Origin of the sequence: Emcibacter sp. SYSU 3D8 (assembly GCF_039655875.1) — a bacterium.
Taxonomy (GTDB): Bacteria; Pseudomonadota; Alphaproteobacteria; order SMXS01; family SMXS01; genus RI-34.
In genome coordinates this window covers 621,219-678,889 of sequence record NZ_JBBYXK010000001.1, presented here as the reverse complement: position 1 = coordinate 678,889, position 57,671 = coordinate 621,219, and the positions used below count along the sequence as shown (strand labels likewise).

The 57,671-nt window shown below is 65.6% G+C and carries 45 protein-coding genes (2 of these 45 cut by a window edge); 29 read left to right on the top strand and 16 right to left on the bottom strand.

Translation table 11 applies throughout. The features are described from left to right. Positions 1–141, bottom strand: partial view of a glycerol kinase GlpK gene (gene glpK / locus WJU21_RS03300; protein ID WP_346321949.1) — the beginning only. It extends 1,344 nt beyond the left edge of the window; only the first 141 of its 1,485 coding nucleotides appear in the window; its start codon is at positions 139–141; the stop codon falls past the left edge of the window. A 14-nt stretch (positions 142–155) separates the two neighbouring features. Between glpK and glpD the strand changes: the two genes are divergently transcribed. Together glpD and WJU21_RS03290 are read left to right on the top strand one after the other, a co-directional pair. After that, entirely contained in the window at positions 156–1,679 is a 1,524-nt protein-coding gene (gene glpD, locus WJU21_RS03295; RefSeq protein ID WP_346321948.1) for a glycerol-3-phosphate dehydrogenase, read from the top strand. A 5-nt stretch (positions 1,680–1,684) separates the two neighbouring features. Beyond that, positions 1,685–2,764 (top strand): tetratricopeptide repeat protein, encoded by a 1,080-nt coding sequence (locus tag WJU21_RS03290; RefSeq protein WP_346321947.1) that lies wholly within the window; start codon positions 1,685–1,687, stop codon positions 2,762–2,764. Positions 2,765–2,770: 6 nt separating this feature from the next. On the opposite strand, the gene purU is transcribed toward WJU21_RS03290, so the two are convergent. From purU to WJU21_RS03275, 3 genes are read right to left on the bottom strand one after another with little or no spacing between them, the layout of a single operon-like run. After that, positions 2,771–3,640: a formyltetrahydrofolate deformylase gene (gene purU / locus WJU21_RS03285; RefSeq protein ID WP_346321946.1), complete on the bottom strand. Its 870-nt coding sequence runs from the start codon at positions 3,638–3,640 to the stop codon at positions 2,771–2,773. Positions 3,641–3,671: 31 nt separating this feature from the next. Then, positions 3,672–4,250: a sarcosine oxidase subunit gamma family protein gene (locus WJU21_RS03280; protein WP_346321945.1), complete on the bottom strand. Its 579-nt coding sequence runs from the start codon at positions 4,248–4,250 to the stop codon at positions 3,672–3,674. Next, positions 4,243–7,050, bottom strand: a complete 2,808-nt coding sequence (locus WJU21_RS03275; protein ID WP_346321944.1) for a 2Fe-2S iron-sulfur cluster-binding protein — start codon at positions 7,048–7,050, stop codon at positions 4,243–4,245. Before WJU21_RS03275 ends, WJU21_RS03280 begins: the two co-directional genes overlap by 8 nt. A 141-nt stretch (positions 7,051–7,191) precedes the next feature. On the opposite strand from WJU21_RS03275, the gene WJU21_RS03270 reads away from it, so the two are divergent. From WJU21_RS03270 to WJU21_RS03235, 8 genes are all read left to right on the top strand, one after another. Continuing rightward, positions 7,192–9,291: a 3-hydroxyacyl-CoA dehydrogenase NAD-binding domain-containing protein gene (locus WJU21_RS03270; RefSeq protein WP_346321943.1), complete on the top strand. Its 2,100-nt coding sequence runs from the start codon at positions 7,192–7,194 to the stop codon at positions 9,289–9,291. Positions 9,292–9,433: 142 nt separating this feature from the next. Further along, a complete protein-coding gene (gene pepN / locus WJU21_RS03265; protein ID WP_346321942.1) occupies positions 9,434–12,073 on the top strand; it encodes an aminopeptidase N in 2,640 nt (879 codons plus the stop codon). 88 nt (positions 12,074–12,161) lie between these two features. Further along, complete coding sequence (locus tag WJU21_RS03260) at positions 12,162–13,487, top strand: FAD-binding oxidoreductase (RefSeq protein ID WP_346321941.1); 1,326 nt, start codon at positions 12,162–12,164, stop codon at positions 13,485–13,487. Further along, a complete protein-coding gene (locus WJU21_RS03255) occupies positions 13,484–14,227 on the top strand; it encodes an SDR family oxidoreductase (protein ID WP_346321940.1) in 744 nt (247 codons plus the stop codon). Before WJU21_RS03260 ends, WJU21_RS03255 begins: the two co-directional genes overlap by 4 nt. A gap of 116 nt (positions 14,228–14,343) precedes the next feature. After that, a complete protein-coding gene (locus WJU21_RS03250; protein ID WP_346321939.1) occupies positions 14,344–15,339 on the top strand; it encodes an LLM class flavin-dependent oxidoreductase in 996 nt (331 codons plus the stop codon). Continuing rightward, positions 15,336–17,291: an FAD-dependent oxidoreductase gene (locus tag WJU21_RS03245; protein ID WP_346321938.1), complete on the top strand. Its 1,956-nt coding sequence runs from the start codon at positions 15,336–15,338 to the stop codon at positions 17,289–17,291. Before WJU21_RS03250 ends, WJU21_RS03245 begins: the two co-directional genes overlap by 4 nt. 82 nt (positions 17,292–17,373) lie before the next feature. Beyond that, positions 17,374–18,600 (top strand): aromatic ring-hydroxylating dioxygenase subunit alpha, encoded by a 1,227-nt coding sequence (locus WJU21_RS03240; protein WP_346321937.1) that lies wholly within the window; start codon positions 17,374–17,376, stop codon positions 18,598–18,600. A 28-nt stretch (positions 18,601–18,628) separates the two neighbouring features. Next, positions 18,629–20,368 (top strand): amidohydrolase family protein, encoded by a 1,740-nt coding sequence (locus WJU21_RS03235; RefSeq protein WP_346321936.1) that lies wholly within the window; start codon positions 18,629–18,631, stop codon positions 20,366–20,368. 36 nt (positions 20,369–20,404) lie between these two features. Here the strand turns inward: WJU21_RS03235 and WJU21_RS03230 are convergent, their stop codons facing one another. The 4 genes from WJU21_RS03230 to WJU21_RS03215 form a co-directional block, all read right to left on the bottom strand. Continuing rightward, positions 20,405–21,007, bottom strand: coding sequence for a TetR/AcrR family transcriptional regulator (locus WJU21_RS03230; RefSeq protein ID WP_346321935.1), 603 nt, complete (start codon positions 21,005–21,007; stop codon positions 20,405–20,407). Positions 21,008–21,059: 52 nt separating this feature from the next. Continuing rightward, on the bottom strand, positions 21,060–22,934 hold the full coding sequence (locus WJU21_RS03225; protein ID WP_346321934.1) for a hypothetical protein: 1,875 nt from the start codon (positions 22,932–22,934) through the stop codon (positions 21,060–21,062). Between the two features lie 118 nt (positions 22,935–23,052). Then, positions 23,053–25,062 (bottom strand): PEP-CTERM sorting domain-containing protein, encoded by a 2,010-nt coding sequence (locus tag WJU21_RS03220; protein ID WP_346321933.1) that lies wholly within the window; start codon positions 25,060–25,062, stop codon positions 23,053–23,055. Between the two features lie 156 nt (positions 25,063–25,218). After that, the gene (locus WJU21_RS03215; protein WP_346321932.1) at positions 25,219–26,646 is read right to left on the bottom strand and encodes a mannose-1-phosphate guanylyltransferase/mannose-6-phosphate isomerase; all 1,428 of its coding nucleotides are present in this window, start codon (positions 26,644–26,646) and stop codon (positions 25,219–25,221) included. Between the two features lie 271 nt (positions 26,647–26,917). Between WJU21_RS03215 and WJU21_RS03210 the strand changes: the two genes are divergently transcribed. The 3 genes from WJU21_RS03210 (at position 26,918) to WJU21_RS03200 (ending at position 32,300) form a co-directional block, all read left to right on the top strand. Further along, positions 26,918–28,303, top strand: a complete 1,386-nt coding sequence (locus WJU21_RS03210) for a TIGR03013 family XrtA/PEP-CTERM system glycosyltransferase (RefSeq protein ID WP_346321931.1) — start codon at positions 26,918–26,920, stop codon at positions 28,301–28,303. Between the two features lie 76 nt (positions 28,304–28,379). Beyond that, positions 28,380–31,181, top strand: a complete 2,802-nt coding sequence (gene prsT / locus WJU21_RS03205; RefSeq protein WP_346321930.1) for an XrtA/PEP-CTERM system TPR-repeat protein PrsT — start codon at positions 28,380–28,382, stop codon at positions 31,179–31,181. Positions 31,182–31,217: 36 nt separating this feature from the next. Beyond that, on the top strand, positions 31,218–32,300 hold the full coding sequence (locus tag WJU21_RS03200; protein WP_346321929.1) for a glycosyltransferase family 4 protein: 1,083 nt from the start codon (positions 31,218–31,220) through the stop codon (positions 32,298–32,300). Positions 32,301–32,310: 10 nt separating this feature from the next. Here the strand turns inward: WJU21_RS03200 and WJU21_RS03195 are convergent, their stop codons facing one another. Then, positions 32,311–33,681 (bottom strand): putative O-glycosylation ligase, exosortase A system-associated, encoded by a 1,371-nt coding sequence (locus WJU21_RS03195; protein ID WP_346321928.1) that lies wholly within the window; start codon positions 33,679–33,681, stop codon positions 32,311–32,313. A gap of 161 nt (positions 33,682–33,842) precedes the next feature. Between WJU21_RS03195 and WJU21_RS03190 the strand changes: the two genes are divergently transcribed. After that, positions 33,843–34,001 (top strand): hypothetical protein, encoded by a 159-nt coding sequence (locus tag WJU21_RS03190; RefSeq protein WP_346321927.1) that lies wholly within the window; start codon positions 33,843–33,845, stop codon positions 33,999–34,001. Here the strand turns inward: WJU21_RS03190 and WJU21_RS03185 are convergent. From WJU21_RS03185 to WJU21_RS03170, 4 genes are read right to left on the bottom strand one after another with little or no spacing between them, the layout of a single operon-like run. Then, positions 33,998–34,831 carry a hydrolase 1, exosortase A system-associated gene (locus tag WJU21_RS03185; protein ID WP_346321926.1) on the bottom strand — a complete coding sequence of 278 codons (834 nt, stop codon included), beginning with the start codon at positions 34,829–34,831 and terminating at the stop codon, positions 33,998–34,000. The two genes, WJU21_RS03190 and WJU21_RS03185, sit on opposite strands and share 4 nt — an antisense overlap. Then, positions 34,818–35,642, bottom strand: a complete 825-nt coding sequence (locus tag WJU21_RS03180) for a hydrolase 2, exosortase A system-associated (RefSeq protein ID WP_346321925.1) — start codon at positions 35,640–35,642, stop codon at positions 34,818–34,820. Before WJU21_RS03180 ends, WJU21_RS03185 begins: the two co-directional genes overlap by 14 nt. Positions 35,643–35,661: 19 nt before the next feature. Next, positions 35,662–35,907: an acyl carrier protein gene (locus WJU21_RS03175; protein WP_346321924.1), complete on the bottom strand. Its 246-nt coding sequence runs from the start codon at positions 35,905–35,907 to the stop codon at positions 35,662–35,664. Between the two features lie 36 nt (positions 35,908–35,943). After that, positions 35,944–36,975 carry a GNAT family N-acetyltransferase gene (locus WJU21_RS03170; RefSeq protein ID WP_346321923.1) on the bottom strand — a complete coding sequence of 344 codons (1,032 nt, stop codon included), beginning with the start codon at positions 36,973–36,975 and terminating at the stop codon, positions 35,944–35,946. A 94-nt stretch (positions 36,976–37,069) separates the two neighbouring features. Between WJU21_RS03170 and WJU21_RS03165 the strand changes: the two genes are divergently transcribed. The 11 genes from WJU21_RS03165 to WJU21_RS03115 all read left to right on the top strand — a co-directional run bounded on the left by WJU21_RS03165 (position 37,070) and on the right by WJU21_RS03115 (position 50,372). Next, a complete protein-coding gene (locus tag WJU21_RS03165; protein WP_346321922.1) occupies positions 37,070–38,602 on the top strand; it encodes an acyl-CoA ligase (AMP-forming), exosortase A system-associated in 1,533 nt (510 codons plus the stop codon). Next, positions 38,599–39,822 (top strand): pyridoxal-dependent decarboxylase, exosortase A system-associated, encoded by a 1,224-nt coding sequence (locus WJU21_RS03160; protein WP_346321921.1) that lies wholly within the window; start codon positions 38,599–38,601, stop codon positions 39,820–39,822. Before WJU21_RS03165 ends, WJU21_RS03160 begins: the two co-directional genes overlap by 4 nt. 199 nt (positions 39,823–40,021) lie before the next feature. Continuing rightward, positions 40,022–40,648 (top strand): XrtA/PEP-CTERM system exopolysaccharide export protein, encoded by a 627-nt coding sequence (locus WJU21_RS03155; RefSeq protein WP_346321920.1) that lies wholly within the window; start codon positions 40,022–40,024, stop codon positions 40,646–40,648. 205 nt (positions 40,649–40,853) lie between these two features. After that, a complete protein-coding gene (locus WJU21_RS03150; protein WP_346321919.1) occupies positions 40,854–42,428 on the top strand; it encodes an XrtA system polysaccharide chain length determinant in 1,575 nt (524 codons plus the stop codon). Beyond that, positions 42,428–43,369 (top strand): XrtA-associated tyrosine autokinase, encoded by a 942-nt coding sequence (locus WJU21_RS03145; protein WP_346321918.1) that lies wholly within the window; start codon positions 42,428–42,430, stop codon positions 43,367–43,369. The genes WJU21_RS03150 and WJU21_RS03145 overlap by 1 nt, the downstream gene beginning before the upstream one ends. Before the next feature lie 31 nt (positions 43,370–43,400). Further along, positions 43,401–44,873, top strand: a complete 1,473-nt coding sequence (locus tag WJU21_RS03140; RefSeq protein ID WP_346321917.1) for a TIGR03016 family PEP-CTERM system-associated outer membrane protein — start codon at positions 43,401–43,403, stop codon at positions 44,871–44,873. 145 nt (positions 44,874–45,018) lie between these two features. Next, a complete protein-coding gene (locus WJU21_RS03135) occupies positions 45,019–45,846 on the top strand; it encodes an XrtA system polysaccharide deacetylase (RefSeq protein ID WP_346322445.1) in 828 nt (275 codons plus the stop codon). 12 nt (positions 45,847–45,858) lie between these two features. Continuing rightward, positions 45,859–46,890 (top strand): FemAB family XrtA/PEP-CTERM system-associated protein, encoded by a 1,032-nt coding sequence (locus WJU21_RS03130; RefSeq protein ID WP_346321916.1) that lies wholly within the window; start codon positions 45,859–45,861, stop codon positions 46,888–46,890. A 4-nt stretch (positions 46,891–46,894) separates the two neighbouring features. Then, positions 46,895–48,088 (top strand): TIGR03087 family PEP-CTERM/XrtA system glycosyltransferase, encoded by a 1,194-nt coding sequence (locus WJU21_RS03125; protein WP_346321915.1) that lies wholly within the window; start codon positions 46,895–46,897, stop codon positions 48,086–48,088. Then, positions 48,085–49,614 (top strand): exosortase A, encoded by a 1,530-nt coding sequence (gene xrtA, locus WJU21_RS03120; RefSeq protein ID WP_346321914.1) that lies wholly within the window; start codon positions 48,085–48,087, stop codon positions 49,612–49,614. The genes WJU21_RS03125 and xrtA overlap by 4 nt, the downstream gene beginning before the upstream one ends. Beyond that, positions 49,614–50,372 (top strand): serine protease, encoded by a 759-nt coding sequence (locus WJU21_RS03115; protein WP_346321913.1) that lies wholly within the window; start codon positions 49,614–49,616, stop codon positions 50,370–50,372. The genes xrtA and WJU21_RS03115 overlap by 1 nt, the downstream gene beginning before the upstream one ends. Positions 50,373–50,377: 5 nt before the next feature. Here WJU21_RS03115 and WJU21_RS03110 read toward each other — a convergent pair whose 3' ends face one another. Both WJU21_RS03110 and WJU21_RS03105 read right to left on the bottom strand, forming a co-directional pair. Further along, the gene (locus WJU21_RS03110; RefSeq protein ID WP_346321912.1) at positions 50,378–50,671 is read right to left on the bottom strand and encodes a hypothetical protein; all 294 of its coding nucleotides are present in this window, start codon (positions 50,669–50,671) and stop codon (positions 50,378–50,380) included. Positions 50,672–50,808: 137 nt separating this feature from the next. After that, a complete protein-coding gene (locus WJU21_RS03105) occupies positions 50,809–50,997 on the bottom strand; it encodes a hypothetical protein (protein ID WP_346321911.1) in 189 nt (62 codons plus the stop codon). Between the two features lie 138 nt (positions 50,998–51,135). Here WJU21_RS03105 and WJU21_RS03100 point away from each other — a divergent pair, with 138 nt between their 5' ends. Further along, positions 51,136–52,089, top strand: coding sequence for a phosphoribosylaminoimidazolesuccinocarboxamide synthase (locus WJU21_RS03100; RefSeq protein ID WP_346321910.1), 954 nt, complete (start codon positions 51,136–51,138; stop codon positions 52,087–52,089). On the opposite strand, the gene ppk2 is transcribed toward WJU21_RS03100, so the two are convergent. Then, entirely contained in the window at positions 52,086–53,006 is a 921-nt protein-coding gene (gene ppk2 / locus WJU21_RS03095) for a polyphosphate kinase 2 (protein WP_346321909.1), read from the bottom strand. The genes WJU21_RS03100 and ppk2 overlap by 4 nt on opposite strands. 170 nt (positions 53,007–53,176) lie before the next feature. Between ppk2 and WJU21_RS03090 the strand changes: the two genes are divergently transcribed. The 3 genes from WJU21_RS03090 to ppdK all read left to right on the top strand — a co-directional run. Continuing rightward, a complete protein-coding gene (locus tag WJU21_RS03090) occupies positions 53,177–54,037 on the top strand; it encodes a glycine--tRNA ligase subunit alpha (RefSeq protein WP_346321908.1) in 861 nt (286 codons plus the stop codon). Beyond that, positions 54,037–56,079 carry a glycine--tRNA ligase subunit beta gene (gene glyS, locus WJU21_RS03085; RefSeq protein ID WP_346321907.1) on the top strand — a complete coding sequence of 681 codons (2,043 nt, stop codon included), beginning with the start codon at positions 54,037–54,039 and terminating at the stop codon, positions 56,077–56,079. Before WJU21_RS03090 ends, glyS begins: the two co-directional genes overlap by 1 nt. Positions 56,080–56,335: 256 nt before the next feature. Continuing rightward, positions 56,336–57,671 carry the 5' portion of a pyruvate, phosphate dikinase gene (ppdK, locus tag WJU21_RS03080; RefSeq protein ID WP_346321906.1) on the top strand. The gene runs 1,331 nt beyond the window's last position, so the window shows 1,336 of its 2,667 coding nt (coding positions 1–1,336); its start codon is at positions 56,336–56,338; its stop codon lies beyond the right edge, outside the window.

The window sequence follows — 57,671 nt, the reverse complement described above, 5'->3', positions numbered from 1 at the left end:
CTCCACCCAGCCGTCCGCTGGATAGTGCTGGGTCAGCTCCTTCTGCGCCGTGGCGATCACGTTGCCGGCAAGGTCGAACACCAGCGCGCGGCTGCTGGTGGTCCCCTGATCGATAGCCAGTATGGCAGTCCCCGTCGTCATGCTACGACTATGCAATGGACGGGGAACAAAGCCAATCAGTTGACCCGGTGGCGGTGGACCTGCTGGTGGTCGGAGGCGGCATCAACGGCGCGGGAATCGCCCGTGACGCCGCCGGTCGCGGCTTGAAGGTCATGCTGATCGAGCGCGGCGATTTGGCCGGCGCTACCTCATCCGCAAGCTCCAAGCTGATCCATGGCGGACTGCGGTACCTGGAACACTACGAGTTCAGCCTGGTGCGCAAGGCGCTGGCCGAACGCGAGGTGCTGCTGGCGGCCGCGCCGCACCTTGTCGCGCCGCTGGAATTCGTCCTGCCGCAGGGGACCGGTTCGCGCCCGGGCTGGATGCTGCGGATCGGCCTGTTCCTCTACGATCACCTGGGCGGCCGCAAGCGCTTGCCCCGATCGCGGGGGATCGACCTGCGCAAACATCCGGCGGGCCGGCCGCTCAAGGACCGGTACCGTCACGGCTTCACCTATGCGGATTGCTGGACCGACGATGCGCGCATGGTCGTGGTCAACGCCATGGATGCAGCCAGATTCGGCACCACGGTGCGCACCCGTACCGAACTCGTCCGTGCCAGGCGCGATGGCGGCGCCTGGAGCGCGGCGATTCGCGATGTCCACACCGGCCGGGAGGAAAGCGTCTCGGCCCGGATTCTGGTCAACGCTGCCGGTCCATGGGCCGCCGACCTGATCGAACATCGGCTTGGCATGGGTGGCGGCAAGCGGCTGCGGCTGGTCAAGGGCAGCCATGTTGTGGTGCCGCGCCCGGACGGCGCGGACGACGCCTATCTGTTGCAGAACGACGATGGCAGGGTGGTTTTCGTGTTGCCATTCCTCGACCGCTTCTCGCTGATCGGCACCACCGAAGTGGAACTCGACGCCATGCCCGACGAGGTGGCGATCACGCCGGACGAGGCCGGGTATCTCTGCGGCGTGGTGAACCGATATTTCAGCAGGCCGATCGCGCCGTCGGATGTGGTCTGGTCGTTCGCCGGCGTCAGGCCGCTGGTCGATGACGCCGACGACGACCCGTCATCGGTCACCCGCGATTTCCTGATCGCCCTCGATGCGCCGGCAGGGACGGCGCCGCTGCTGTCGGTGCTGGGCGGCAAGATCACCACCTACCGTGTGCTGGCCGAGGCGGCGATGTCGGAGCTGTCGCCGTTCCTGCCTGGTCTGCCGGGGCCGTGGACGAAGGGCGTCCCGCTGCCGGGGGGCGACATCCCGCGGGCCGATGTGGCGGCCTATCTGGCCGAGGTGCTGCAGGATGTACCGTGGCTGCCGCCCGACGTGACGCGGCGGCTGGTGCATACCTATGGCAGCCGAGTCCAGATGTTGCTTGGCACCGCCCGGTCGCTGGCCGACATGGGCCAGCATTTCGGTGATGGTGTATATGAGGCGGAAATCAGCTATCTCTTGCAATATGAATGGCTTGAGACGGTGGACGATTTCCTGTGGCGGCGCACCAAGCTGGGCCTCGCCGCCTCGGACGCCACTGTCGGCAGGCTGCGGCAACGGCTGGGTAACGCACGATGACATGGGTGGCGGTAGCACTCCTGACCATACTGGCGATCGCGGTGCCGGCCGCCGGCTCGAGCGCCGAGCCGGCCCCTGTCCCGCCGCCGGAGCACCAGGACCGCACGATCCGCATCGCAGGCCAGTCGCCGGACCCGGCCTATGGCTACGACCGGGAGCATCCCATCCTGCTGGGCGGCATGGCCGAACGTGACTTCGACCGCCGCGCCGAGACCTATTTCAGCCTGTTGTTCGCCGCCGATGGCCAGCCGCTCAAGGTGTTGCTCAACGAAACCTGCTGCCGCTACCGTGCGCCGGACAGCGGAGAGACGCTGTCCCTCCAGGTGATCGAGGCCGGGGCGGACGGCAAGCGGCCGTTCCGGTTCTATGTCAACGGATTCAAAAGCGGGGCGCTGTATGCGCCGCGCGGCCTGCTGGCGACCCGCAGCGAGGAGAACGCAGAGATGGTGCGGGGCGCGCTCGACAATCTGCGCGCCGGGTTCACCGATGGAGCGATGCAGGCGCTGCGTCCCCTGGCGCAGGCGGGTGACGCCCTGGCGCAGTACCAGATGGGCCGTGTACTCGCCGACCGGAAAGATTTCGAGGGGGCCTATGGCTGGTTCCTGAAGGCGGCGAACAATGGCCATTCGGTGTCGCAGGCTGCCGTCGCGGCCATGCTGGAGACCGGAAACGGTGTTGCCGCCGACAAACAGGCCGCGCTGAAATGGCGGCGCCAGGCCGCGGCCAACGGCCACACCGGCTCGCTCATGGCGTTCGCCCTTTCAGACCTGTCCGGCAAGTCCGATATGGCGGCGATGGCGCGCGCCGCGTCCATGCTGCACCGTGCCGCCGAACTTGGCGATCCCGCCGCCCAGGCCGCCTACGGTCTCATGCTGGTTCAGGGCCGGGGTGTCCCGCGGGACAATTTCCAGGGTCTGGTGTGGCTGCTGCTTGCGCGCCAGGCCGGAGACGCCAACGCGAAGGCTGCCTATGTGTCGCTGGCCGCCAGCCAGACCGCGCAGACCATCGCGCGGGTGGAGCAGACCGCCAGCGAGTGGTCGAACCGGCGTTCGCCGCCGCCGGCGGCCGCCGTCCCGGACAAGTAGTCCCGCTCAGGACTTGAACACCACCGTCTTGCTGCCGTTGTCGAGGATGCGGTGCTCGGCGTGCCAGCGGACGGCCCGGTTCAGCACCACGCTTTCGATGTCGCGGCCGATGCGGACCATGTCCTCGGGTGTCTGGACGTGGTCGATGCGCTCGACCGATTGCTCGATGATCGGACCTTCGTCGAGGGCAGGGGTCACGTAATGGGCGGTGGCGCCGATGATCTTGACGCCGCGGGCATGGGCCTGGTGATAGGGCCTGGCGCCCTTGAAGCTGGGCAGGAACGAGTGGTGGATGTTGATCGCCTTCCATTGCAGCGCCCGGCACATATCGTCGGACAGGATCTGCATGTAGCGGGCAAGCACGACCAGGTCGATCTCCAGCGAGCCGACCAGTTCGCGAATCCGTTCCTCCTGCCGCGCCTTGGAATCCGGGTTCACCGGCAGGTACTGGTAGGGGATGCCGTGCCACTCGACCAGAGACCGCATGTCTTCGTGGTTCGAGACCACGGCGCAGATATCGATGGGCAGGCTGCCATTGCGCCAGTCGTGCAGCAGATTGTTCAGGCAGTGGCCGAACTTGCTGACCAGCACCATCACCCGGCATTTCTGCGCGGCGGGGACGATCCGGAAATCCATGGAGAAGCGGTCCGAGACCGCGAGGAATTCCTGCTGCAGCTTTTCCCGCTTGGGAAGCCGGGGACTGCCCGCATGGAACACGGTGCGCAGGAACGAGCGCTTCGACACCGGGTCGGCATAATGCGACAACTCGGTGAGGAAGCCGTCGCGCTCGGCCAGGAAGCCGGTGACGGCAGCAACGATACCGGTGCGGTCGGGGCAGGTCAGCGTCAGCACAAAGCTGTCTTCTAGGCCGTTCATCATGTTCTCGTTGGAATCTGTTGGGGCTCGTCTAGGCGCTCAGTTCGGCGGCCCTGTCCTTTAGCCACATCCAGAGGTCCATCGCAAGCGAGCGATCGACGATCAGCTCGTAGGTGCCCTGTTCGCCTGCCGCATGAATCAGCACGTCGATGGCCGCGATCTGGGTGGCGGCGAAGCGGCCCTGTCCGAAAGCGCGCCGGTGCAGGTCCTGCTCGCAACCCCTGACCAGCAGGTCGTAGGCCAACTTGCCCGACAGCTGGATGGATACGTATCCGTCGGAGACGTCGTTGACCGCAGCGGCCATGCCGGCCGACGTGCGGATCAGCCGCTCGCCCAGCCCGTAGCCTTTCTCGTAGCAGACCAGCCAGCGGTTGGGGGCGATCCGGTAACAGCACGGATCGTCGCCGGTCACGGCGTCGGCGGCCTCGGGAAGCGGTACGCCAAGGGCGGTGGCGATGCCGCGAGCGACCTCGGGCGACCCGTTGGTGACCACCAGCAATTTGTGGCGTGACGGATTCTCGCGCACCAGCAGGCCGTTGCGCTGAATGCGTGCGGCGACGTTGTCCTTGGCTTCGTCGCGCAATGGGGAGCCGGCGACAATGTCAGGCAAAGCGGCGTCTCCCGCTGGGGTCGAAAACCGGCGGCTTGACGATACGCGCGGGTGCGCTGCCGGTGCGTGACGACACGCGGACCGTGTCGCCCAGCCGCTGGTGGCCGTTGACCACCAGCGCCAGGGTCACCGGCTGTCCGACCGCATCGCTGTCGAAACTCACGATGATGCGGCCCTGCCGGTGATCGGTGCTGCCGTCGAGCGGCACGATGGCGCCCGACTGCGGCAGCACGATCGCCGCATCCTCGCTGCGCAGCGCAACCAGCTGGGCCCGGTCCTGCGGTCCGCTGCGCGCCCGCGCCAGGGCGCTCTTGCCGACGAAATCCTGGTCTTTCAGACGGTACTTGCCGCCGGGATCCAGATCGAAGGGCGTCAGGCTGCGCGCCGCCACGCCCGGAATGTCGATGCGGCCCTTCTCGGCGGCCAGCCGGTGCATGGCCAGCTCGCCCACCGGCCGCAGGCCATAGCGCGCCCCGGTCATCACCAGGGTCTCCCACAGCGCGCGGCCGTAATTGGCCGGTACGCTGATCTCGAAAGACACCTCGCCGATATTGCCGGTACGCACGATGCGGACCGGCGCGCCCGCCAGCTTGCCCTCGCGCAGGGCAAGATACGGGAAGGCCGCCGTGGAGACGTCGATGTCACGGTCCAGCTCAAGCAGCACCTGGCGCGCCCGGGGGCCGGCCAGAACCAGTGTCGCCCAGGCCGAGGTCAGCGGCGAGACCACCACCGACAGCCCTTTCAGGTCGCTCGTCAGCCAGCTCTCGAACCAGTCGCATACCGGCCCGTCATTGCCGGCCGAGGTATGGACCAGGAACCGGTCGTAGTCCGTGCGGACCACGACGCCGTGATCGACCACCGTACCGCCGTCGTCGAGCATTCTGCCGTAGCGCGCGGTGCCGACGGGCAGGTCGGCCATTCTGGTGCAGAACAGATATTCGAGGAATTCGGGCGAATCCTCGCCGGCCACCTCGATCTTGCCAAGCAGCGACAGGTCGATGAGCCCCGCGGCATTGCGCGCGGCATGCATTTCGCGGGTCACCGCCTCTTCGGCCGTGACGCCCTCGACCGGGTAATAGGCCGGGCTGAGCCACCCGCCCGTGCGCCGGAACGCCGCGTCCCGGGCCGCATAGAGCGGATGGGCAGGCATCAGCCGCAGCGGCGGATCGGGCCGCTTGTCCACATTCATGGTGACGAAATCGAAGCTTACCACCGGCTTCGGCGGCGTCAGAACCGTGTCGGCGACGCCGCCAAGCCAGGTCTCGTCCGCGCCGCGCCCGGCAGCGGTATGGTCGCTGGTCGTCATGTCGCGGCGCCAGTCCACCCATTGCCGCGCCCGGTTGCTGAGGCCCGACTGCGGCACCTGCCACAGGCCCATGGCGGTGGTCGGCCCCGGCTGTGCATCGGTTGCCGGCACGGTGATGTCCTCGCCGCCGGTGAAGCCCGCATCGCGAGCCGCCGCGGCGCCCGCGTCGCGGCCCGATTCCAGCGCGAAGCCCAGCGCGCCATTGCCGCCGACGCTGCCGACCGTGCGGGTGATTGCGCCCAGTTCAGACGGTATCAGCGCTGCCACCGACGGATCATAGGTGACGTTGCCGCCGGCCTGGCGCAGCAGGTCGATGCGCGGATTCCAGCCACCCGAGGCGGCGACGAAGCGACAGTCGAACCGCCGCTTGTTGCCGTCCACCCGGCCGTCGCCCAGATGATTCACTTCCAGATAGTCCACATGGGTATCGCCGGCGATCTTGGTCACGACATGGCCGCCGAACAGGTTGATGCCCCGGTCGCACATGGCCGCGATCATCTCGGCGCGGATTTCGCGGCGGGCGTCGATCACCGTGTCGACCGGCAGCCCCTCGTCATACATCCGCGCAGCCAGCTCGAGCGTCCTGTCGTTGTTGCTGACGACGGCGATCGGCCCGTCGACGGGCAGCAGGGCGAATTGTCGGGAATATCCCAGCAGGGCGCTGGTCAGCATCACGCCGGGCGTGTCGTTGTCTGGGAATACGAACGGCCGCTCGATGGTGCCCGATGCAAGCACGATCTGCTTGGCCAGGACTTTCCAGACCTGCCACTGGCGGCCGCCGACGCCCGCGGCGTCGGGGATTTCGCGCAGGATGATCACGTGGCCGCGACCGTCGATGCCGGTGACGGTGCTGCGGGTGAAGATGCGAACGTCATCCAGGCCGCGCAGCGCCTGATCGGCCTCGGCCAGCCAGGCGTCGCTCGGCATTCCGTCGATGCTCGCCGTGCACCACTGCAGGCTGCCGCCCAGGGTGACGCCGTCGTCGGCCAGGATCACCCGCGCCCCGGCATATCCGGCTGTCAGCGCGGTCATCAGGCCGGCGGGGCCGCCACCCACGACCAGCACGTCGCAATGGGCAAAGCCGGACTCGGCCGAGAAATCGGGCCGCATCGGGGTGTGGACCGGATCGGTCGACGGCGGCTTGGGCTGGTCCCGGCGCAGCCGTTCCATCAGCGATGGTGGCGGCCAGGGCAACAGGCTTTCCGCCACCAGACCGTCATACAGGTCGACCTGGGTGGCGAGTACGGTGCGGCTGGCGCCATTCTCGATCAGTTTCAGGTAGGCGCCGGGATCCGAATAGCCGACGCCCATGATGCTGCGCGGGCGGTTGTGGCGGAGGCTGCGGCCGATGATCGCAATGTCATTGGCCAGCAGAGCCGACGCCAGCGTATCACCGGCGAAGCCGGTGCATGGTCTGCCGTTGAAAGTGAACGAGAGCGGACGAGCACGATCAATCCTGCCTCCCGTTTCACGTCGGCGCATCAATGCAGGCATCTATGCCCCTTGCCTGTAAAACCGGTGGTCTGGCACATTGTCGGCGGCTCGTCCGACCTGTTCTAGCAGGAATGACTCACGGGTGGCCACCCGTCGTGCGAGCTTTCCAGCCAGAAAAGAATCAACTCAGGGATTACAGTCATGTCAGTAGCCGCACGATGGGAGAAGCAGGGTGATATCGGCATCATTACAGTCGATAGCCCGCCGGTAAATGCCCTTTCGGCGCCGGTGCGTCAGGGAATTTTCGACGGCGTGAAGGCGCTCGATGCCGATGCCGAGGTCAAGGCCATCATCCTGATCTGCGATGGCCGCACCTTCATCGCCGGCGCCGACATCACCGAGTTCGGCAAGCCGCCGAAGGGGCCGGACCTGCGCTCGGTGCAGGAAACCATGGAAAATGCCTCGAAACCGATCATCGCGGCGATCCACGGCACCGCGCTGGGCGGCGGCCTGGAGACGGCGCTGGCGGCCCATTACCGCGTCGCCGTGCCGTCCGCCCAGGTGGGTTTGCCCGAGGTCAAGCTGGGCCTGTTGCCGGGCGCCGGCGGCACCCAGCGCCTGCCGCGCCTGATCGGTCCGGAGCGGGCGCTGAAGGTGATCGTCGACGGCAACCCGATCAAGGCGCCCGAGGCCAGGAAGCTCGAGATCATCGACGCCGTGGTTGACGGCGACCTGCGCGAGGGCGCCCTCGATTTCGCCCGCAAGCTGATCGACCGGGGTGCACCGCTGCGCAAGGTCCGCGACATCCAGATCGACGCCTCGAGCCTGCCCGAAAACTTTTTCGCGGATTTCCGCAAGGGCCTGAACAAGCTGCGCGGCTTCCCGGCACCCGAGAAGATCGTCCAGACCATCGAGGCGGCGGTGAACCTGCCGTTCGACGAGGGCATGAAGGTCGAGCGCGCCGGCATCACCGAGCTGATGGCGAGCACCGAATCCAAGGCGCTGCGCTACATGTTCTTCGCCGAGCGCGAGGTGGCCAAGATTCCGGACGTGCCCCGGGACACGCCGCTGCGCAAGATCGAGACGGCGGCCGTGCTGGGCGCGGGCACCATGGGCGGCGGCATCGCCATGAACTTCGCCAATGCGGGCATTCCGGTCACCGTGATCGAGGCGACCCAGGAAGCGCTCGACCGCGGCATGAAGATCATCGAGCAGAACTACCGCAACACCCAGGCCAAGGGCCGGCTGACCGCCGGGCAGGTGGACACGCGGCTTAGCCTGATCACGCCCAGCCTGAGCTATGACGACATTGCCGGCGTCGACATCGTCATCGAGGCGATCTTCGAAAACATGGAGATCAAGAAGGAGGTGTTCCGCAAGCTGGACTCGATCTGCAAGCCCGGCTGCATCCTGGCGTCGAACACGTCCTATCTGGATCTCAACGAGATCGCGTCGGTCACCGGCCGGCCCGAGGATGTCATCGGCCTGCACTTCTTCAGCCCCGCCAACGTCATGCGGCTGCTGGAGGTCGTGCGCGGTGCGAAGACGGGCAAGGACGTGCTCGCGACCTGCATGGCGCTGGCCAAGACCATCGGCAAGATCGGCGTGGTCGCGGGGGTGTGCCACGGCTTCATCGGCAACCGCATGATCGCCCGCTACGGCGGCGAGGCGAACAAGATGCTGTGGGAAGGCGCGACGCCGCACCAGATCGACAGCGTGCTCTACGACTTCGGCATGCCCATGGGACCGCTGCAGATGGGCGACCTGGCCGGTCTCGACGTGGGCGCCCGGGCCCGCAGCGAGTTCCCCGACATGTTCCCGATCGATCCCAAATTCCCGGTGATCGCCGACATCCTGGTGGCCAAGGGCCGCCACGGCCAGAAGACCAAGGCCGGCTATTACAAGTACGGCGACGACCGCAAGGCAATGCCCGATCCGGAAGTCGAGGCGATCATTGCCGCCGCCGCCCGGGAGCGGGGCATCGAACAGCGTGAGATTTCCAACGAGGAGATCATCGAGCGCTGCATCTATGCCGCCATCAACGAAGGCGCGCGCGAGCTGGAGGAGGGGATTGCACTGCGTCCCTGCGACATCGACATCATCTGGATCAACGGTTATGGCTTCCCGTCCTATCGCGGCGGGCCGATGTTCTATGCGGACACGGTCGGCGTCGACAAGGTGCACGCGGCGGTCGAGAAGTATCGCCAGCTCTACGGCGACCGCAGCTGGAAGCACTCGTGGCTGCTGGAAAAGCTGGCCCGCGCCGGCAAGGGCTTCGCCGACTGGAAGGACGTGATGTAACCGGCGGCGTTCCTTTCAGGGTGGCCATTTGATCCCATCAAGGGGCACCCTACATAAAGTCGGCACATCCGGGCGCCGCGTTCCTTGCCGACAGGACGCGGCGCCTCGGGCTTCAGCACTCCCGTCTCGATCAAGGATTTTCATGGACCAGGCCAACCCGCAGACCATTCGCCTCCAGGATTACCGGGCTCCCTCCTTCGCGATCGGGACCATCGACCTGACGTTCGACCTCGGCGAGGCGTTCACCACCGTCACCTCCGTGCTGAACGTGGTCCGCGAACGTCCGGGCGAGCCGCTGGAACTCGATGGCGATGAACTGGAACTGGTGTCGCTGAAGGTCGACGGGCGCAAGCTGTCGCACGAGGACTACACGGTCACGCCGCACTCGCTGATCGTGCCGGTGATCGGCGACCGGGCCGAAGTCGAGATCGTCACCCGCATCAGGCCGCAGGACAATACCCAGCTTTCCGGCCTCTACAAGTCGAGCGGCAATTTCTGCAGCCAGTGCGAGGCGCAGGGTTTCCGCCGCATCACCTATTTCCTCGACCGGCCCGACGTGCTGTCGCGCTACACCACCACCATCACCGCCGACAAGGCGAAGTACCCGGTGCTGCTGTCGAACGGTAACCTGATCGAGGAACGCGACCTGGACGGCGGGCGGCACCTGGCGGTGTGGGAAGATCCGTTCCTGAAGCCCTGCTACCTGTTCGCGCTGGTGGCGGGCGACCTGGCGCATATCGAGGATCATTTCATCACCTCCTCGGGCCGCGACGTCACCTTGCGCATCTATACGGTGGCCGAAGACGCCGACAAGTGCGCGCACGCCATGGAGTCGCTGAAAAAGGCGATGAAGTGGGACGAGGATACCTATGGCCTCGAATACGATCTCGATATCTACAACATCGTCGCGGTGCGGGACTTCAATGCCGGCGCCATGGAGAACAAGAGTCTCAACGTGTTCAACAGCGCCTATGTGCTGGCGACGCCGGAAACCGCGACCGACGCCAACTTCAACGCCATCGAGAGCGTCATCGCCCACGAATATTTTCACAACTGGACCGGCAACCGCATCACCTGCCGCGACTGGTTCCAGCTCAGCCTGAAGGAAGGGCTGACCGTATTCCGCGACCAGCAGTTCTCGGCCGACACCCAGTCGGCCGCCGAGCAGCGGATCGGCGACGTGAAGTCGCTGCGCGCCCGCCAGTTCCCCGAGGACGCCGGCCCGCAGGCGCATCCCGTCCGCCCTGAATCCTATATCGAGATCAACAACTTCTACACCTCGACCGTGTACGAGAAGGGGGCCGAGGTGATCCGCATGATGCAGACCATCATCGGCAGGGACAATTTCCGCAAGGGCATGGACCTTTATGTGGCGCGGCACGACGGCACCGCCGCCACGGTGGAGGGTTTCGCCGCCGCCATGCAGGACGCCTCGGGCGTGGATCTGACCCAGTTCAAGCGCTGGTACGGCCAGGCCGGCACGCCGCATCTGGAAGTGCGCGGCGCCTGGGACGCCGGCGCGCAGACCTACACCCTCGATGTCAAGCAGTCGACGGGGCCGACGCCGGGCCAGCCGGTCAAGCTGCCGCTGCACATCCCGCTGGCCATGGGGCTGTTGGGCCAGGGCGGGCAGCCATTGCCGCTGACGCTCGATGGCGAGAACACGGACGGACCGCTCAGCCGCGTGCTCGATGTCCGCGAGCCCGAGCAGCGCTTTACCTTCACCGGCGTCGCCGAGCGCCCGGTGCCGTCCCTCCTGCGCGGTTTTTCGGCGCCGGTGACCATGGATGCCGGCTACAGCCGCGACGATCTCGCGTTCCTGCTGCGCAGCGATCCGGACGCCTTCGCGCGCTGGGAAGCCGGGCAGACGCTCGCCACCGGCCTGATGCTGGAGTTGATCGCTGCCGTGCGGCGCGGCGAGATGCTGGTGCTCGACCCCAAATTCTCCGCCGCGTTCGAGAGCGTGCTGACCAGCACCGACCTGGACCCGGCGCTGGTCGCGCTCACCGTCATGCTGCCCAGCCAGGCCTATCTGGCGCAGCAGATGGCGGAAGTCGACGTGGAGGCCATCGAGCGCGTGCACTGCTTCGTGCGCGGCGAATTGTCGCGGCGGCTGCGCGACGATTTCCGGGGCATCTTCGACCGGCTCAACGACCGCGGCGCCTATGTGTTCGAGACCGCCGCGGTGGGCCGCCGCAGCCTGAAGAACGTGGCGCTGTCCTACCTGATGGCTGATCCGGCGCCCGAGATCGTGGCGTTGTGCCGCGACGAGTTCTTCCGCGCGGACAACATGACGGATTCGCTGGCGGCGCTGACCGCGCTGGCCAGCACCGACACGCCCGCCCGCCAGGAGGCGATCGACGCGTTCTACGCGAAATGGGCAGCCAATCCGCTGGTGATCGACAAATGGATGTCGGTCCAGGCCCTGTCCGACCTGCCGGACACGCTGGAGCGGGTGAAGGCGCTGATGGGCCACGAAGCCTTCTCGATGCGCAATCCCAACCGGGTGCGCTCGCTGGTCGGCGCCTTCACCCAGTCCAACCAGCCCCGCTTCCACGACGCGGACGGCGAGGGCTATCGGCTGCTGGCCGACGTGGTGCTGGAGCTGAACAAGATCAATCCCGGCATCGCCGCACGCATGACCGGCGGCTTCAACCAGTGGCGGCGCTTCGACGACAAGCGCCGTGCCCTGATGCGCGCGGAACTGGAGCGGATCCTGCGCCAGCCCGGCCTGTCGAAGGACGTCTACGAAATCGCCTCGAAGAGCGTGGCGGGGGCGTAGGGCGCAAAACATCCAAGTCTGCGAGGCCTCGTGAGAGTAGGCTGGACGGATCGACAATGGGGTGCGTTATCGCCGGGCTGAGTAACTGATGAGCTTCGCGGGATGGGGGAATTTTCCCCGCAGGCAGGGGGAACTGGAAACGCTGCGGGATCCCGCCGCCGTGCGCCGTGCGGTGCTGGGCGGCGGTCCGGTACTGGCGCATGGTGCAGGCAGATCCTATGGCGATGCGGCGCTGGGGGCCGGCCGTACGCTCGGATTGCGCGGGCTGGACCGCTTCCTGGCGTATGACGAGGCCAGCCGGGACTTGACCGTCGAGGCGGGGGTCATGCTGTCGGACGTCATCGACGCCGTGCTGCCGCGCGGCCTGTTCCCGCCGGTCGTGCCCGGCACCCGGTATGTAACCATCGGCGGCATGGTCGCCTCCAACGTCCATGGCAAGAACCATCACGTGGCCGGCGCCTTCGGCGCGCATGTCTCGGCGCTGACGCTCGTTACGGCGCAGGGCGATGTGGTGCGCTGTAGCCGCGGCGAGAACGCGCAATTGTTTCGCGCCACCATCGGCGGGATGGGCCTGACCGGCATCGTCACCGACGTCACCTTCCGCCTGATCCCGGTGGAAACCGCCTTCATCCGCCAGGAAACACTGTCCGCGCCCGACCTCGCCGCCGCCATGCGACTGCTGGAGGAGTCCCGCAACCGGACCTACAGCGTCGCGTGGATCGACGGGTTGGGGAAGGGCGGCCTGGGCCGTGCCCTGGTGTTCCGGGGTGAACACGCGCTGCGTGCCGATCTGGATGACGACCAGGCGCGGGCGCCGCTGCGGACCGGCACCCCGCCGCGCCTTGCCGTCCCGTTCCACTTGCCTGCCTTCACCCTGAACCGGTTGTCGGCTTCCGCTTTCAACGAGCTTTACTACCGGATGAATGCGCGCCGGGAAGGGATGCGGGTCGTCGGATATCTGCCGTACTTCTTTCCGCTCGACGGCGTCGCGCACTGGAACCGGATCTATGGCAGCAGAGGCTTCATCCAGCATCAGTGCGTCATTCCCCGCGCCGGCAGCTCAGCGGCGCTGGGCGAGATGCTGGCCCTGATCGCCCGCGAGGGAAATCCTTCGTTCCTCACTGTTCTCAAATTGCTGGGGCCCGGCGACGCGGGCATGATCGGCTTTCCCATGGAAGGGTTTACATTGGCTATCGACTTCCCCGTGAGCGACGACACGTTGCGGCTGGCCGCCGCGCTGGACCGTATCGTGGTCGCCAGTGGCGGCCGGCTCTACCTGGCGAAAGATGCCCGGCAGGATCGCGGGATCTTCGATGCGGGCTATGGCGAGGCCGATGCATTCCGCGCGTTTCGCGCCGAGGCAGGCGCATCGGCCAGGTTCCGGTCGCTGCAATCGGAAAGACTCGGGCTTTGAGCGGCCAGCGCACGGTCCTCGTGCTGGGCGGCACGTCCGATATCGGCTTCGCCATCGCACGGCGCTACGCAGAGCAGGGCTGGACGGTGCTGCTGGCGGCGCGCGACGCGGACCGCGCCGAACGCAATGCCAATGACCTTCGGCTGCGTTACCGGGGCGAGGCGGTGGCGGTGGCGTTCGACGCGCTGTCGCTCGAGTTCCATGCCCGTTTTCTCGATGGCCTCGGTATGCTGCCCGACACGGCGGTGTGCGTGATCGGCGTGCTGGGCGACCAGGCGCGTGCGGAAGCCGATCCCGACCATGCGGCGGCAATCCTGCGGGCCAATTTCGAGGGACCGGCGCTGTTGCTGGGCGAGATCGCCCGGCGGATGGCGGCGCGGGGGCGGGGCACCATTGTCGGCGTCAGTTCCGTCGCCGGCGACAGGGGGCGAGGCTCCAATTATGTCTACGGATCGGCCAAGGCCGGATTGACCGCGTTTCTCTCCGGCCTGCGCAACCGGTTCGCGGGGCAGGGCGTCCATGTAATGACCGTCAAGCCCGGCTTCGTCCGTACCGCCATGACGGAAGGCATGAAACTGCCCGGGCAGATCACCGCCGAACCCGGCCAGGTCGGCCGCGCGGTCTATCGGGCGGCCGAGAAGAGCAGGCGGAACGTGATTTACGTTTTGCCGGTCTGGCGCCTGATCATGCTGATCATCGGCCACATTCCCGAGTTCCTCTTCAAGAAACTGAAGCTTTAGCCAAGGGCGCGCCGGCGGCCTGTGCGCCGCCCGTGGAATCCGCTTGACTCCAAATTCAAACATGTTTGAAATAGCGATGATGTGAACAGCGATCACAGCTTCGGGGAGGAAGTTACGTGACCAATTTCGGCCTCAGATTCGATTTGCGCCGTCATCCGGACGGCGCCAGCCATCAGGCGCTCTACAAGGCCTGCATTGAGCAATGCGTCTGGGCCGACAGGCTCGGGTTCACCACCATTATGATCTCCGAGCATCACATCGCGCCCAGCGGCTACATGCCGTCGCCGATCGTGCTGGGCGGCGCCATTGCGGCACGGACCAGCCGGGCGCGCATCCGAATCTCGTCACTGGTAGCGCCGCTCCATAATCCGCTGCGCCTCGCCGAGGACCTGGCGACGCTTGACATCATCTCGGGCGGGCGGCTGGAGCCGGTGTTCAGCGGCGGCTATGTGGGCGACGAGTTCGAGGCCATCGGCACCTCACTCGCGGCCCGTAAGGACTTCATGGAGGACCTGCCGCCTTTCCTGCGCGCCGCTTGGGCGGGCGAGGAGGTGTCCTGGCGCGGTGGTCCCAAATTCCGCGTCACCACCCTGCCGGTGCAGAAGCCGTTCGTGCCGATCTGGATGGGCGGCGCCTCGAAGGCCGCCGCCCGGCGCGCGGCGCGGCATGCCGACCAGTTCCAGCCCGCGCATTCGTCCCTGTGGGAGGTCTATGAGGAGGAGTTGGCGAAGCTGGGCAAGCCGATTCCGCCGCGTCTGCCGCCCAGCGACATGTTCTGGGTCGCCGAGGATCCCGACGCGTTCTGGGCGCGGTTCGCGCCGCACGCCATGCTCGAGAACAATGAGTACGGCGGCTGGTACGAGGCGTGGAACGCGTGGAACGGCTATATCGTCCAGCAGGACAATGACGCGCTGAGGGCCACCAGCCGTTATCCGGTGGTGACCCCAGATGAGGCCGTCCGCCGCGCGCGTGCCCTCGGCCCTGACGGATTCGTGATGCTCCAGTGCATGTCGGGCGGCTTCGATCCCGACCTGCAATGGGAGAGCCTCGAGCTGGTGAAGAACAAGGTGCTGCCGGCGATCGCCGCTCAGCCGGAAGCGGTGCGGGCATGACCCGCGGCATGGACGCGCTGTTCCAGCCGCTCCAGGTCGGGACGATGGCTCTGCGCAACCGCATCATGCTGCCGCCCCACGGCGCGGCCGTCGGCAATCTCTGGGGCAGCCTGGACGATGCCAGGGTGAACGTCGGGTACTGGGCGTCCCGCGCCCGGGACGGCGCCGGATGGATCGACGGAATCACCGGTTTCGTCGACAACTCGCTGCTGGTGCCCGGTTTCGTCCCCACCGGCCTGGGCGCGGTGCGGCACGGCGTGTTCCGCGCACCGTTCTTCAAGGAGCGGGCAGGGATGTATTGCGACGCCATCCATGAGGCCGGCGCCTGCGCCACCAGCCAGCTGGTGATGCAGGGCGGCATGCCGCACAGCCCGTCGGGGCGGATCGCCAACTACACCAACAATCAGGTGTCCCATGCGCTGAGGGCAGACGAAATCCGCTGGTTCGTCGACGAATACGCCTTCTCGGCGCGGCAGGCGAAGGAAGCCGGCCTGGACGGCGTCGAGCTGCACGCCAATCACGAGGACCTGCTGGAGTTGTTTTTCTCTCCCGCGACGAACCTTCGCGACGACGAATACGGCGGCGACTTCGAGCGCCGGATGCGCTTCATCCGCGATATCCTCTCGGCGATCCGGGCCGAGGTGGGCAGCGACTTCACCATCGGCGTCCGGCTCAACATGGACGAGCTGTTCGAGGGCGGCTATGACGCCGACGGCGGCCTTGCCATCGCCCAGGCGCTCGAGGCCACCGGGCATGTCGATTACATCCACGGCGTCATCGGCAACAGCTGGGGCGCGCCCAGCTACCTGCAGCCGCATAATTACGGCATCGCGCAGTGGTCGGGAATGGCCGGACGCTTCAAGGCGGCGCTGAAGCTGCCCTTCGTCTATACGGGCCGCGTCACCACCATCGAGGCCGGCGCCGAAATCATCGCCAACGGCCAGGCCGACGTGGTCGGCATGGCGCGCGCCAATTTCGCCGAACCGAACATCGTCTCGAAGGCGAAGGCGGGAAAAGTCGACGAAATCCGTCCTTGCATCGGCTGCAATGATTGCCTGCACGCGCGCAGCGTCGAGGGGATGCCGTTCGGCTGCGCCGTCAACCCGCGCACCGGCCGCGAGACCGAGCCGGTGCTGGGCGAGGCGGCGGTGAAGAAGCGGGTGCTGGTGGTGGGCGGCGGTCCGGCCGGGCTGGAACTGGCCGCGCTGCTGGCCGAGCTGGGCCATGCGGTCACCCTCTGGGAACGCGGCGCGGCGCTGGGCGGCCAAATGCGCATTGCCGGGGCGGTGCCCGAGAACCGGGCGTTTATCGATTTCCTCGACTTCCAGCGGCGCCGTCTCGACCGCCTCGGCGTCGAGGTGGTGGTTGGCAAGGACGCCACGGTGGAAAACGTCGCGGCGTTCGGTGCCGACACCGTCGCATTGGCGACGGGGGCCACCGCCCGCCGGCCAGACGTCGCCGGTGCCCACCTGCCATTCGTGGTCGACGGCCGCGATGTGATGACGGGCGCCGTGACGGTCGGAGAGCGTGTGGCCGTCATCGCCGCCGAGGACCACATGCAGCCGCTGGTCGTCGCCAGCTTCCTGGTCGACCGGGGCAAGCAGGTCCAACTGATCTACCAGACGCCGGCGATCGCGCCGTTGGTCGGCAAGTATTCGATCGGCGCACCGCTCGCCAAGATCAGCGCCCGCGGCGCGCGGGTCAGGGTCATGGAGCGGGTCGTCGCCATCGAGCAGGGAAGGCTGCATACCCGCAACGTTTATTCGGGCGCAGAGAGCGAAGTGGTCGACTTCGACAATGTGGTGCTTGCCTGCGGCGGCGTCGCCGAAAGCGGCCTCTACGACGCCCTGCGCGGGACGGTGAAAGACCTACATATTCTGGGCGATGCCTACGCGCCGCGCCGCATCTGGTTCGCCACGCGCCAGGCCTATGAGCTGGCCGCGACGATCTGATGCGGATGATCGAACCAATGAAGATGTCTCGTCCCTCGCTCAACCGAAGTCAGCACGGCCCGATTGCCGGATGGATAAGCCGATGGATATGAAAACCACCGAACTCCTGCGCGACCACATCGAGATCGAGCGCTCGCGCAACGCGCCGCCCGACGGTTTTCCCGACCTGCCGCCGATCCCGGCCGGCCGCTACACCGACCCGGCGTTCCACGCCCTCGAGAAGCGGGAAATCTTCGACAAGGCCTGGCTCTATGCAGGCTCTGGCTGGGAAATCCCCGATGCCGGCGATTTCAAGTCGTTCGACAACTTCAGGCGCGCGCCGGTTCTGATCATCCGCGGCAAGGACATGAAGGTGCGGGCGTTCTACAACACCTGCCAGCACCGCGGCGCCACGATCACGCGCGAGCCCTGCGGCCATGCCGGCAGCCGGTTGAAATGCCAGTTCCACAGCTGGACCTATGACCTTGAGGGCAAGTTGGTGGGGATTCCCGGACCGTGGGACTTCGCGCCCGATATGGACCGCAGCAAGCACAATCTGAAGCCGGTGCGCTGCGAGATGTGGGGCGAACACATCTTCGTCAACCTGTCGCCGGACGGGCCCGATCTGGCCACCTATCTGGGGCCTGTCGCCTCGGATTTCGAATGGGCGGCGAAGCTGCGCCCGTCGAACCGCCGCGCGCGGGTGATGGCCTGCAACTGGAAGATCGCCATCGAGGCGTTCATCGAGGTCTATCACATCACCACGATCCATCCGGAAACCGTGTCGGGCACCATCGACTATCGGGGGACGGTGTCGACATTCTTTCCGCATGGCCATTCGCGGATGATCGTCCCCAATACGCCCAGCTACTACAAGGAACCGCCGGAAGCGATTCCGGATGACTGGGACGAGGGCCGGGCGCTGCGCGGCGAGGCCAACGTATCCTATCACATCTTTCCCAATCTGCTCACGCCGGCCAGCCAGACCGGCTACATCCTGATGGAGTTCTGGCCGCTGGATCATAACCACACCGAGATCGTCACCTGGGTGGTCGAACAGGACTGGGGCGACGGCGAGCCGCCCGCGGACCATTGCGAGCGTGCCAGATATTTCGACGTGGTCCTCGACGAGGACACCTGGAACATGGAGCACATCCAGCACTCGCTGCTGTCGCCCAGCTTCGCCGGGCCGAAATGCTCCTATCACGAGAAGCGCATCTACTATCTGGAACAGCATGTCGACCATTTGCTGGGCGACCTCGTTCCTGAACACCTCAGGGTCGCGCCGCTGCTGGCCGACAGGATCGTCGAGACGGCATGCGCCGTCTGAACCACCATTCCACCGGGGAGACCGAACCATGTCCGATTACGATATCCTGATCCGTGGCGGCACCGTCATCGACGGCACCACCATTCCGCGATTCCGCGCCGACGTCGGCATCAAGAACGGCAAGGTCGCCAAGATCGGCGGCATCCGCAGGACGGCGACCGCCGACCGGGTGATCGACGCTGGCGGCAACATCGTCGCGCCCGGCTATATCGACATCCACACCCATTACGATGCGCAGATCCTGTGGGATCCCTATTGCACCATCTCGGGCTGGCACGGCGTCACCTCGGTGCTGCTGGGCAATTGCGGCTTCGGCTTCGCACCGATCCCGCCGCATATGCGCGACCGGGCGATGATGATGATGACCCGCAACGAGGCCATCTCGTTCGACACCATGAAGGAAGGCATGGAGTGGGACAAATATGGCTGGGAAACCATGCCGCAATGGATCGATCACCTGAAGCGCATCCCCAAGGGCGTCAACTGCCAGACCCTGGTGCCGCTCAACCCGCTCTATGCCTATGTGATGGGCAGTGTCGAGGAGGCCAAGAGCCGCCGGCCGACCACGGCTGAAAAGCAGCAGATGTTCGCGCTGATGAACGAGGCGATGGATCATGGCGCCTGCGGCTTCTCCTACCAGCGCTGCGGCGTGCCCTCGGTGCAGCCCGACTGGGATGGCACGCCCATGCCGACCGACGTGATCCCCGACTACGAGCTGATCGAGTTCGGCCGCGAACTGGCCAAGCGCGGCGAGGGCTTCATCGAGATGTTCGACGGCGCGCCGTCGGACCACGACACCGTCGAGGACTTCATGACCTCGCTGGCCGAGGCGTCACAGCGCCCCATCGTGCGCAATATCCTGCTGGCCAACGACCGGGATCCGGCGCGCCACGAGGCGTTCATCGACTGGCTGAACGAGTCCCACGAGAAAGGGCTGCAGGTCTACGGCATGGGCTTTACCGTGCGCTCGCCCACCCTGCTGACCTTCGAGGACTGGAGCCTGTGGGACAACGCGCCGCACTGGCACGGGGTGATGAACGGCCCGTATGAGCAGCGCGTCGCCATGATGAAGGACGAGAATATCCGCAAGGGCCTGCGCGAGGACATCGACAAGCGCCTGGTCGGCGGCCTGGGCACGTCCGGTATCGCGCAGGAGCTGCGTGTCCACGGTTCTGCCGGCTACGCCCATCTCGACAAATATGTGGACCGGGGCGTGGCGGAAATCGCCGCCACCGAGGGCCGGCACATCGCCGACGTGATCCTCGATATCTCCCTGGAGTCCGAGTTCAAGGCCGAGTTCGTCGGCAACGCCTACGACACCTGCGCCGAGACCACCGCCAAGGTGCTGGCCAATCCCTATGTGGTGCCCGGCATCTCCGACGGCGGCGCCCACTGCCACTTCGTGGTCCAGGGCGCCTATCCCACCGACCTGCTGGAATGGATGGTGCGGGAACAGGGCCTGATGACCGCCGAGCAGGCCCATTACGGCCTCAGCCGCCTGCCGGCGCATGTGTTGGGCCTGCCCGACCGCGGCATCCTGCGCGAGGGCGCGCCGGCAGACGTGGTGGTCTACGATCCGGACACCATCCGCCGCACGCCGTCCTGGGACAAGATGGAGAAGCTCTACGACCAGCCGGCCGGCGGCTGGCGCCGCGCGCAGCGGGCCGAGGGCCTCAACTTCACCATCGTCAACGGCCAGGTCACCTTCGAAGGCCTGGACTGCACCGGCGCCACGCCGGGCGAGGTGCTGCTCAGCAACCAGGAGTAGTTGGGATGAATCCGGCCGGCCGCAGTGCCGGCCGGATCAGCCTCTGAAGCCGGCGGCGATGAAGTCGACCAGTTCGTCGGGCGAGCTGTCGCTGTAGATGCCTTGCAGATGGGCGTCGCGGCTGTAGACCTGATTCATGATCGCGCCGATCGAGAATGCGAAGCGCTGCCGGACCTGCTGGGCGTTGAGGTGCGGGCAGGCGCGCATCAGTGCCGCGCGCATGCGGTCGTAGACCTCGGACATGGCCGTGACGTTCAGCCGGTCGGCGGTTTCCGGGCTGGTGAACAGCAGGCTGCGCAGTGCCTTTAGTACGCTGTCGTTGACCCAGATGTGGAATGCGGTGTCGACGAGCGGGCGAAAAATCTCGGCTACGTCCGGCGGCGCACCGCGCTCGTCCAGAGCCTGAAGGGTTTGCAGGATTTCCTGGTTCGCCGGCTGCATGCGCCTGCCGCAGACCACCACGAACAGCCCGTCGCGCGAGCCGAAATGATAGTTGATGGACGCGGTGTTGACGCCGGCCAGTGCGGTGATGGCGCGCACGGTGGCGGCAGATGCGCCGGCCTTGGCGAGAATTTCGTCCGCGGCGGCGATGATCTCTTCCTTGGGGTCGGCTTTGACGGCTGCGGCTTGTCTGGTCATGGCGTCAATTTTTCAAACATGTTTATAAGTTGTCAAGAAATGCTGGGCGTTCTTATTGGGTCGTCGTGGGCCACTTATAATCTTCCGGCCGAAAAGATTGAAGAACGTTCAGCATGGCCATCAGGTTGTGCTGCACGTTGTCGATACGGATCACGTTGTCGTATCCGGTGGTCCGAATGCCGCCCTCGACGAATTTCCGGAAACCCGGCGGCACATAGAACATGTCGATTTCGTCGGCGAACTGCAACTGCAGCACGTCGCGCAGGCCGCGAAGGATAGCCAGCCGGTAGAGTTCTGCCCGTTTCGGGTCGCCGCTTTCCCGCGCCAGGCGGAACGCATCGACCAGACCCTCCAGATAGATGCCGGTCGAAGAGGCATGCGGCGGGCCAAATCCGGCGCCCGGCGCATAGAAGCGGCCCATCAGGTCGCGGTACTCGGTGGGTATTGCCCATTGTTGCAGGCCGACCAGCCAGTCGTTCATCTCGAACACGAAGTCGCGCAGCTCGCTGTCGCTGGTGTGCTTCCAGATTCTGTAGTCGGCCTGGGTGTGCCAGCCGATGAAAGCCGGGTTGCGCTGGTCCCGGTACCATTGCCGGTAATGGCGGAACGAGGTCATGAACCGGTCCAGCAGGGCAGGGTCGGGCTGTTTGTCGTAGCGGGTTGCCCAGTAGAGCAGAGCCTCGCCGGGATAGAAGTTCTGGTTGCCGGTGCGCGAGGCCGGCCGCAGATAGGTGCGGAACGCGCCGCTGCCGGTATGCAGCCGGTCGATGGTGGCCGACAATGCGGCCTGCTCGGCGCCGTAGCGGCCGCCCGCGTGGCTTTCGGCGAGGGCGAGTCCGGCCAGTGCGACAGCGCCCAGCGATACCGTATCGCCAGGGCCGGTAATGATGCCCAGCGTTCCTTCCTGCCGGTAGGTATCGGCCATGTTGAAGGCCAGATTCCGTTCGGCGAGTTCCCATATCTGGGGATCCAGACGGGGTTGTGCCGCCCGCTCCAGCGCGATTGTCGCCATCCACTGGCGAATGGCGTTGTTGCCCTCCAGTGGCTTCAGTTCGCTGGGGCGGAAGCCATAGGGCAACTCGCCGCTGATTCCCACATTGGCGGTCAGCCAGCCGGTGGCAAGGCGCACGGCGCCGCGCACCGCGTCGGCGGTCACGTCCTGGGGCTTCACATAGACGTTGCCGCGCTCGAGCAGGAAGCCTTTCGGGGCCGCGCCCACGCGAACGAGTACCTGTTCGCCATCGAAGACGCGGATTCCCGCCTTCTGCAGGATTTCCGCCCGGTCGGTCTTGGCGGCGGCGGCGAAATCGCGCACCAGCCGGTCAGCCGTCACATTCCGCCGCAACACTTCGAGGGGCGAGTGCAGCTGGGTGGTGTCGCCATGGACAATTTCCAGTCCGCGGATGCCACGATGATGAGCGGCGAAGATCTGCTCGTCATATTCATCGGGGCTGACCTTGCGGAACGAATGGCCGAGAAACAGCTCGATGGAGTCGATATCGGCGCGCTCGTCCGCCGGCATCTGGCTGCGGAACCGGGTGAGGGCGGCGGTGAGAGCATCGAGCACGGTTCCGTCGCGCATCCACGCTTCGCGCACCACGCGGCCCTTCGACACCAGCGCCACGTTGACTGCCTGGGCTGGCGTGCTCAGGCGGGGTGGCAGCGGCAGGTCGCGCGCGCGCCCGTCGCGCCACAGGTCCGACACCACATAGGCGACGACCGGCAGTTGAAAGTCGGAGAGAACCTCGGCGGGCGCGCAGCAGGGGCTGCCGGCGGAGGTCACCAGCGCCCTGATCCGGCCTGCCAGTGTGCTGCCCAGTTCCGTCCGCAGGGCCAGAAACACGCCGAGCGCGACGACGAACACCAGGACACTGGCAATCAGCAGGCGCTGGGAGCCTGCGCCTGACCTTCTTTTCCTTCGCGCCATGAACGGGGTGCCGGCTTTCGTTGACGGTTGCTTGCGCGATGGTAAGCGTTTCGCCCTCCAGTGGGAACCGGTTCGCGTGCGCCGCGCCGTTACCTGACGAGCCGCACCGGCTGATGGATCAGGCGGTGCGGGTGCGCCGGCGGTTGCGGGCCAGCAACAGCAGGCCCAGTGCCAGCGCCAGCAACAGCAACATGCCCGGCTCGGGGATCGCGGCGCCCGGACCGAACAGGATGATGATCACCTGGTCGATGCTGACAAGACCGTCGAGCGTCAGCCTCAGGATACCCTGGAACTCACCGGTGCTGCCGAAGATGGCGCTGTCGATCTGCGCCAGCAGGTCGGTCGAGACCAGATCGAGCGTGCCGTCTCCGTCGATATCGAAGAGCCATTCCACCAACAGGCCGGGCGGGATCGTGTCGCCGATCGGCTGGCCGTTTATGGTCGAGGTGCGGCCATCCAGCGTCAGGGGATCGCCATACAGTGCTTGATACGGGCCAAGGCCCTCGGCCACCAGCAGCGCGGTGCCGTCGCCATCACCGCCCGGGGTGCCGCCGGTGCCATCGCCGCCCGTGCCGTCTCCGGGAGGCGTGCCGCCGCCATCGCCGTCACCGTCGCCATCACCGCCGCCGCTGGCCTCCGGACCGGTCGACAGACCGCCGCTGGGGTTGCTGACGCTGTTGCCGCCCGGGCCATTGCCAGGGGCGCCGCCGGGCAGGGTGGTTGCGGCGAAATTGGTTGCGTAGCCCGGGCCCTGTGTGCTGCTGCCAGCGGCCGGCCGCACTGTCTCGAGCACCGCGCTCACCAGGGCGGCCATCTGGGCGCCGAACGTATCGTCGGCGGCAACCACGATGATGCCAACCACATAGGTCGGAACGCCTGTCTGATGGAAATCGATGTAAAGCTGGCCGTTCTTGATTTCCTCGCGAAGCGCATAGACCGCGCCCTTGCCATGGGTCTGGTCCTGCACCAACGACACCATGGTCAATTCGGGCTCGATCTCCGGCGATATGCCCTGGCGGCCGAACAACACCTCGGCGGTGGCGAGGCCACCGCCCGGCGCGAACCTGCGGCAGGCGTCGCCGGAATCGCCGGCCAGTTGCTCGGCCGGTACGTCGTCTGGATTGTAGACGGGCTGCTCGATCCGGACCTGGTCCCGCTGGCCGCAGGCCTCCTCGTTCCAGTTCCGGCTGTTTCCATGGCTGTCACGCAGGTCGACCCGCCGCAACCTGTCGTCGCGGCGAAGGGTGTTGTATTCGCCGAATGCCACGGACGGGTCGATGCCGGCTTCCGAAGAAGTCAGCACATAGACCTTGTAGGTGCCGTTGGGGATCGGCGCGGTAAATACCGTCAGGCCTTTGACGCCGTCGCCCCACAGCATCTGCCGGCTGCTCTCGACATCCGAAGCCGAACCTTCGATATGATTGCTGTTGGCGGGAACACGGAGGAAGTCGTCATAGACCGGGTTGATCTCGCCGTTCTGTTGCATCACCGCACCCAGGTCGTAGCCGATGGAGCCGGGCGGCAGTGCAAAGTCGGGCTGAAAGTTGGCCGGCATGATGTAGCCAGTCCACAAGGCGGTAAACGCCGCCTCGGAGATGTTCTTGGTGGCTTCCTGCAGCGCGGTCAGCGAATCCGCGACGCGGCTGTCCTTGCCAAGGGCCTCGAGCAGCAGCTGGCTGCGGAAGGCAATGATGGTTTCATTGCCGCCGGCCGCGTCGAAATAGTCCAACAGCGCCCTCAGGCCGTCGTCGGTGCCGCTCAGCGCGCCGTCCGCCGCATGCCTGAACTCGTCCGAGATCAGCAGGGCGTTGCCTTCGGTGCCAAAACCCGTGGAGACCCGAAGCAGCGACAACTCGCCGCCAGTGCCCGAGAAGCGCGCCGACGTCTCCTTGGGGTTCAGGATTGCCCACAGCTTGTCGCCCAGCGCCTTGGGCGTTTCATAGACACGCACGGGTGTGGCGTTTGCCCTGGCGGCGTCTTCGGCATTGGCGGCCTGCCGGATTTCGGCCAGCTTGTCGTACAGCTCGAAGTCACCAAGGTGCTGGCCCGGCTTGATAAAAATCGTCGCGGCCACGAAGACGGCGGCGCCGATCAGGATCACGCTGGACAGGATGTCCCTGGATTTCATCAATACGCTCCGGCGATGCGGGCGACGACCCATGCCGCATCTTCAATAGCTACGTTGACAGTCCTGACGGTAGCAGAACCTATCTGCCAATAGCATAGATTGCGGACGAGATGGTGGGGTTATTACAGTTTTTATGTATTTTCCGTTCGGCGCCGGTCAGCTGCGACCGTAGATATCATCGAAGCGGACAATGTCGTCTTCGCCCAGATAACCGCCGGACTGAACCTCGATGATCTGCAATTCGGCGTCTCCCGCATTGCCCAGCCGGTGGGTGGTGCCGGCAGGAATGTAGGTGGACTCGTTGGCGCACAGGGTCATGACACGATCGCCGCTGGTGACCTCGGCCTGGCCGCTGACCACGACCCAATGCTCGGCGCGGTGACGGTGGCTCTGCAGCGACAGGCGCTGGCCGGGTTTCACCGCGATGCGTTTCACCTTGAAACCCGGTCCCAGATCCATGGTCTCGAACCAGCCCCACGGCCTGAAGACGCGCGGATGGAAGTGGGTTTCCTCGCGCTTGATCTCATCGAGACGCGACACCACGGTTTTCAGGTCCTGCGCCGCTTCAGCGCTCGATACCAGCACGGCATCCTTGGTGGCGACGACGACGACATCGTCCAGACCGTAGGTCACCACCAACGGCCCATCGCTGCGCACCAGGCTGTTTCTGGTTTCAATGGCGATCACATCTCCCCAGATCGCATTGCCGGATTCGTCCTTGTCGGCCACGTCGCGCAGCGCGCTCCACGATCCCACGTCGCTCCAGCCCATGGAAATGGGGATCACGGCCGCCCGGCTGGTCTTCTCCATGACGGCGTAGTCGATGGAATTGGATGGCGAGGCGGCAAAACTTTCCTCGTCGAGGCGCACGAAGTCCAGGTCGGTTCGGGCCTTGTCCACGGCTGCCTCGCAGGCCGCCAGCATGGCCGGCTCGAGCCGCTTCAGTTCGGCAAGGAAATCGGTGGCGCGAAACAGGAACAGGCCGCTGTTCCACAGGTGCCGGCCACCATCCACATAGCCTTGCGCGGTGGCGGCGTCGGGCTTTTCCACGAATCGCCGCACAGCGAGCGCAGCGCCGCCGCCGGGCAGCGGTTCGCCAGCCTCGATGTAGCCATAGCCGGTTTCCGGCTTGTCCGGCCGGATCCCGAAGGTGACCAGTGCACCGGTTGATTGCGCGGTCTCGGCTGCGGATTCCAGGGCCGCCTGAAACGCCGGCAAGTCGCGGATGACGTGATCGGATGGGGACAGCAGCACGATCGGATCGGGGTCCTGACGCAGCGCCCACAACGACGCCACCGCAGCCGCCGGCGCCGTGTTGCGGCCTTCCGGCTCCAGGATGATCGCGCCCGGCGTCACGCCCGCGCCGCGAATCTGCTCGCCGATGATGAACCGATAGGCCTCGCTGCACAGCGCGATCGGCGGGGCAAACCGCCCGGTGTCGGCGAAGCGGCCCGCCGTTACCTGCAACAGCGATTGCGGTTCCAGAAGCGAGAGCAGTTGCTTGGGGTGGTTGCGGCGCGACAAAGGCCACAGCCGTGTGCCCGACCCGCCGCAAAGAATGGCGGGATGAATCTTCTGGTTCATCCGCGTACTCACAATAATGCCCAAGGCAGTTTGGGCTTCGGCCAAGCCGAGGGTCAACCCCGGAAAAGTGACATTGTTGGGGCACGGCCTCGCGCCGGCGAATTGCACCGGCCGGTACCGGGAGCCTGCTCTAGCATCTTGGAATCGATTGCGTTTTGCACGTCCACATGATTCCAACCGGATGCGGTATGGTATTAGTATGCTGGAGCCGGGCGGAAGACGGCCGAACAGGCGCTGGCAGGCTTGGTAAACTGGAAGGGGCGCTCGATCTGTGATCCGGATTTTCGGGCATTATCTGTCGCGGGCGGTCCTTGGGCTGGCGTTGTTCGAAACCTTCGTGCTGCTCGGCGCACTCTATGGCGCGCAGTCGCTGCGCCTGTCGATCAGCGGGCTGGGCGATTCCAGCCTCGATGATCCGACGGCGGAATATGCAATCTTCGTCGTCACCATCCAGACCGTGATGCTGATCCTTGGGCTGTACCAGCGGGATACCTGGCGCAGCCTGCGGCAGACCGTGGTGACGCTGACGGCGGCGTTCGTGCTCAGCACGCTGGTCATGGCGCTGCTGTTCTTCCTGTATCCGCCGGTCGCCCTGTGGCGCAGCATTTTCGTGTCGGGCATCGTGGTCGCGTTTATCGCGATCCTGCTGGTCAGGCTGATCTTTATCGGCGTTCTCGACCTGGACCTGTTCAAGAGCCGGGTGCTGGTGCTCGGCGCAGGCAAGCTTGCCGAGCGGATTGCCGGGGTGCAGCAGGGCGCGCGCTCGCGCAGTTTCAGTGAGATCAGCTTCCTGCGCATGGGTCACGAGGCCGGCAACGTGTCGCCGGTACATCAACTGGCTGAAATTCCGTCGCTGCGCGATTTCGCCCTCGAGAAGCAGGTCGACGAGATCGTCACCGCCATGGAAGAGCGGCGTGGCGCCCTGCCGGTGCGCGAGTTGCTCGATTGCCGGTTGGCCGGCATTCGCATCACCGACTATGCCGCGTTCATGGAGCGCGAAACCGGCAAGGTCGACCTGGACGGCTTCGTGCCCAGTTGGCTGATCTACTCCCAGGGCTCCACCGAGGCGCAGATCCGCCTGCTGATCAAGCGTGGCATCGACCTGCTTGCCAGTCTTGTCCTGGTGACGCTGACGGCGCCCGTGGTGCTGCTCGCGGCATTGCTGGTGCGTCTCACCAGCCCTGGACCCGTGCTGTTCCGGCAGGAGAGGGTCGGCCAGCACGGGAGGACGTTCATGCTCTACAAGTTCCGCAGCATGCGGGTGGACGCCGAGGCCGGCGGTCCCAAATGGGCCTCGGAAAACGATCCGAGAGTGACAGCGGTGGGCCGCGTCATCCGCAAGCTGCGGATTGACGAGCTGCCGCAGATATTCAACGTGTTGAAGGGCGACATGAGTTTCGTCGGGCCACGGCCGGAACAGCCGAAATTCGTCGCCGATCTGGCCCGTCAGCTGCCATATTATGCCGAACGGCATACGGTCCGACCGGGGATTACCGGTTGGGCACAGGTCAATTATCCCTACGGCGCGTCGGTCGAGGATGCGTGGCAAAAGGCGCAATACGATCTGTACTACATCAAGAATTTCTCGGTGTTCCTCGATATTCTCATCCTGATAAAGACAATCCGCGTCATCCTGTTCGGGACGGGCGCGCGTTGACCGGGGCCTGTTCGGCTTTGATCGGCAAGGGCGGGTGTCTATAGTGCGCTGCGGGTTCAGGGAGGCTGCCCAAGACATGTCCATTCTCGGATCGGCACTGCAAATCGTCCGCTGGGGGCCGGTTCTCATTGCCCTGTCCATCCATGGAACGCCCGCCCACGCGGTGCCGGAGGACGCTCGCCGCAAGCCGCTGCTGGTCGAGGCGCAGGCCCATCTGGACAAGAACCAGCCCAAGGAAGCGGTCGAACTGCTGAAGAATGCGCTGAAGGAGAACCCGAAGGACGCCGATGCGCGCTTCCTGCTGGGGTCCATGTACCTGATGGCGCAGCAGGGTCCCTCGGCCGAGAAGGAATTCCGTGCCGCGCTCGCCTATGGACGCAATACCGACGAGGTCCGCAACCAGATTGGCGAGGCGCTGCTCCTGCAGGGCAAACACGCAGCCGTGCTGAAAGAGATCAATCCGCAGGGCGTCGATCCGGAACAGCGGTCGGCGGCCATGGCGCTGCGTGGCCGGGCCTATCTGGGGCTCGAACGGTTCGATGAGGCGCAGGCGGCGTTCGAGGCGGCGACACAACTGGCGCCACGGTCGGTGACCGCCAAGATCGGCCTGGCCCGCGTGCTGGTGCAGCGCAAGCAGAACGCGAAGGCGCTGGCGCTGATCGACGAGGCGCTGACCCTCGATCCGGATTTTACCGGCGCCCGGATCCTGAAGGGCGAAATGCAGCGCATGGCCCAGCAGCTCGAGCCGGCGCTCGCCACCTTCAGCACCGTGCTCAAGGCCAACTCACGGAATGTGGAGGCGCGGCTGGGCCGGGCCGCCACGCTGATCGACATGAATAGTGACGTCGATGCCCAGAAGGATATCGACGCGGCGCTGGAACTGGCTCCAAAGCATCCGCTCGGCCTCTATCTCAATGCACTGATCCTGACCAAGAAGCAGGATTATTCCAACGCCCAGGCAGTGCTGCAGCGCGCTGGTGCCGCGCTCGACGCCTACCTGCCGGCCCAGTATCTGCGCGGCGCGATCGCCTATGCCCAGGGCAATCTGGAACAGGCCGCCGCCAACCTGAACAGGTTCGTCACCGCCGTGCCGGATAACGCCAACGGCCGGCGCCTGCTGGGCTCGACAATGATCCGGCAGGGCCGCTTCGACGATGCCGTCAAGACGCTGCAGCCGCTGGCGGACGGGCCGGACGCCGATGCGGCCTCGTTGTCACTGGTGGCCACAGCCCGCATGGGCGCCGGCGACTATGCGATGGCCATCGATCTGTTTCAGAAGGCGTCCAGCCTGGATCCGAAGAACAGTCTCTATCGGACCCAGTTGGCCGTGGCCCGGCTGGCCGCCGGCCAGAATGCCGACGCGGTCAAGGACCTGCAGACGGCGGTGAAGGAAGATCCGGAAGCCACGCGGCCTCAGCTCTTGCTGGTGCGTTATCATCTGTTCAACCGCGACTACGACGCGGCGCTGAAGGTAATCGGCGACATGTTGCGCGCCGATCCCAAGGATCCGGTGGCGCTCAACCTGAAAGGCGTGGCCTACCGCGCCAAGAACAATACCGCCGAGGCGCGCGCGGCTTTCCAGGCCGCATTTGCCGCCGACCCCGCATATCTGCCGGCGGTCCAGAATCTCGCCCGCCTGGACATACAGAGCGAGGATTATGCCGCCGCCGAAGGCCGGTTCAGGGACATTCTCGCCCGTGACGCACGGAATGAGGCGGCCATGATCGAGCTGTCCCGCATTGCCCTGACCCGCAAGAAGCCCGGCGAGGCCGTCAAATGGCTGGAGAAGGCGCAGGTGGACAATCCGAAATCATCGGCGGCCGGATTGCGGCTGATCGAGGTTTATCTGCAGGCTGGCGATATCGTGAAGGCGCTGGCGACGGCAAGCGCCCTCGACCGTCGCGTGCCCGATCGTCCGGAAGCCGTCGAGGCGCTGGGCCGCACCCAGATTCTGGCGGGCGACGCGGTCTCGGCCGTCGCAACCTATACGCGGCTGAGCGGGCTGACCAAGGACAACGCCAATGTGCATTTCGCACTTGGTCGTGCCCAGCTCCAGTCGGGTGATGCGCTCGGCGCGCGGGAATCCTACCAGCAGGCGCTGAAGCTGGATCCGAAGCTGGTGCCGGCCGTACTGGAACTGGTCAATCTTGAAATCAACAGCGAGCATTTCCAGGCCGCGATGGAACTTGCCACGGCATTGCGCCAGGGCCAGCCGGAGCTGCCGATGGGCGACCTGCTGGTCGGACATGTGATGGCCAGGACCGGAAAACCGGATCAGGCGGTCGAGGCGTTCCGCATCGCGGAGAAGAAAATCAATTCCGCCGATTCCGCACTCCGCCTCTATTACGGCTACACCGAGTTGAAGCGGCCGGCCGATGCTTTTCGGGTGCTGGAATCCTGGATCGCCACGACACCCGGCGACCAGCAGATTCGCCGTGTGCTCGCCAGCGCTTATCTCTCGGCCGGCGAGATGCAGAAGGCCATCGCCCACCACCGGGTATTGAAAACGCAGGACGGCGACAACCCGATGATCCTGAATAACCTGGCCTGGCTCTATCAGAGCGTGGGAGACCCGCGCGCGGTGGACGAGGCCAGGCGCGCCTATGAACTTGCGCCCAAGGCTGCCGTGGTGAAGGACACCTATGGCTGGGTCCTGGTATCGCAGGGTTCGGTGGAACAGGGCGTCAAGCTGCTCGAGGAAGCGGCGGCGCTGGCGCCCGACGAGCCGGAAATTCAGTATCATCTCGCCCTTGGACGGGTGAAACAGGGCCGCAAGGACGAAGCCTGCGCGCTGCTGGAGACGATCATGGCCAACGATCCAGATTTCCGCCAGAGCGACGATGTCCGAAAGCTGAAAGATGCGCAGTCCTGCCGCTGATCCGGGCGACCCGAGGCTGAGCCCCGGCCAGTCCGGATGATTCGGCACCTGCTGCATGTTTTCCCGGCGTTTGAACTGGGCGGCGCGCAGATTCGTACGGCCACCTGGATCAATGGCCTCGGCCCGGCGTTCCGGCACAGCATCATCTCGATCAACGGCGGTCTCGAGTGCCGCGACCGCATCGATCCGGCGCTCGATGTCGCCTACCCGCCCGCACCCGGAACGGGACTGAGCCTGCCAAGCCGCCTTCGGGCGTACCGCCGGTTCATCCGGCAGGCGGCGCCGGACGTGATGGTCACCAACAACTGGGGCAGCATCGAGTGGACGCTGGCGGGGCGCCTCGCCGGCGCGCCGCGACTGCTGCATGTGGAAAGCGGTTTCGGCTCGGATGAGGCAAGTGCCGATTATCGGCGTCGGGCGCTGATCCGGCGCAAGGTTCTCTCGGGCCGGGTGCTGACGGTGGTACCCTCTCGAACGCTGATGCAGCGGGCGCAGGAAAGCTGGGGGCTCGGCGCCCAACGCCTGCGCCTTGTGCCCGACGGTATTGCCACCGGAAAGTTCGCCGCCGCGGCGATGGGGCGCGCCCGCCGTCCGGTCCCGACCATCGGTACCGTCGCGGTATTACGGGAGGAAAAGCGGCTCGATCTGCTGCTCGACGCTTTCGCCGCGCTGCGCGCCGTCATGCCCGCCCGTCTGATCATCGCCGGCGACGGGGCGGAGCGGGTTCGGCTCGAAGCCCATGCCGGTCAGCTGGGGCTGGGCGGCGACGTCGAATTCACCGGCATGGTGGAGGATGTCGAGAACATTTACCCCAGGCTCGACATCTTCGCGCTGTCATCCTCGACCGAACAGATTCCCAATGCGGTACTCGAGGCCATGGCCGCCGGCCTGGCGGTGGCGGCGACGGCGGTGGGCGACGTGCCGGCGATGGTGGCTGCCGAGAACGCGCCGTTCATCGTCCCGCCGGGCGACGCGGCGGCACTGGCGGGCGCGATGGAGAAGCTGGCGCGCGATGCGGCGCTGCGTGAGCGCATCGGCCTTGCCAACCAGCGCCGGGCGTCGGAGGTCTATGACGTGGCCGCCATGGTCGCGGCCTATAAGGCACTGATGGACGGATAGGCACCGCCGCCTAACTACCCGGCGCCGGGCGGCCAGGCTTGTATTTCGGCGGCTTGAAGCCCTTCACGCGGGGTTTGAGGAAGAAACTCAGGATCGGGTCGCCGGGCGGTATCGTGTCGGGCACCGGCTCCTTCGCCGCGCGGTCCGCAAGGATGCCGGTAATCACGATCAGCGCCAGCACATGGTAGCAGAGATCGAATGTCGCCTTGCTGAGGAATGCGCCGGCGACGGCGAAGCCGATCAGGCTGTACTGGCTCATATAGGCCAAATCGGCGGCCCATTTCGTGTCGGGCCGCTTGCGCGCCTTGCGGTAGATGCGCTCGGCGCTGAAGAAGCCGCCGGCAAGAACCGACAGGTAGAGCAGCAGACCCGGATAGCCGTGCTCTCCCAGCACCTCGAAATACACGCTGTGCGCCGCGCGGCCCTCTTCCGGGACGCCATCGGCGTTGCGCGGGAGCAAACGCGCGCGCGTCGGATTGTCGTAGAAAATGTTGAAGCCGCCGCCGGTCAGCGGTCTTTCGTTCGCGACGTCGATGGCATATTTCCACATGGTGAGCCGGCCTATGGCCGACGCGTCCTGCTGGTAGGACACCGTGGTGGCCTGCCGGTCCTTCATGTCCTGCGGCATCAGGTAGAAAGCAAGCGCGCCGGCGGCGACAATCAGTGCGAAGGTGCCGAACCGCCGCGACCGGATCAGCAGATAGACCGTCATGGCCGTCAGCGCGACCAGCGCGCCGCGCGACATGGTCCCGAACACGGCAAGCAGGGTCAGGATCTGGGCGGCGAGAAAGCAGAGCCAGGCAAAGCGATTGTCGTTCTGGATTTGCAGGTAGCGCAACAGCGGCAGGATCATCAGGAAGGTCATGGCGATGCCGTTGTTGTCGCCGTGGAAGGTTCCAGGCGGTCCCCAGACGCGGTAGGCGCCGCCGGAAAGGAGCGTGAACAGGCCGCCGCGCATGGCGAAATAGGCGCACGAGATCACCATCACCCAGATCATTGCGTGCAGCCGATAGCGGTTGTTGATCAGCGGGATGGCGATCAGGGTGAACAGCATCACCTTAACGAAAGTCTCCCATTTCGGCCATGCCACGCCCGGATTGACCGCCAGCACGGTGGTGATGGTAGAGAACGCCGTAAACACCAGCAGAAGCACGACCACCGGCCGCATCTCCAGATTTTTCGGCTCGCGCGAGACGACCCAGGACAGCAGCGTGGCAATGGCAATGACCTCGGCGACCGGGAAGGTCGAGACCATGCCGGCGGCCATCTTGTGCGGGTTCATGTAGGAAACCCACATCCAGGCCAGGACGCCCAGATACGGCGCGTAGAAAATGGCCGGTATCCAGCTGAAGACGAGGACGAGGACGAACAGGCTGCGCATGCTTGGCGGACCGCTCCGCTGCCGAATGGGTGAAACGTTCGGTGCCGATCCTAACAGGGCGCGCCGCCGGATGGACGGCCTAATCAGGCACTGAGGTGTTTTCGCCCGGTCTGGTATAGTGTGCCAGCCTCCACCTGACTGATGGGACCGCAAGCGCCGCCATGTTCGACACCGCCATGTTCATCCTGTTCTGCATCGGCCCGGCGCTGGCGGCTTTCGTGGCCCTGCGCCTGGAGCACGAGGCCGGCGGACGGAAACGCCGCGGCTGGAAGCCGACACCGCACGGCCAAAATCGTGACGTTGAAGGCGGCTCAGTCTAGGTCGTCAGCCATGCCAGGATCTCTTCCGAGAGCAGGGCCTTGTGGCGGCGGCTGCTGAAGGTGTGGTCCGCATCCTTTATGGGCAGCACTGCCGCATTGGTGGATTTTGTCACCACTGGCCATGTCAGCGTGCGGCGTACCAGCTGGTCGAACTCGGCCGCGGTAACATCCCGTCCGCTGAGCACGATCAGTGACCGTCCGGGGAAGTCGATCCAGTTTCTCAGCATGGTGTCGACGAAGGCGGGATGATCGGCATCCCGCTTTCGCAGCGCATCGAGCACCGCGGTCGCGATACCGCGCAATGCGCCGCGCATCCGGGCGAATGAGGTCATCACCGCGAGCCAGCGCCGCCAGCGCAGCAATCGGGGCAGGTAATAGGCATTCAGCACCGCCTGCGAACCGGCGGTCTCGCCGCGCACCCAGGGATTGAGCAAAATCAGGCCGTCCACGCCTGCAAGCGAAGGGGCATGGAGCAGCGCGGCGCTGGCGCCGTCGCACAGGCCCAGAACGGTGAACGAGCGCACATCCGGCGAGGCGGCTCGGAACGCGGCCAGCGCGGCCTCGATGTCCGGGCCCGCCTGCTCGAAATCGACGGGTGCGCCGCCATCGTCGCCGTAACCCCGCCGATCCATGCGCATCACCGCGACACCGTGGTGGGCCAACTGGCGGGCCAGATCGACAAACAGCCGGTGCGGGCCGACCCGATATTGGGGCGCGCCCGGAACAATCAGCACCCCGTGTCCGGCAGCGGGCGCCGGCAGGTGCGCGATGGCCAGCAGGTGACCGTCGCCGGTTCCGACTTCGATTATGCGTTCGTCAGCCAGCGGCATGGCGGCTCACCACGGCGCCGATCACCGCCTCGGCAAAAGGCGGCTCGGCCGATGCGTTCGTCACCGACCAGAAGGGCGCAGTGCGGACCGGGACGTAGTCGAACAGCGCGCCATTGGCGGCACAGGCGCGCCCTGCGTCCTCGATCAGGGCGAGGCGTTGCGCGGTGGGTTGCGCGCAGTCGATCCAGGTGACCGGTACGCGGACCGCCTCGATCAGCTCCAGCAGATCCGACCGGTCGATGGCGTGGGTGAGGATGCGAGAGACCACATAGCCGGCCACCTCGACCGGTTCGGTGCGGCTCAGCTTCAGACGCATCTCGTCGAGCGTGATGCTGCGCCCGCCGGATTCCATGCCCTCGGCCACGCCGATGCGCAGGAACTGGTCCATATAGGCCGTGCCGGAAGTGACCGGCTCCCACAGCACAAGCTGCCGGAAGCCGAGCGGATCGTCGAACATGGTGTCGAGAGCCAGCAGGCCGCCCAGCCGCAGGCCCCACAGGCCGATCGTGTCGCGACCGCGCGCGCGCAACCAGCCGCCAGCCGCCCTGATGTCCTCGCGCCAGGTTTCCCAGCGGGCGTCGGCAAAGCCGCCGTCGCTGTCGCCGGTGCCATAGAGATCGAGCACGAGAATGCCGAGGCCCGCCCGGTTGAAGGCCCGCGCATGGGCAAGCACCACCGCACGTGAGCGGTTCATTTCCTCGGCGAATGGTGGAACGAAAATCAGGTCGCCATGGTCTGGAGACCCTGGATCCGGCGGAAGGTAAAGCGCGAACAGGTCGCCGCGCGGACCGGCAATAAACTCGGCCTTCAACCGACAGCCCCCTTTGGTGTCAGCGCTTCTCGTCGATGAATGCGGCCAGCCCGCCCAGAGTCGAGAATGTTTCGGCGCTGATCTCGTCATCGTGAATTCTGATGCCGAATTCAGCTTCCAGCCGGGTCACGATTTCAACCACGGCCATGGAGTCGAGTTCCGGGAGATTCCCGAGCAGCGGCGTGGAGGCGACCATGGCGCCTGCTCTGTCGCCCAGCCCCAGCGTCTCGTCCAGAAGATTGCGAACCGTCTCGATGGTTGTCATGAGGTGCAGTTGTCGTTCCGCCGCATTTCGAGCGGTTTATACACCCTTCCGCCGCCGAGATAAGCGGAAAAGGCGCCCTGCCTTGTGCCGCGCCGCTGCAGCGGCGCCGCGCGGCGTCAGTGGATTGAATGCCAGCCAGCCGATCCTGGGTGCGCTGTCAGGTGTCCAGTCGGCCTTGAACGGTTCTTCGCCCAGGCCGAAGTCGATCCGGCCGGGATGGTCGCCGTCGAGGATCTCCTGGAACATGCGCAGGGTCAGGGCGGATCCCACAGAGCGCGTATGGTAAAGCCGGTCATGGGCCAGCTTGTAGATGGTGGCCCGGCCGTTGTGGACGATCCAGAACTGCGCGGCCGCCGGATCGCCGTCGATCGACCAGCAGCCCAGCCGCAACATGCCGCGCCGCGCGCAGAGTTCGGCGAGCGCGCGCATGAAACCGGGAAACGGCTCGGCCTCTTTCCAGCTGGCGGCATAGACGGCCTCGTAGAGCGTCATGGCGCGATCCACTTCCGACGGCTCGGTGTACAGCGCGAAGCTGTCGGGGGCGCGCATGTCGCCCATGTTGCGCCGGATCGTATTGGTGATGCGCGATTCCAGTCCGGCCGTGAACGTGGCGGCATCCAGCCCCCGGCAGTCCAGATAGCGCATGGCGCTGCAGGGATAGCTATCGACGACGAAGCCGGCCTCGCGGAACGTGCGTGAAAGTGCTGGAAGGACCGGGGCGTCAGCTGCCATCGGCCGGAGATGAACCGTGCAGCATTGGGCCTTCAGGGTGCGCGCGATGGCCCGCAGGGCGTCGGCAACCTCAGAGTCGGGCAGGGACGTATTGATCAGCGGCGCGTAGAGCATGGTGTAGTAATTGGCGAGTCCGGTGACCTTGCCGTCCGACGATGCCAGCGGCATCAGCGCGGCCGGCGTACCGCCCTGCGAGCGCGCGCCGAGAATCAGGCGATCCAACGCCGGGTCCAACCCCTGCGCCGACAGCAGCTCGAACCAGTCCCGGGTCAGGAAGAAATCGCGCGCCCCATCCCGCTCGAACAGGGCGGCAAAGTCCTCCGGGACCCGTGACACATCGCTAAACTCTTCCACTGTGAGGGTCATTCGTCTAACAAGCAGCCCAGTGAGGGTAGGGGAAACCCTACCGTGTGCAGGCAGCGGCTTCATCATGCTATTTGGCGACATCATCGAGCGCGGCATGAAGCGCAATCCCCTTGGAGAGGCGGTGCGCCTGGGCGCGGACGCCATCGACTATGTGGGTCTTGCAGGCTGCATCGAGCGTGCCGCGAGCGCCTTTCTGCGCCATGACATGAAGGCGGGCGAGCGGGTCGCGGTCTATCTGCCCAAGTCTATCACCTCAGTGACCGCCTATTTCGGCGTGGCGCGGGCAGGCGGCGTGTTCGTCCCCGTCAATCCGGTGCTGAAAGCGCGGCAGGTGCATCATATTCTGGCCGATTCCGGCGCGTCCCTGCTGGTCACATCGGCTGATCGACTCGCGATGCTGGAGCAGGATGGCGCCGCGCTGCCGGTCGGCGTGCGCCGCGTTATTCTCGACTCGGAATGGGACGAGTTTCTGGCGTTGGGCGCGGATGGCGCCATCGGACATCCGGCCCCCGACGATCTGGCGGCACTGCTTTACACCTCAGGCAGCACCGGGTCGCCGAAAGGGGTCATGCTGTCGCACCGGAACCTGACGACAGGCGCGCATAGTGTCGCCACCTATCTGCGCAATTCCCGCGACGACCGCATTCTGTGCGCGTTGCCGCTGAGCTTCGACTACGGCCTGTCGCAGCTGTCGACGGCGCTGTTGACCGGTGCGACGGCGGTGCTGATCAATCACCTGTTCCCGCAGGACATTGTCGCCGCGCTGGAGCGCGAGGCGATCACCGGACTTGCCTGTGTGCCGCCGCTATGGCTGCAGGTGCTGGCGCTCGAATGGCCCGAATGCGTGAACGTCACACTGCGCTATGTCACCAATTCGGGCGGCCGGATGCCGCGCCACGCCATTGCGGCGTTGCGCCAGCGGGCGCCCCGCACGAAAATCTTTCTGATGTACGGTCTGACTGAGGCGTTCCGCTCGACTTATCTGGATCCGGCCCAGGTGGGCCGGCGCCCGGATTCCATCGGCAAGGCCATTCCCCATGCCGTCATCGACGTCATCGACGCAGCGGGGCAAAGCGCCGCGCCGGGCGTACCGGGAGAACTCGTGCACAGCGGACCGCTGGTGGCAAAGGGGTACTGGAACGATCCTGAACGGACTTCCGAGCGATTCCGCCCGCTGCCGCCGTCGTTCGGATCCGCGGAACCGGCGGTCTGGTCGGGCGATACGGTGACCCGCGACGCCGACGGTTACCTCTATTTCGTCGAGCGCCACGACAACATGATCAAGACGTCCGGCTACCGGGTCAGCCCCACCGAGATCGAGGATGTGGTTTACGAGACGCCGGGGGTTGCCGAGGCGGTGGCTGTGGGCGTGCCGCACAGCGTGCTCGGTCAGGCCATTGTCTGCCTGGTTTGCCTGAGCGATGAGGACGAGGCGTCATCGGATGACGTGCTGGCGCGCTGCCGCTCCCAATTGCCGGCCTACATGGTGCCCAAGGCCGTGATCGTTCGCGACAGCCTGCCGCGCAATCCCAACGGCAAGATCGACAGGAATGGCCTCGCCGTCGAACTGGCCGGCATGTTCGGGCCGGCGGTATGAGCCGCGCCGCCATGCCGCCAGGCAGCTTCCAGGTCCGCGACGGCGAGTTGATGGCGGGCGGTCGCAGCGTGACCGAACTGGCGGCCGAGGCGGGGACGCCGCTTTACATCTACGACAGCGGGTTGATCGCCGCGCGGGTTTCGGAGTTGCGCGCCGCCATGCCAGCGGGGCTGGACCTGCATTATGCGATCAAGGCCAATCCGTTGCCTGCGGTGGTGGGACTGCTGGCAGGGCTGGTCGACGGGCTCGATGTGGCGTCGTCCGGGGAACTTGAGCGCGCGCTGGCCACGGGCATCCCTGTCAGCCGGATCAGCTTTGCCGGACCCGGCAAGACCGACGCGGAACTGCGCATGGCGGCAACGGCCGGCGTGACCGTCAACCTTGAATCGGCCGGGGAAATGCGCCGTCTGGCGGCAATTTCAAGCGCGCTTGGCACCCGTGCGCGCGTGGCGGTTCGGGTTAATCCGCTGTTCGAGTTGCGGCAATCGGGCATGCGCATGGGCGGCGGGCCGAAGCAGTTCGGCGTCGACGAGGAGGCGGTGCCGGCGCTGCTGGCCGAGCTGGCGGGGCTGCCGCTGGAGTTTCTCGGCTTCCACATCTTCGCCGGCTCGCAGATCCTCAATGGCGAGGTCCTGATCGATTGCCTGGAGAAAACCGTCGATCTGGCAACCCGGCTGGCGGCAGACGCACCCGCGCCGGTGCGCTACATCAATCTGGGCGGCGGATTCGGCATTCCGTATTTTCCTGGCGAAGCGGCGCTGGATTTGGGCCGGATCGGCGGGGCCTTGGGGCCGCTGCTCGCGCGCGGCCGCGCCGCATGTCCCGATGCCGCCTTCGCCATCGAGCTCGGCCGCTATCTGGTGGGAGAGGCGGGGCTCTATGTCTCGCGAATCGTCGACCGCAAGGTCTCGCGCGGCAAAACCTTCCTGGTGACCGATGGCGGATTGCATCATCACCTTGCCTTGTCAGGCAATTTCGGCCAGGTGATCCGCAAGAATTATCCCCTGGCGATTGCCGGCAGGATGAACATGCCGGCAACGGAAACGGCCGACGTCGTGGGCTGTTTGTGCACCCCGCTGGACCGGCTTGGCGATAATGTGGCCCTGCCGGAAACGGCTGTCGGCGATCTGGTCGTGGTGTTCCAATCGGGGGCTTATGGAGCGTCGGCAAGCCCTGCCGGATTCCTCGGGCACCAGCCTGCGGCCGAGCGGCTGGTATGAACTGCGGCACCGCGCTGGGTACCCGATCTTCACAAATGGATGGAGAATCAAGGGAATTGGCGGTATAGGCTTGGACTCATGGTTGCTGCTTGGGGGCAGTTTTCACTGGCCGTCAGCCAGTCGACCAACGCTATCGCTTGATGGCGGCAACTTGTGTGAAGTGCCGGAGAGGGATGTCGAGTTGCCTGTCAGGATCATGATGAATTGGACGCGGCTGCTACTTGCCGCTGCCTTGGCGCTTGCTGTCGCTGCCTGCGGCGCCACCCATGAACGTCTTCCCGCGGCCGAATTCGTCTCCCCGGCTGAAGGGCCCGGACCGGACTACATCATTGGTCCGCTCGACACGGTCAATGTGTTCGTCTGGCGCAACCAGGAGGTCACCACCACAGTGACCGTGCGCCCCGACGGCCGCATATCCGTGCCGCTTATCGAGGACATGCCGGCCACGGGCAAGACGCCGACCCAGCTGGCGCGCGACATCGAGGGCGCGCTGTCCAAATACATCCGCAATCCGATCGTCACCGTCATTGTCTCGGGCTTCACCGGACCCTTCGCGCAGCAGGTGCGCGTGGTCGGCGAGGCAACCGAACCGCAGGCCATTCCCTTCCGCGCCAACATGACCCTGCTCGACGTGATGATCAGCGTCGGCGGTCTGACCGAATATGCGGCGGGCAACCGGTCGACGCTCGTGCGCTACAACACGGAAAGCAAGCGGCAGGAGGAATATACCGTGCGGATCAGCGACCTGATCCGCGACGGCGACGTATCCGCCAATGTGAAGATCAATCCGGGCGACGTGATCATCATCCCGGAGAGTTTTTTCTGATTTGCCGGGGGACTGGCGCTTCGGAGGCTGTGTCCCGTGCAGCACCTGGCGGCCTTTCACGGTACGCCGGACCGCCTGAACGGACGCGGCGTGCGGCAGCGTCGATATTGCGCCGCGGCGGACGAGGGACAACGATAGCCGGCGGCCGGGGCGACGCTGGTGGAACGGGATGGGCCCGGGAAGCTCGAGGCTCCGAAGTCGAAGAATGAACGATAATTACGTACAACTCCTGCTTCTGTTGCGCTCGCTGTGGCTGCGCCGCTGGTATGCGCTCGGCGTGGCCTGGCTGGTGACGCTTGGCGGCTGGATGTATGTAACGTCGATTCCCGACATGTTCCGGTCCTCTGCCCAGATCTACATCGACACGGACACGATGTTGAACGACCTGCTTCAGGGCGTGACTGTGGATGTCGACACCAATCGCCAGGTCCAGGTGATGCAGCAGACGCTGCTCAGCCGGCCGAACATGGAGCGGGTGCTGCGCATGGCAGACCTGGACCTGACCGCGACCAGCGACGCGCAGGTCGCGGCCATGGCCGCCCAGATCCGCACCCGCGTCGAGCTTACGCCGGTCGCCCCCAACCTGTTCCGCCTGTCCTACGAGGATCATGACCGCCAGAAGACCCAGCGGGTCGTCCAGTCGCTGCTGACCATCTTCGTCGAGAGCAACCTTGGGCTGAGCCGCCAGGATATTTCGCAGGCCCGCCGGTTCCTTGATGAACAGATCCGCGATTACGAGCAGCAATTGTCCGAGGCCGAACAGCGCCGGGCCCAGTTCCGCCGCGACAATATCGGCCTGCTGCCGGGCGACGAAAACTATTTCGCCCGCATGCAGCGCGAGAAGAGCGAACTTTCGGATCTGCAGCGGCAATACAACGACGCCGCGCTGATGCGTGCGGAACTGGCGAGGCAGTCGCTGGCCGTGCCGCGCTTCATCGCCATTCGCACGGCCAGCGGCACCAACAGGGATTCGTTCGGCGCCGCCGACCAGATCGCCGAAATGCGGCGCAAGCTGGGAGAACTGGATGCCCAGGGCTATACGCCGCTCCATCCCGACGTTGTCGCCGCCCAGGAATCGCTCGACAAGGCGCTCGAGGATTACGACAGGGAGCGGGCCGCCGCCACCAACCAGAATGCCGGCGACGACGAAAGCCCGCTCAATCCCAACGCGACCATGATCAATCCGGTGTGGGAGCAGATTCAGGTCAAGCTGGTGGATGCCGACACCAACCTGGCCAGCCTCAAATCCCGCATAGCCGGCAAGGAAACCATGATCGCGCAGTTCGATGAACTGGCGAAGACCGTCCCGAATGTCGAAGCCGAGTTGATGCGGGTGGACCGCGACTACGAGGTGGTGAAGAAGAAGTACGAGGATCTGCTGCAGCGGCGTGAATCCGCGCGGATCACCCAGGACCTGGAAGGCAAGACCGACAAGGTGCAGTTCCGCGTGATCGAGCCGCCCGACCTGCCGCGCGCGCCCAGCAGCCCGAACCGTCCCGCCCTGCTGTCGGCGTCGTTGCTGATCGGCCTGGCCGCGGGCCTTGGCGTCGCGTTCCTGCTCAGCCAGGTGCATCACACCTTTTCCACCGCAAACCGGCTGCGGGCCAGTTTCGACCTTCCGGTACTGGGTACGATCTCGGCCGTGCCGTTCGACAGCTACAGCCGGCGGCGGCGGATCGAGATCGCGTCGTTCTCGGTCGTGCTGGCCGGTCTTGTTGTGGCATATGTATTTGTCATGACCTACCGGATTGCGCCGGTTGCCCTCTGGGGATCCAGCTGATGGGCACGGATGACGCCAACAAGAACCTGATCGAGCGCGCCGCGCAGCGGATCGCCGATGCCCGGTCGGCCGACGATCCGGCGCAGGCCGACGCCGGCAAGGCCGCCCTGGAGACCGAGGCTGAACCGCTTCCCCTGACGCCAGAGGCAGAAGTCCCTGCCGAGCCGGATGCGGATGCCGAGCAGCGGGCACGCGACCGGCGGCGCTCCCAATCCGCCATGATCGATCTCGATCGTTTGCGCCAGGGCGGTTTCATTGTCCCCGATGACGCGCCGACCCGCGTGGCCGAGGAGTTCCGCATCGTCAAGCGTCAGCTGCTGCGCAAGGCGCTGCCGAGCAGCCCGGACCTGATTCCCAACGGCAACCTGCTGATGGTCACCAGCACCCAGCCGGGCGAGGGCAAGACCTTCTGTTCCATCAACCTGGCCCTGTCCATTGCCTCCGAGCGCGATCTGACGGTCATGCTGATCGACGCGGACGTGGCACGGCCTCAGTTGCTGAGCGCACTGGACATCGACGCCGACAAGGGCCTGATCGATGTGCTGGTCGACGACCGTCTCGACGTGGCCGACTGTCTGCTGCGCACCAACATCGACAATCTGACGGTGTTGCCTGCCGGCCGTCCCCATCCAGGCGCCACGGAGCTGCTGTCGTCCGAGAAGATGGCGGCGCTGCTCGAGGAAATGGCGCGCCGCTACCATGACCGGATCGTGATCTTCGACAGCTCGCCGGTGCTTGCCTCCAGCGCGCCGGGCGTTCTCGCCGCGCGCATGGGCCAGATCATGTTCGTGGTCGAGGCCGATCGCACGCGCGAGACTCAGGTGATGGAGGCGCTGTCGCTGATCAGCGATTGCCGTCACATCAGCCTGCTGCTCAACAAGGCGCGCTTCATGGGCGGCAAGGTGCGGTTTGGTTCGTATTACGAATATTACAGGAGCTGAGCTTGGCGGTCGTTGGGGGAGGGCGCTGGGCGTGAGATGCAGACGGGCCACGAACCCGAGATGCGTCGTCATCCTGTCCCTTGCAGTATTGCCGATCCTGGCCACCAGCCAGACGGCGTCGGCTGCCAAGTGGCGCGTTACGCCGCGCCTCGAGGCGCAGGTCGCCTATACGGACAATGTGGACCTGGACAATGCCGGCAAGGAATCCGATCTGGTTTTCAGGGTCGAGCCGGGGCTGGCGATCAAGGCCGATGGCAACCGGCTGAAGTTCCAGGCCGACTACGACGGCACGCTGCTGCACTTCGTCAATGACGGCCGCACCCAGTGGCGCAACCATCTGCGCTCGAAGCTTCATGCTGAGGTGATCGAGGATCATTTCTATATCGACGCCACCGGCGTCATGGCCGAGCCGTTCGTGGACAACACCGGTTCGGTGACGTTCTCGGACACCAATTTCTCGATCAACCGGCGCCAGACCATGTCCTATTCGGTCGAGCCCAGCTTCGAGCACCGCCTGTTCGATATCGCCGACATGCGGTGGACCTATCTGTTCCGCTACGTGACGGTCGCCAAGCCCCGGTCAGACGACCCCACGCCACGTTTCATCGACAGCTATATGAGCCACAGGGGCCAGGTTTCGGCGGACAGCGGCGACCGGCTTGGCCGCTTCCACTGGGGCGCCACGGCCTCCTATGACCGCCGGCATCGCGGCGATGGACGCGAGGCCGAGGAGATCGACGCCCATCTCGACCTCGAATACAGGATTGTGCGTTGGCTTGGCGTGACCGGCACGGCGGGCTACCAGAAGATCACCGACCCGGATCTCAACGACGATATCAACGGACTGGCGTGGCATGCGGGCCTGCGCTTCAACCCGACGCGCAACACCGACGTGAAGCTGTGGTACGGCAAGCAGGATGGTGAAAATTCGTTCGGCGCCGACGCGGTCTATCGCCGCAAACGGTGGAAGTTCGGGGTCACCTACCTGCACCAGATCACCACCACCCACCGCCGCTTCGCCGACATCAACGAGGACGGCCAGTTCAACGATTTCGACTTTTTCGTCAGCGACTTTGGCAGCCTCCTCGACCCCGACGACATCGTGTTCGGCATCGAGAACGACACCTTCGGAAGCAACCGGCTGGAAGTAAACGCCCAGTGGGAAAAGCGGCTGTTCTCCTGGGATGCGCGCGCTTATTACGAAGTGCGCAAGTTCGACACCACGGACCGCGAAATCCATGAATACGACATCAAGACGCGATTCTCCCAACGATTGAACCACCGTACGCGGGCCGTGCTGCATTTGCGTCACCGGCACACCGATTTCGACCTGGGGCCGAGCCGGGTGGACAACTTCTACGGCGCCCGGGCCGAGCTGCACTATACGTTCTCGAAATATCTGGATGCCGAATTGGCCTATGTCTTCTCCCTGCTCGATTCAAACCAGTCGATCAACGACCAGACCGAGAACGTGATCCAGTTCAACCTGCGGGTGACATTCTGAGAATTTCAGTGAAGTTGTCCGGCATATGCCGTTGATTTTGTTTGGTTGATTTATTTCAGCCGCGCCCGGAAAATGAACCGGGTTTCACTGTCAACGCAGCGAGTGGTCCGTGCCATCTTCTGCCATCCTGTCCGGCCGGCCCGACATGCGCAACGCGCTGACCGTCGACGTCGAGGACTACTTCCAGGTCCAGGCCTTCGCCGGCCAGATCGGCGAGAGGGACTGGGATGGCCTGCCGCACCGGGTCGAGCGCAACACCAACAAGGTCATGGATCTGTTCGCCGAGAACGGGGTGAAGGCCACGTTCTTCACCCTGGGCTGGGTCGCGGAGCGCTATCCGGCGCTGCTGCGGCGCATGGCCGCCGAAGGTCACGAGATCGCCAGCCATGGCTTCCGCCACCGCCGCGTCGGCGACATGACGCACGCCCAGTTCCGGGACGACACGCGGCACACCAAGGCGCTGCTGGAGGATCTGTCCGGCACCGCGGTGAACGGCTACCGGGCAGCCAGCTTCTCCATCGACGCCCGGACCCTTTGGGCCCATGACGTCCTGGCCGAGGAGGGGCACACCTACAGCTCGAGCATCTATCCCATCGCCCACGACATCTATGGCATGCCCGGCGGCGAGCGATTCAGCCACCGGGCCGGAACGGGCGCACTCATCGAGGTGCCGGTCAGCACCGTCGCGTTGCTCGGCAAGCGGTTGCCCTGCGGCGGCGGCGGCTACTTCCGGCTGCTGCCCTATGCCTGGTCGCGCTGGGCATGGCGGCGGGTGAACGGACGCGATGGGCAACCGGCCATGTTCTATTTCCATCCCTGGGAGATCGATCCGGATCAGCCCCGCCAGCACGGCGCGCCGCTGCGGTCGCGGGTCCGGCACTATTCCCGGCTTTCGGCCATGGAAGGCAAGATCCGCCGCGCCCTGCGCGATTTCGAATGGGACCGCATGGACAGGGTCTTTCTCGATGGATGAGACACGCTGACCATGACCATCACGGTCCGCGAAGCGTCGCCGGACGACAAGGGGCAATGGGACGCCTATGTCCGCGCCGCGCCCGCCGCCACGTTCTTTCATCTGTGGGGCTGGCGGACCGCCATCGAGAACGCCTATGGCCACGATTGTCCGTACCTGGTTGCCGAGAACGGGGGCCGGGTTGTCGGCGTGCTGCCGCTGGTGCGGATCAAAAGCCTGCTGTTCGGGCATGCCCTGATGTCGACCGCGTTCGCGGTCTATGGTGGCCCGGTCGGCGATACGGCCGAGATCGTGGAGATGCTGGCCGGTCACGCGATGGCGCTCGCCGACCTGCTCGACGTGGATCATCTGGAACTCCGCGCGCAGATCGCCACCGGCCTCGGCTGGCCGGCGAAGGATGGGGCCTACGCCACCTTCCGGCGCTCCATCACCGCCGATCCGGACGCCAACCTGAAAGCGATACCGCGCAAGCAGCGGGCTGTCGTGCGCAAGGCCATCGGACGCGGTCTGGCCGCGGGGATCGACCGCGGCCTCGACCGGTTCTTCCCGCTCTATGCGGCCAGCGTTCGAAACCTGGGCACGCCGGTATTCCCCAGGCGATGGTTTGCTGAATTGCTTCGCGCGTTTCCCGGAGAATCCGACGTTCTCACGATCACGGCCGACGGCGTGCCTGTCGCCGCGGTGCTCAACTTCTACTTCCGCGATCAGGTCTTGCCCTATTATGGCGGCGGCGGACTGGAGGCGCGGCGCTTGGGGGCGAACGATTTCATGTATTACGACCTGATGTGCCGCGCAGGCGCGCGCGGCTGCACGATGTTCGATTTCGGGCGCAGCAAGGTCGGGTCCGGCGCATTCGCCTTCAAGCGCAATTTCGGCTTTGAGCCCGAGCCACTGCACTACGAATATTATCTGTGGCGCGGCGACCGGTTGCCCGACGCCAGCCCCAACAACCCGAAATACAGGCTGATGATCGCGGTGTGGTCGCGCCTGCCGCTGGCGGTGGCGAACAGGCTGGGTCCGCTCGTCTCGCGGTATCTGGGATAGCGCCATGGAGGACCTGCTCTACCTGGCGCACCGAATCCCGTATCCGCCCAACAAGGGCGACAAGATACGCTCGTGGCACATCCTGCAGCACCTGGCGGCACGCTACCGGGTGCATCTGGGATGCTTCATCGATGATCCGGCGGACTGGCAGCATACGGATATGCTGGAGCGCCTATGCGCCGGCACGTTCTTCGCCCCGCTTCCGCGGCTGCGCTCGCGGCTGCGCAGCCTCACCGGCCTGCTGCGCGGCGAGGCGCTGAGTGTTGCCTGCTACCGCGACGCCGCCATGCGCGACTGGGTTCGCGCCACCGTAGCGGCGGTGAAACCGCGTACTGCCTTCCTGTATTCCTCACAGACCGGCGTCTATCTGGATGCGCTGTCGGGCCTGCGCACCGTCATGGACCTGGTCGACGTGGATTCCGACAAATGGGCGCAATACGCCAAGGCGCAGTCGGGACCCATGCGCCTGTTGTACGAACGCGAGGCACGCACGCTGGGCCGCTTCGAGGCGCAGGTGGCCGGGCAGGTCGATGCCTGCCTGCTGGTCTCCGAGCCCGAGGCGGCGCTGTTCCGCGACCGGGTGCCTCAGGCGGCCGGGAAGACGTTCGCGCTGACCAGCAGCGTCGATACCGATCGGTTCTCGCCGGCGCGCGGTTACCCAGATCCCTTTCCGGCGGGCGGGCCGATGATCGCCTTCACCGGCGCCATGGATTATTGGCCCAATGTGGACGCGGTGTGCTGGTTCGCGCGCGAGATCCTGCCGCTGATACGCCAGCGTGTGGCCGAAGCCCGGTTCTATATCGTGGGGTTCAAGCCTGCGCCCGAGGTGCAGGCGCTGGCGGGCCTGCCGGGCGTGACGGTGACCGGCGCCATTGCCGACACGCGGGACTATATCGCCCATGCCGATTGCATCGTCGCGCCGCTGCGGGTGGCGCGCGGCATTCAGAACAAGGTGCTTGAGGCCATGGCCATGGAAAAGCCGGTGGTCATCAGTCGTCATGCGGCGCAGGGGCTGACCGGCTTGCAGCCGGGCGAGGTGGCCGTGGCCGACACCGCCGCTTCCATGGCCGAGGCGGTCACCGCCGTGCTTTCCGGCCAGCCGGGCATGCCGGATGGCCAGGCGGCGCGCCGCCGGGTGCTGGCGAACTATGGCTGGGAGGCCAATCTGAAGGTGCTCGACCGGGTGCTCCAGCCATGAGTGCCGACCCGATGCTTCGATCGTGGTCGCGCTGGCGCTACACGGTCGCCGTGTTCGCTGTATCCGCCGCCGCTCTGATTGCCCTGTTCTGGCGCACGGCGCTGTCCATGGAAGCGACCTGGCGCGGCAATGACAGTTACCAGCACACCTATCTGGTGCCGCTGATCCTGGCCTATCTGGTGTGGGAGGACCGCGACCGTCTGGCGCGTGTGATGCCGCGAGCAGACTGGCGCGGGCTGGCCGTGGTGTTGCTGGCGGCGCTGGGCTGGGTGCTGGGCGCCGCGGGACAGGTGCAGGTGGTGCAGCAGGTTGCGCTGATCGGCATGGTCCAGGGCCTTGTGCTGGCCCTGTTCGGCTGGCCCGTCGTGCGTGTGCTGCTGTTCCCGCTGATGTTCATGCTGTTCCTGGCCCCCATGGGCGATTTTCTCGTTCCCACGCTACAGCGCTGGACGGCGGATGTGGTGGTCTGGTTCGTCGAGTTGACCGGAGTCGCCACCACGACCGATGGCTTCATGATTACCCTGCAGGACGGCATCCAGCCCTGGCATCGCTTCCAGGTCGCCCGCGAATGTTCCGGCATCCGTTACCTGACCGCCATGTTCCAGATCGGCCTGCTGACGGCCTATCTGCTGTACCGAAGCTGGCCGCGGCGGGTGGCTGCCGTGCTGGTGGCCGTGGCCGTGCCCATCGTCGCCAACTGGGTCCGCGCCGTGGGGATCGTGCTGATCGCCTATCATACCGAGGGCCGGCGCGGCATGGACGTAGATCACATCATCTACGGCTTCTGGTTCTTCCTGTTCGTTCTGGCGGTCTATATCGGCATCTGCTGGCTGTTCGCCGAGCCGCCGCCCCAGCGCCGCCCGGCGGTGTTCTCCGCCGAGACCGCGCCGGCCGGCTTCCGCCGCAAGCTGGCGGTCATTGGCGCACTGGCGGTGCTGGCCGGAGTCCTCGCCGCCTATTCCAGCAATATCCGGCTGGCCGGCACGGCGCCCGCCGGGGCCGTGCTTTCCGCGCCGCCGCAGGCCGGCGACTGGCGCCGCACGGCCTATATGGGACTCGACTGGCGGCCGGTCTTCGCGGGCGCCGACGAAGAATTGCTTGCCCGGTACAGCAAGGGCGGCACCGCCATCGATGTCTACATGGCCCGCTATCTGCAGAAGACGGCGGCGGGCGAACTGGTCGGCTATGGCAACGATCTGGCCGGTAGCGGCTGGGACAGCCTGGGCGAACGGCGGAAAGCGACGCTGGAGGTTGACGGAGAGCCTGTCACCGTCCGATATGTCCGCCTCGCGCAGCCGGATCGCAAGCGCGTGGTGTTCTACTGGTACCGGGTTGGCGGAGGCAATGTGAGCAGCGACGTTATGGCGAAAATCGAAACCACGAAGGTGCGTCTCTTCTACAAGGACTCCATGTCCGGCGTGATTGCGATCGCCATCGACGAGGATGCCGACATGGCCACGCTGACTGCCCAGGTGCAGAACCTGGTCACGGCCCTGTCACCTGTATCCCTGCTGGGAGACCGCTGATGCGCCGGATGCTGGCTTCGGCGCTGCTGCTGGCCGTGTGCTGCACGGTCCCGGCCCGCGCCGACGGCCCCGTTGTCGAGTTGATCGCCGCCGTGAAGCCCAGCGTCGTGGCCATCGGCACCCACGAGGAAACCCGTCGGCCGCAGGATGTGATTCTGGGCACCGGCTTCGCCGTGGGCGATGGCGGCCACATATTGACCGCGCTGCACGTAGTGCGCGGCGTGCCGGCCGGATCGCTGTCGATGTATGTGGGGCAGGGCGACGATGCCGAGATAGTCCGCGTGATGCAGATCGCGGCCGATTCCGACCACGACATGGCGCTGCTGAAGATCGAGGGCAAGACGCTGCCGGCGCTGCGCCTGTTCCTGGGCGTACCGCTCAGCGAGGGCGAGGAGGTGGCGTTCACCGGCTATCCGATCGGCGCGGTCTACGGCCTCTATCCCGCCACGCACCGCGGCATCGTGTCGGCGATCACGCCGATCGCCCGGGCGCAGGTCACGCCCGGAGAACTGACGCCCGACATGATCCGGGCCATCGACAGGAAGATCATGGCCTATCAACTCGACGCGACCAGCTTTCCCGGCAACAGCGGCGGCCCCATGGTCGATCCATCGGATGGCGCCGTGGTCGGCGTCATCAACTCGACCTATGTCCAGCAGACCAAGGACAGCGCCCTCGACCGGCCGTCCGGCATCACCTTCGCCATGCCGATCCCGCCGGCCATCGAGATGCTCAGGAAGGCGGGCCTGGAGCCCTGAGGCGGTCAGTCGCCTTCGGGCAGCACCTCGCCGTCCGGCGAAACCACGAAGCGGCCCGTCTGGCCGTCCTTCGAGCCGATGCCGTGCCAGTAATTGTCGCAGCCCTTTCGCTGCATGCTGATGTTGCTATAGCCGGCCTCGCGCGCTTGCTCGGCGGCCCATTCGGCCGTACTGGCGTTGATCTTGTCGCCCGGGGCACAGGCCGCATGGGCAGGTGAGATCAGCCCGGCGGCGGGCATTGCCAGCAGTGCGGCAAAGGCGACGGCAGGCGCGGCGAGAAATCTGGTTCTCCATGTCATGACAACAACCTCTTGTTTCGTGCCAGAACCCTTCGCGGGTTCGCAATGGATGCGGGACACTCAACAAACGCCGCGTTGCGGCGATTGATCCCTGTGCGGTTGCGCGATACGCGGCGACGGCGGTCAGGATCGCTTCATCAGGCAGTTCCTCTCGACCACCGACCCATCCGGCGCGCGCCCACGTCGAGGACAACATCGATGTCGAGCAGGTCGATCAGTCGTTTCAGCAGCCGCAGTTCGACAAACCGCTCGACGCGGACGCGAAAGGTACGCCCGCTTGTGACGAACCACGACACCAGCGATTTCAGGTGCCGGGCTTTATCCATAATCTTTCATGCATCGTTTCCCGCGGGGGCCTCGGGCCAAACGCATTAGTGGTTTTCCCGAAACGACCCCTGAACTGATTTCCGGCCGCGCGACGACCTGTGTTAGGGTCTGCGACCGATTCTCCGGAAACCCAGACGATGCCCAGCGACGCGCCCACGCTCACCGACGCCTTCATTCCCGAATTGCCCAATCATTACAGTGGCAAGGTACGGGAGAACTACGATCTCGCGGATGGCCGGCGCATCATCATCGCCACCGACCGGCTGAGTGCTTTCGACCGCATTCTGTGCTCGATTCCCTACAAGGGTCAGGTGCTCACGCAGACCGCAAAATACTGGTTCGAGGCCACCCGCGACCTCTGTCCCAATCACGTCCTCGAATATCCCGATCCCAATGTGGTGGTCGGCAAGCGGCTCGATATCCTGCCGGTCGAGATGGTGGTGCGCGGCTATCTGGCCGGCTCCACGGCCACCTCGATCCTGACGCTATACAAGAGCGGCGCGCGCGAGATGTACGGCCATCGTTTCGCAGATGGCCTGCGCGACAACCAGAAGCTGCCCAAGGCCATCCTTACGCCCACCAGCAAGGCGTTCGACGGCGGCCACGACGAGCCGCTGACGCCGGAGCAGATCATCGGGCAGGGGCTGTTGACCCAGGAACAGTGGAACACCGTCGCGGGCTATTCGCTGGCGCTGTTCGCCCGCGGCCAGGCGCTTGCCGCCCAGCAGGGCCTGATCCTGGTCGACACCAAATACGAGTTCGGCACCGACGAAACCGGCCGCATCGTGCTGGCCGACGAAATCCACACGCCCGACAGCAGCCGCTACTGGATCGCCGGCACCTATCCGGAACGCTTCGACGCCGGCGAGCGCCCCGACAGCTTCGACAAGGACTTCGTCCGCGCCTGGGTGGTCGCCCGCTGCGATCCCTACAAGGACCCGATCCCGGAAATCCCCGCCGAACTGATCGAGCAGACCAGCCGCGTTTACATCAAGGCCTTCGAGACCATCACCGGCCAGAAGTTCACGCCTGTTTCCTCGGGCGCATCGCCGCTCGAGCGGGTACGGCGGAACCTGGAGCGGTTTTTCTAGTACTTCTCCGGCACGTAGAGTTCGGGCGGCAGCACGCGGCGCTCATAATCGGGATTGAAGACGCGCTCGGGCAGGTCGATGACCGGGTGCTCGACGGGCTGGTAGGGGATCAGCCCCAGCAGATGCTCCATGCAGTTCAGCCGGGCGCGCTTCTTGTCGTTCCCCTCGACGATGTACCACGGCGCCTCGGGAATGTTGGTGCGCGCCAGCATCTCTTCCTTGGCCCGGGTGTAGGATTCCCAATTCACCCGCGACTGCAGGTCCATGGGGCTGAGCTTCCACTGCTTCAGCGGATCGTGGATGCGTACGAGAAAGCGCATCTGCTGCTCCTCGTCGGTGATCGAGAACCAGTATTTGATCAGGATGGTGTCGTCGCGCACCAGCATGCGCTCGAATTCGGGCACGTCGTTGAAGAACCGCTCGACCTGTTCCTCGGAGGCGAAGCCCATTACGCGCTCGACCCCGGCGCGGTTGTACCAGGACCGGTCGAACAGCACGATCTCGCCGCCCGCCGGCAGATGCGGCACGTAACGCTGGAAATACCACTGCGTCTTTTCGCGGTCGCTGGGCGCGGGCAGGGCCACGACGCGGCAGATGCGCGGGTTGAGGCGCTGGGTAATGCGCTTGATCACGCCGCCCTTGCCGGCTGAGTCGCGGCCCTCGAACAGCACCACCACCTTCTTCTTCGTGCTGGCCACCCAGTCCTGCAGCTTGATCAGCTCGGACTGGAGCTTGAGGAGCGAGCGGAAATAGGTTTGCCGGTCGATGGTGTCGGGATGGGTCCGCTTGTAGATCTTGCGGATCTCCATGGACAGGGCAGGCTCGGACAGTTCCAGTTCGTAATCCTCGTCGAGCGTGTCGGCCAACTCGGCCTCGAGCCAGTCGAGCTCTTCGTTCTGATTGTCCGGATTGACCATGTCGCGTCTCCTGTCGGCCGCCTTTGTGACGGCGGGCCATAGAAACACGGCTGGTTTACAGTTTTGTTGCAACCTGGCTGCGTGACGGCCTTGCGCGCACTGCGTTTCCTTGACCGGCAACAACCCCGACGCTACGGTGCGCGCGCCTTCCACAGGGGTTTCCGCACGCCATGTCCGACGCGCCGTCCTTTCAGGACCTGATACTGAAGTTGCAGGCCTATTGGGCCCGGCAGGGTTGCGTGATTTTGCAGCCCTACGACGTGGAAATGGGCGCGGGTACCTTCCATCCGGCGACCACGCTCAGGGCGCTGGGCCCGAAGCCCTGGAAGGCGGCCTATGTGCAGCCGTCGCGGCGGCCCAAGGACGGCCGATACGGCGAGAATCCGAACCGGCTCCAGCACTATTATCAGTTCCAGGTGATCCTCAAGCCGTCGCCGCCCGACATCCAGGAACTCTATCTCGGTTCGCTGAAGGAGCTGGGTCTTGATCCGGCCATTCACGACATGCGCTTTGTCGAGGACGACTGGGAAAGCCCGACCCTGGGCGCCTGGGGCCTGGGCTGGGAAGTGTGGTGCGACGGCATGGAAGTCAGCCAGTTCACCTATTTCCAGCAGGTTGGCGGCATCGATTGCAGCCCGGTCTCGGGCGAGCTGACCTACGGACTCGAGCGCCTCGCCATGTATATCCAGGGCGTGAACAACGTCTACGACCTCAACTACGGCAACGGCGTCAAATACGGCGACGTGTTCCTGCAGAACGAGCGGGAGCAGTCGACCTACAATTTCGAGAAGGCCAACACCGACATCCTGTTCCAGCACTTCCGCGACGCCGAGGGCGAATGCCAGGCGATGCTGGCCGCCGGCCTCGCGCTGCCGGCCTATGACCAGTGCATCAAGGCCAGCCACAATTTCAACCTGCTGGACGCCCGCGGCGTGATCTCGGTGACCGAGCGGCAGGCGTATATCGGCCGCGTCCGGGCGTTGGCCAAGGCCTGCTGCGAGGCATGGCTGAAGAGCCAGGAGGCCGCATAATGGCCGAATTCCTGCTCGAGCTCCTCTCGGAGGAGATTCCCGCCCGCATGCAGGCCCGCGCCGCCGAGGACCTGAAGCGGCTCGTCTCCGAGAAGCTGAAGGCCGCCGGCCTGGACTTTTCGAAGGCCGATGCCTTCGTGACGCCGCGCCGACTGGCGCTCGTCATCGACGGCTTGCCCGTCGCCCAACCCGACGTCAAGGAAGAGCGCAAGGGCCCGAGGATCGACGCGCCGGCCCAGGCCATCGACGGCTTCCTGCGCTCCACCGGCCTGACCCGCGACCAGCTGACCGAGGTCGAGGACAAGAAGGGCACCTTCCTCGTCGCCATTATCGAGAAGCAGGGCGGGGCGACCGCCGACGTGATCGCCCAGATCGTGCCCGAGGTGATCCGATCGTTCCCGTGGCCCAAGTCCATGCGCTGGGGCGCCGGCAGCCTGACCTGGGTGCGCCCGCTGCACTCGATCATCGCCTTGTTCGACGGCAAGATCGTACCGTTCGACGTCGACGGCATCGCCAGCGGCGACAGCACCGTGGGTCACCGTTTCCTCGCGCCTTCGAGCTTTGCGGTCGCCGGCTTCGCCGACTACAAGGAGACGCTGCGCAAGGCGAACGTCATCGTCGACCCGCGCGAGCGCAAGCTGGACATCAGCGAGCATCTCGACCTGTACGGCCAGCAGAACGGCCTGCTGCCGATCGAGGATGACGGGCTGTTCGACGAGGTCGCCGGTCTGGTGGAATGGCCGGTGATCCTGGTCGGCACCATCGACCAGGCGTTCATGGACGTGCCGCCGGAAGCGCTGATCTCGGCGATCAAGACCCACCAGAAATACCCCATGTTCCGCGACAGGGCGGGCCATCTGGCGCCGCGTTTCGCCATCGTGTCGAACCTGGCGGCGAAGGACGGCGGCAAGGCCATCGTCGCCGGCAACGAGCGCGTGCTGAGCGCCCGCCTGTCCGACACCAAGTTCTTCTGGGACCTGGACCGCAAGACGCCGCTGGCCGCGCGCCTGCCGGCGCTGGAGGAGGTGGTGTTCCACGAGAAGCTGGGCACCTTGGGCGAAAAGGTCCGCCGCGTCACCGCGCTGGCCGTGGAACTCAGCAAGTCAATTCCCGGCGCCGATCCCGAACAGGCGAGGGAAGCCGCCGGTCTCGCCAAGGCGGATCTGCGCACCGAGATGGTGGGCGAGTTCCCCGAACTGCAGGGCATCATGGGCCGCTACTACGCCCTCGCCGAAGGCAAGCCGGCCGAGGTGGCCGAAGCCATCGCCGATCACTACCGGCCGCAGGGTCCGGGCGACAAGTGCCCGACCGCGCCGGTCAGCGTCGCCGTCGCCCTGGCCGACAAGATCGACACGCTGGTGGGCTTCTTCGGCGTCGACGAGAAGCCGACCGGCTCCAAGGACCCGTTCGCGCTGCGCCGCGCCGCGCTCGGCGTGATCCGGCTGGTGCTGGAGAACGGGCTGCGGCTGAGGCTGCTCGATGTCTTCCAGAGTGCTGGAGCATCACCCGATACAGCATTGCAACTGCTGGAATTTTTTGCCGATCGCCTGAAGGTCTATCTGCGCGAGCAGGGCGTGCGCCACGACCTCATCACCGCCGTCTTCGCGCTCAGCGCCGAGGACGATCTGGTGCGTCTGCTCGACCGGGTGAAGGCGCTGCAGGGCTTTCTCGACACCGAGGATGGCGTCAACTTGCTGGCGGCGTACAAGCGCGCCACCAACATAGTGCGCATCGAGGAAAAGAAGGACAGTGCTTCCTATGACGGCGCCGCCGACTACGAGCGGCTGGCCCAGGAAGAGGAAAAGGTGCTGCATGCGCGCCTCGGCGACGCCATGAAAGAGGCGGAAGCGGCTGTAAAGGCCGAGCGGTTCACCGATGCCATGGTGGCGATTGCGGGCCTGCGCCGTCCGGTCGATGCATTCTTCGACCATGTGACGGTGAACGCCGAGGAGCCGGAGCTGCGCCGCAACCGCCTGCTGCTGTTGTCACAGATTCGTGCGACGCTCAACAAGGTCGCGGATTTCTCGAAGATCGAGGGATGAGGCGGGCGTTGCCAAGCGCGCGCCGTGCTTTCACAGTCGTCATCCCCGCGCAAGTGGGAACCCAGTTCTTCGCAGGGCTCGGCGGGGCGACACTGCGATCGGGAAGTTTTTTGTGGAGCGCTTCATCGCGGCCACAGCCCTTTCACCGCCTGGATTCCCGCGTGCGCGGGGACGACGATGTTGGTGTGTGATCGCGGTAGCGCGCTGGTGTAATAAGAAGACCCCATGATCCTTCATGGGCAGTGGAGAGTGCGGCATGACTAAATGGGTGTACAGTTTCGGTGGCGGCACGTCGGAAGGCGATGCCGGCCTGAAGAATCTGCTTGGCGGCAAGGGTGCCAATCTGGCCGAGATGAGCAATCTGGGCCTGCCGGTGCCGCCGGGCTTCACCATCTCCACCGAGGTCTGCACCGCCTATTACGACAACAATCGCGTCTATCCCGCCGAGTTGAAAGAACAGCTCGAGGCTGCCCTGACCAAGGTCGAGGGCATCGTCGGCGCCAGGTTCGGCGACAAGGCCAATCCGCTGCTGGTGTCGGTGCGCTCGGGCGCGCGGGCATCCATGCCGGGCATGATGGACACGGTGCTCAATCTGGGCCTCAACGACGATACCGTCGAAGGCCTCGGCGCGTTGTCGGGCAACCCGCGCTTCGCCTATGACAGCTACCGCCGCTTCATCCAGATGTATTCCGATGTGGTGCTGGAAGTGGATCATTACCACTTCGAGGAAATCCTCGACATCCACAAGGAAAATCATGGCGTTACGCTCGATACCGAACTCGGCGTCGACGAACTGAAGCTGCTGGTCGAGGCATACAAGGACAAGGTTCAGGAAGAGCTGGGCAAGCCCTTTCCGGCCGATCCCAACGAGCAGCTCTGGGGCGCCATCGGCGCCGTGTTCAATTCCTGGCAGAACGACCGCGCCAAGGTCTATCGCCGCCTGCATGGCATTCCGGAAGCCTGGGGCACGGCGGTCAACGTGCAGGCGATGGTGTTCGGCAATATGGGCGAGGATTCGGCGACCGGTGTCGCCTTCACGCGCAACCCGGCCAACGGCAACAGGGAACTTTATGGCGAGTACCTGCTGAACGCCCAGGGCGAGGACGTGGTCGCCGGTATCCGCACGCCGCGTTACATCAGCATGGCAGCCCGGCTGGCGGCGGGCGAGACCGATCCGTCGCTGGAGGAATCGCTGCCCGAGACGTTCCGCGAGTTGTCCGAGATCATGGGCAAGCTCGAGGCCCATTACCGCGACATGCAGGACATCGAATTCACAGTGCAGAAGGGGCGGCTGTGGATGTTGCAGACCCGCAGCGGCAAGCGTACTGCCGCCGCAGCGCTCAAGATCGCGGTCGAGATGGCCCATGACGGGCTGATCACCGAGCGCGAGGCGATCGGCCGCATGGATCCCGAGGCGCTCGATCAGCTGCTGCATCCGACGCTCGATCCCGATGCCCACAAGGAAATCCTGACCCGCGGTCTGCCGGCGTCGCCCGGCGCGGCGAGCGGCATGATCGTGTTCGACGCCGACGAAGCCGAACGCGGCGCGTCCGAGGGCAGGGACGTGATCCTGGTCCGCATCGAGACCAGCC

Bases quoted from the DNA above. Each gene is read 5' to 3' on its own strand.
- xrtA (WP_346321914.1), top strand. From the start codon at position 48,085: ATGAGTGCCGACCCGATGCTTCGATCGTGGTCGCGCTGGCGCTACACG.
- purU (WP_346321946.1), bottom strand. From the start codon at position 3,640: ATGAACGGCCTAGAAGACAGCTTTGTGCTGACGCTGACCTGCCCCGAC.
- glyS (WP_346321907.1), top strand. From the start codon at position 54,037: ATGGCCGAATTCCTGCTCGAGCTCCTCTCGGAGGAGATTCCCGCCCGC.
- WJU21_RS03225 (WP_346321934.1), bottom strand. From the start codon at position 22,934: ATGGCGCGAAGGAAAAGAAGGTCAGGCGCAGGCTCCCAGCGCCTGCTG.
- WJU21_RS03215 (WP_346321932.1), bottom strand. From the start codon at position 26,646: ATGAACCAGAAGATTCATCCCGCCATTCTTTGCGGCGGGTCGGGCACA.
- WJU21_RS03165 (WP_346321922.1), top strand. From the start codon at position 37,070: ATGCTATTTGGCGACATCATCGAGCGCGGCATGAAGCGCAATCCCCTT.
- WJU21_RS03135 (WP_346322445.1), top strand. From the start codon at position 45,019: ATGCGCAACGCGCTGACCGTCGACGTCGAGGACTACTTCCAGGTCCAG.
- prsT (WP_346321930.1), top strand. From the start codon at position 28,380: ATGTCCATTCTCGGATCGGCACTGCAAATCGTCCGCTGGGGGCCGGTT.
- WJU21_RS03195 (WP_346321928.1), bottom strand. From the start codon at position 33,681: ATGCGCAGCCTGTTCGTCCTCGTCCTCGTCTTCAGCTGGATACCGGCC.
- WJU21_RS03190 (WP_346321927.1), top strand. From the start codon at position 33,843: ATGTTCGACACCGCCATGTTCATCCTGTTCTGCATCGGCCCGGCGCTG.
- WJU21_RS03270 (WP_346321943.1), top strand. From the start codon at position 7,192: ATGTCAGTAGCCGCACGATGGGAGAAGCAGGGTGATATCGGCATCATT.
- WJU21_RS03155 (WP_346321920.1), top strand. From the start codon at position 40,022: ATGAATTGGACGCGGCTGCTACTTGCCGCTGCCTTGGCGCTTGCTGTC.
- WJU21_RS03145 (WP_346321918.1), top strand. From the start codon at position 42,428: ATGGGCACGGATGACGCCAACAAGAACCTGATCGAGCGCGCCGCGCAG.
- WJU21_RS03100 (WP_346321910.1), top strand. From the start codon at position 51,136: ATGCCCAGCGACGCGCCCACGCTCACCGACGCCTTCATTCCCGAATTG.
- WJU21_RS03235 (WP_346321936.1), top strand. From the start codon at position 18,629: ATGTCCGATTACGATATCCTGATCCGTGGCGGCACCGTCATCGACGGC.
- WJU21_RS03130 (WP_346321916.1), top strand. From the start codon at position 45,859: ATGACCATCACGGTCCGCGAAGCGTCGCCGGACGACAAGGGGCAATGG.
- WJU21_RS03260 (WP_346321941.1), top strand. From the start codon at position 12,162: ATGAGCTTCGCGGGATGGGGGAATTTTCCCCGCAGGCAGGGGGAACTG.
- pepN (WP_346321942.1), top strand. From the start codon at position 9,434: ATGGACCAGGCCAACCCGCAGACCATTCGCCTCCAGGATTACCGGGCT.
- WJU21_RS03275 (WP_346321944.1), bottom strand. From the start codon at position 7,050: ATGCCTGCATTGATGCGCCGACGTGAAACGGGAGGCAGGATTGATCGT.
- WJU21_RS03245 (WP_346321938.1), top strand. From the start codon at position 15,336: ATGACCCGCGGCATGGACGCGCTGTTCCAGCCGCTCCAGGTCGGGACG.
- WJU21_RS03150 (WP_346321919.1), top strand. From the start codon at position 40,854: ATGAACGATAATTACGTACAACTCCTGCTTCTGTTGCGCTCGCTGTGG.
- WJU21_RS03105 (WP_346321911.1), bottom strand. From the start codon at position 50,997: ATGGATAAAGCCCGGCACCTGAAATCGCTGGTGTCGTGGTTCGTCACA.
- WJU21_RS03115 (WP_346321913.1), top strand. From the start codon at position 49,614: ATGCGCCGGATGCTGGCTTCGGCGCTGCTGCTGGCCGTGTGCTGCACG.
- WJU21_RS03175 (WP_346321924.1), bottom strand. From the start codon at position 35,907: ATGACAACCATCGAGACGGTTCGCAATCTTCTGGACGAGACGCTGGGG.
- WJU21_RS03090 (WP_346321908.1), top strand. From the start codon at position 53,177: ATGTCCGACGCGCCGTCCTTTCAGGACCTGATACTGAAGTTGCAGGCC.
- WJU21_RS03110 (WP_346321912.1), bottom strand. From the start codon at position 50,671: ATGACATGGAGAACCAGATTTCTCGCCGCGCCTGCCGTCGCCTTTGCC.
- WJU21_RS03200 (WP_346321929.1), top strand. From the start codon at position 31,218: ATGATTCGGCACCTGCTGCATGTTTTCCCGGCGTTTGAACTGGGCGGC.
- WJU21_RS03240 (WP_346321937.1), top strand. From the start codon at position 17,374: ATGGATATGAAAACCACCGAACTCCTGCGCGACCACATCGAGATCGAG.
- WJU21_RS03185 (WP_346321926.1), bottom strand. From the start codon at position 34,831: ATGCCGCTGGCTGACGAACGCATAATCGAAGTCGGAACCGGCGACGGT.
- WJU21_RS03160 (WP_346321921.1), top strand. From the start codon at position 38,599: ATGAGCCGCGCCGCCATGCCGCCAGGCAGCTTCCAGGTCCGCGACGGC.
- WJU21_RS03125 (WP_346321915.1), top strand. From the start codon at position 46,895: ATGGAGGACCTGCTCTACCTGGCGCACCGAATCCCGTATCCGCCCAAC.
- WJU21_RS03230 (WP_346321935.1), bottom strand. From the start codon at position 21,007: ATGACCAGACAAGCCGCAGCCGTCAAAGCCGACCCCAAGGAAGAGATC.
- ppk2 (WP_346321909.1), bottom strand. From the start codon at position 53,006: ATGGTCAATCCGGACAATCAGAACGAAGAGCTCGACTGGCTCGAGGCC.
- WJU21_RS03220 (WP_346321933.1), bottom strand. From the start codon at position 25,062: ATGAAATCCAGGGACATCCTGTCCAGCGTGATCCTGATCGGCGCCGCC.
- glpD (WP_346321948.1), top strand. From the start codon at position 156: ATGGACGGGGAACAAAGCCAATCAGTTGACCCGGTGGCGGTGGACCTG.